Consider the following 57671-nt stretch of genomic DNA (forward strand, 5'->3'; position numbering starts at 1 on the left):
TGCCTTTATCTTCGTTGCTGCTTTAATTCAAAATATTCCATTATTCACAATTATTGGCTTAATTGGTGCTATCGCTTGTTTAGCTAGTGGTTGGGTTATGTATCGCAAACTCAAACATCTCTAGAGTGTTTTAATCATCCAGATATGTTCGATTGGAGCGTTATCTAATAAATAAACGTCACCAAAAGGCTTGTAGCCTTTTTTTTCGTAGAATTTTTGAGCTGAAACACGTGCTTCAAGTACGACTTCAGCTCTTTTTTGATACTTGGCTTCGGTTTCCATTGCCATCAGTAAATTACTGCCGACACCTGAAGCTTGAATCTCAGTATCAACACACAAGTAATCCACTTTAGCACAAGTATCGTTCACATAAGACAAACTCCCCATACCAAGTAATTGTTCCCCATCAAACGCTCCAACAACATAACCACTTTCTTCACCAGATAAATCTTCATCACGAATATCTAAGTTCAATGGTTGCTTCATCACCCGATTGCGTAAATCAAGCGTTTCTTGGTAGCGGTCTGACCCATAATCAATTGTTTTTAATTGCATTTCTTTAAAAAAACTCCTTAAACTAATAAAAATGTAATCGTTTGATCACTATATGACGTCACGATTTTATCACGAGTTGGGTTTTGGTTAAACCGCTCTAATGCTTCTTCAAAAGTCATTGAAGCTTGGCTTTGGTTTGAAAACGCAATCTCACGATGTTCTTTAACTGAAGAAATCCCCTGAATATAGCCTGATGCGATAAATTCATGGTTAAAGTTAAAAATCACGCCATAAATCTCAGGTTCGTGTTCAGGATTTTCATCCAAACAATCTCGATAAGCTCTAACTAAAACATCTTTAGTCGTAAAAGTTGGGTTTTCACTACCCTTGTCTAGCAAAATCGCTTTACGTGATAATTTGCGTAAGAGATAAGCTAGCGGTTTGTATAACAAAGCTGAAGCCAGTGTTGAAATCACAAAAGTTAGTAGTAAAGTGACGGGATTGTTAAAGTCTGCCAGTTGCGGTTCATTGAACCAATGAGCAAAGCCAAAAGAAAGGGATAACCCTATTAAACTGGGAAATAGTGAAAATCCTAAAACAAAAATTCGCTTGTCCCCTTCACTCCCATCAAGTGATAAATAACCTCTTTGACTGAGAAAGCGGTAGAGTAAGTATCCTGGAAATCCACCTGTAATTAGTGGAATTGATAAGTTTGTAAACATCATTCTCCTCCTTTATTTTTAATATACACTTGATTAACTTTCTTGAAAATCCCCAACCTTTTTTAATCCACATTTTTTAAAATTTAGCGTATACTAAACTTAATACATAGAATTGGAGGAATTAAAATGGATTTTGTTAAATCAGAAAAAGTGAAGTATTTTTGCCTGGGTATTTTAACGGTGGCTATTTTGGTTGGAATTGTCTTTATCATTCCTTGGGCTAAGGTTTGGGACACTTTGACAACTTCATTAGTCATTGCCTTTGTGGCTGTTGTAGCTTTAATTGTGATTTTATTGGTTTACCACTACCTAAGTAAAGACCAATTCAGCAATAAAGAAGGTCAAAATCAACTTTCTATGACACTTGCAGCGGTTCAAACTCCTACTCAAGAAGATTTGCTAAAATTACAATCTTTAATCAATCCACTCCCTTTTAAACAAGAACATTATGCTAACCATAACAAGTTAGAAGCTTTAATTACCTTGTTCTGTCAAAAACATAAAGAAGATGCCAAGTTGAACAAAAAAGAAGACCAAGAAATCTTCCGCCTACTTGCTCACTTAGTCCTTGTTTATAACAATGAATTGAAATACAAGTCAATTATCAAAAGTAATGCCAGTGTTGAAGCTCAACTTGTACAAAACTACAAGCTAGATGACTTACTACACGAATTACAAAAATAAATCAAAAAAGACCCGACTAATTAGTCAGGTCTTTTTTATTGTTCATAATCATTAAATCTTTCAGGATTTAACACGACTTGTTTAATAATAGTTCCACATTTGGCACAGAAGTAATACTCAATATCTGAATCACGATTAAACAGTTTAACGGGATAATTACTTAATCGTGCATAATAGGTTTGACGACCAACTTTAACTTCCATACTCCCACAATCAGGACAACTTAACTTCTTATTCATTAGACTTTCCTCCGTTTTTTGATAACTTGGTTATAGTCTAACATTGAATAGTTAAATTGTGATAGTAAAGGTTCTATGAAGTAAAAAAGCTCTGCTGTCTTAGCAGAACATTTTTTGTAGGTAAGCTTTTTTGAGTTGTTTTAGTTGAGCGATTTTTTGTTCGTATAGATTGATTTTTTGTTCTATTATTCTAAATAGACATCCTATTTTTTTTTGCTTATATAGGGGAGGAAGAGATACAGTCAGATTTTGTACAGCACTATAATTTACATATATCTGCGTAGCTCCTTGCGCAATTGCTATCACTTTTTTTCTAAAGGGATTATTTAAATAAAAATAAAAATAATTTATATCTATATCAACATTATCTTTCAATGAAATTCCTTGTGTTCTTTGGTTCATAACAAACAGATTATCTTGATTAATTAATAATGACCTACCTAAAATATTTGCTTCAGATGTCTTATCATTTAAGATCATAGCAAAATCATTTTTATTAAGAAGTTTGGAACGTGTTACATCGGTGTCTAATGCCCGAATTCCTTGGTCAATATATTTATTATCTACCCCATAACTTCCAATGGATATCACTTTGTAACGCCCATTATCTGAAAAATATTTTTCTATTGATGTTCCGCCACGTGAATCGGTAACTTGCCCCAACCGATAATCTTTGTTGTCTTTTAAATTACTATTAAAAACCTTATTTATATAGTAATTTTTATACACGTTCTCTAGTTTTAATTTTCTATTATATAATTCAATTAGTTTGTCTAATGTAGCAAAAAACTTCCCTATTTTTTCTTGTTCTTTTACACTAGAAGGAAGTACTAATGACAGCACTTTTAAGTCTTTAGAGTTGACTGCTTGAAATGTTGAGCCTGAACTAATCTTTGACCAATACTCTTCGATAAATAATTTTTGAAGATAGGTGTATATATAACTATTCCCTTTTATTCCAGCTACACCTCGTCCTAAAACAACACTATCAAAATTATTCATAGCAACCTCACCAACAGGGGCTCTTACCGTCAAAATAATGTCCCCTTTTTGAGATTCTTTAGTTACCTGTGTTGTATAGATTCTAGGTTTAACTACACCATTATCTAAATCAGCGTTTCCTTGAACAAGTATTTCGTCCTCAGGATTATCTGTATAATTTATAGAGTGTGGAGATTGTCCCATAGTTATGTTAGCTATGTTTTCTAATTTGTTCTCTTCCCACTCATCTTGAAATCCTTTAAATCTTAACTTCGGTACTCGAGTTTTATTACTCATGCCATCAACTCTCCATAACTGTCTTTGATAAGTTTATTATATCGTTTAACACCATCTTAACCAAGTTATGACAGAATTATTTTAATCTCCTAGCCTTTTAACTCTTTTATAAGATGCCTTATAAATTGTGATTTTAACCCTTATTCTTGTTATAGTAAGCTTAGTTTTTGAACGGAGGATAAAATTAATGAAGAAAAGTTTAGCCGGATTAACATTGAGTGGTGCTTTATTGCTAGCGGGGTGTTCTGCTAATAACAATTCACCCCACACCACTTCTCAATCAGCTGTTTCAAAAAATGATGAGGCAACTTATCAAGATAACGTTGCCAACACTAAGCGAATGCGAGTAGAAATCACGGATCATAAAGTCATTAATCCCGGGGAAAAAGGTAATGAAGAAGGTGTTACCCCAATCATGGTGTTTTGGTACACAGCAACGAACAAGACAGACCAAGGACTAACTCCTATCGATATTTGGGGTCTACTTTTTACTGCCTATCAAGGTAATGCAACGCCACTTAAGGGACAAGATGTTGAAGAATCTATTAGAATTGGTCACCCTTTGGCTCCCATTGAACAAAATCACAGTGCACAAAACATGACTGCCTTCAAATTATATGATAAAACTGCACCATTAAAACTAGTGATTGAAGATAAACTTACTAATCAAAAACTCGGCGAACAAGAATTCCCGATTAAATAACACAAAAAAGACAGCTCTTATAGCTGTCTTTTTTGTTTACTTATGATAAATGTTTGACTTTAGTTTTTAATTAATGTTTAATTAAATTATGAATAAAAAAACGACCGTTCTTGCAGGAACGGTCGACGATATTAGATTTTTAAAAATGAAGATTATAATTACGATAATGAGGATCATAATTACAAATAATGAACATCAATCAAAATTAAAAACCCAAAAGAAAAGTTTGACACACATTTCTTTGATTTATACGTTAATTATACCATCTTCATTTTAAAAATCAAAAAAAATTAAGGAGATTTTTAAAATGAATCAATTTTTTATGTTTGATAAACAACTACTCGAGGACAAAAGACTAACCAATGATGAAAGAGTTTGCTACATGCTACTAGCTGATCGAATGAAATCATCAGTTAAGAGAAGTGACTTTTTTGACGCCAAAGCCAAAGCTCACTATGTCATCTACACCATTGTTGAACTCATCGAAACATTGGGAACTAAACGTAACAAGACAATCAAGATTCTAAAGAACTTGGAAAAATACGGCTACATCATCAAAAAAAGAACTTACAGCAAAGCAACCAAATTATTCTTGCCTAACTTTGAAACCGTGACCACTCAAGAAGCTGTAAGTTTAGATGACAAACCTACAGAAGTTTACCAAACAAACTCTAATCAAACTAACCTTAACCAGACTCATACAAATGATACAACTGACACCTGGGAAATTTTAGAAGAAATTATTGAACACAAAGTTAAGCCAAAAGAACAAGCTAGTGAACAATCCGAATCTATAACAGAAACCCCACAACCTCAAGTTACTCAGGCTTTTGAAGAAGAAGCTTTAGAGGTTTTAGAACAATCTTTAGTTGAAACTGGACTACCAAAATCACTTGTTAATACCTTGAAAGCTTACTCATTTAATAATTCCGACAAGTTATATCAGTATGCGGGGTTGATTTTTAAAGCCAAAAGTGTGGCAAAGAAAAATGCTGAACGAGCAATTGGGCAAACAACAACTGCCTTTCAATTTGAATCTAATTCTTTAATGACAACCAAACTCGCAACCGATATCAAAAAAATCATTATCACCTCACACCGTGTCGCCAAAAACAAAGCTGCTTATATGATGCGTTCGCTAATCAATCTATTTGAAGAGCAAGCCAACGCTTATTTGATGGCGTAATTAAACAAGGATGGTAAAACAACCAGATGAATTCAGAATACAAAAAACTACTCGAGAAATGTCAGATTGCGAATACTTTAATTCAGGAAAATGAGCTAAATTATGCTTTTTTTGGCAAGTCAACCGATGAACAAGACAATATAACAGTTGATGATTTTACTTTTTATGGGATTAAATATGCCGATAGTTCAACGTATGAACCATACCTCACTCGAATTGATTTACATGCCATTAATCTTGATAATTTTGACAGTCGACGCATTACTATTTTGGCCAAGTATGATGCCCACCATGCCACACTTCTTCTAAAAGATTATGAGACTGACATTGAACATCATCACTTGATTGATAATAGCTTAGTCAGCGAGTATAACGGGGAATTGTACTTTGCTGATGAGGAACTAATTAGTGGTGATCATCAGGGTATTTTTTCTAAATTCATGAAAGAAACCACAGGGCTATCCACTTGGATTAGTCATCAAGAAAATAATCAGATTTTAGATTAGGTTATTTTCCCAAAAATGTTAGGATGAAGTCTGTTAATTCATCACAACTATGATATACTCACAACACTAAGATAGTTGGAGGATTATTGGATGAAAAAAATACACTGGATTTTAATCGCAGCAGTTGGTTTAGTGTTGCTCAGACTTGGGGTAAATAGTTATGCACACCATACACAACGAAAAGAGGTTCTAGCCACAGAACTTAGCAAAAACACATCATTTGCTAATGGGATTGCCCAAACAAATTATGCAACAGTTGAAATTACGGGACATCAGATAATTAAACCTGACAAAAACCGAGAATTGTACAAAGATGCTACATTAATGTTGATTAACTTTAAAGCAACGAACAAAGCTTTTGAAGAAGGTCCAATGACACCTGAGTTCTTATTCTCAACCGCTTTTGCTGGTACACAAGAAGACAAAGCCAACAAGTCCGAACAAGGACTTGATACCCTTTCAGTAGAATATTTAGGTATTCATAATTCTGAAGATCGAGTTGAAATTGGCCAAACAGCCGAAGGTAGTGTGGCTTTTGTCATTCGAGATAACTCAAAACCCTTGAAGTTAGTCGCTCATAACTTTGCTATCAAAGACATTGGTTCCCAATATTTACCACTTCAATAATCAAACCCACTATATTAGTGGGTTTTTTCTTTTCCCAAAAATGTAAGGATGAAGATTAGGATAAATAAAAAGATTCCTTCAGCTCATAAGCAAAGCTGAGGGAATCTTTTTTTAATATTCCTCAATATGTTCTGATAAGATTTTTTCAAGTAAACGTGAACTTGAACCAAATCCTGTTTCTTCTGATTTTTCATCTAAACGAGCCTTTAATGAGGGTGTTAGTGTAAATGAAAATGATTGTTTACGTTCTTTTTTAGGTTTTAAGTGACGGTTATTAATTTTTTGTCTTAATGAATCTTGTTCTAATTTGTTAATTTCAAATGCCATTATTGCGAGATCCTTTCTGTTAAATGACTGAAGATATCATCTAATTGTTTGTGTAATGTGTGAGCTGATTGATTATTTTGTTCTTCAAGCAAAGTAAACACTGATTTATTTTCAAGCGTTGATTTATTAAAGACTTCACGATAAGGAACAGATAAATCAGTAGCCACATTATCAAATTGTGACACGCTATCTAAGAACTCACGAGAAGATTTAGTATTATGTTTAATCATGTTCGGCACATAAAGTGTTTTAGCATCAATGTAGCTTTCACGTGTACGAATATCGATTGTTTCTTGCTTCAATTCTTCCATACGTGCATTAAAAATCCCCAAGTTCATAAAACCAAATTCACTTGGTTCTAGCGGACTAATCACATAGTGACTCACTGCAATCATATTCTTAGTGATGGTCATAAAGTCAGGGTGACAATCAATCAAAATATAATCAAAGTCTTGAATCTGCTCAACATTATCTTGTAGCCACATCATAAATAACAAGTTTTGATTATTGCGAGTAGCTAGAGTTGCTTCAAGTCGATCGAGTTCAGGTGAACTAGGTAAAATACTCAATTGCTCATTAACTTGATGAAGGGCAATATTTTGACCTGTGAACACATCATATAAAGTATCTTTTTCAGTCAGTGCATCATAAATATGACTCAAACTTCCTTGGTGGTCACTATCGACCAACAATACTTTTTTACCTTGTCCAATTAAATATTCTGCAAAGTTGAAAGTCAATGTGGTCTTGCCAACACCGCCTTTAACCGCAGCAAAGCTGATAATTTTCATAATAACCTCCTATAACATAATATAGCATATCATAGCTTTTTAGATTATAAAATATTATATTGTAATATATTATAGTTCAAAAAAAGAGGCTGATACAACTGTACCAACCTCTTTGAAGTTTTATAGAGTTTCCACTATAAATCCCCGGAAATAATATCTCGATTATATCAGGAATTAGGGTGTGAAACTAGCGATAATCGATAAGAATCTACCCTCAAATTATTTTTATTTCAGATGAACTAAAGCATAATTAATTTCATCTGCTGTGAAATCTCTAGCTTGTAATTGTGTGCGATAGAAATTGTCATCTTTTGGTCCTGTGTAGGCACCATTTTCTTTAAGATATTGTGCATATCTTAGTGCTTGTTTGTTGAAATCCCAATCTATATTGTTACCGATAAAACCAGCAGATTCAGCCCCATATTCTTGCTTAATAGTGTTGAGCATACCCAATTTTGAGTAGCCTAATGCAGTTAATTGTTGCCCTCTTTTGACGGCTTGCTGATACTGATTAGGAATACTATCCGTGGATAAAATACTAAAATCAAACTCGTTAAAGGTCTTATCATCACGTGCATCTTCAGATTTAATCTGAGCATGGGTGCCTTCTAACCATTGATTTTGACCGACTTGATACCACGTTTTCCCTGAAACAACTTGTCGTTCAAAAGTTCGCCACTGACTACCACTAGCAACCGTTCCTGTTTGTGTAATTGGTGTCCCAATTTGATTGAACTTGCTATCTTTTGGAGCTGACCATAATGGGCTTGTTTGTGTAGCCACAACAACGGCATTCAGCGCTTGCGCTGAATTTTCGCCACCAACGTCATAATACTTACTACTTGCATACTCATTATTCCCAACTAAATACCAAAAAGGCTTGCCCGGTTGATTTAAACCGCCATAAACAATTGAAGGCGGTAAAATGACGGTCATCGCTCTGGTATTCCCCATAGGAAAAATGTCTGAGTTAATATCGTTAGTTAACCACTGTGAACCTGTTGCCAGATAATGGCCCACGGGTTCGGGTGTGGTTCCAACATTCTTCCAAGTTGTAATACCATAACCTGTGACATAGTTAACTGTTGCTGTGTGATCAGGTGCAGTTGCTGCTTGAACTGGGCTGTGAGTTTGTGTCATTAAACTAACAGCCACTGCACAGACCAACCCTAATCCAATTTGTTTTTTATTCATTTGAATGCCCCCTAATTACCGTCATCTTAGCACAAGTCAATCAATAGCCGAAGTCAAAACCCCTAAAAAAAAGCAACCACTAATCGTGGTTACTTTTGATAGTACTTAGCTTGTTCTGAGAACAGGTTACAATAAATACCTTGTTCAGCCATTAATGTTTTGTGGGTGCCATCTTCAACTAATCGTCCTTGGTCAAAAACCACAATACGTGAGCTGAATTGAGTTGAACTCATTCGATGTGACACATACAGAGCCGTTTTGGCTTGAATTAAATTATCAAACTGCTCATACATTTCGGCTTCTGATAACGGATCTAATGCACTAGTTGGTTCATCTAAAATAACCACTGGGGCATTTTTATACCAAGCTCGAGCAATCGCTAATTTCTGTAATTCACCACCTGAAAAATTCACACCTGAACTTGATAGTTCTTGCGTAATCGGGGTTTGAATACCATCAGGCAGTTGAGCTACTTTTTCATCAATCCCTGCAAGCTCTAAAGCGGTTTTGATTCGGTCTTTATCATAAGGACTGTTAGCTGTAATATTTTCTACAATTGAGAACGCCGACAGCTTAAAGTCTTGAAAAACAACTGAGAAGAGATTTTGATAATCATCAACGTTAAAATCTGTAATATCTTTGCCATTGACTAAAATTCGACCAGTTGTGGGACTTGCTAACCCAATCAAAAGTTTAATCAACGTTGTTTTTCCACTACCATTTCTTCCAACAACAGCGACTCTTTCGCCAGCTTTAATCGTTAAATTCAAGTCTCTGATAGCGTAAGTTTCACTACCTGGATATTGATAAGTAACATTTTCAAATTCAATCGTTTGAATCTCTTGTGGGATTGTTAGGTCACGACCTGAAGTTTTTTCATTATCAAAATTCATAAAAGCAATATATTGGTCAATCGTCTTAAATGCTGCACGACGATTATTCCACTGCAAGAACAAATTAGAAAGTGAAGAAATAATCTGTTGGAAATAGCCAACGTAAATAATAACGCTCCCAATTGCAATGGCACCAGTTAGCCCTTTAATTGCGATTAACAGATAAAACCCAGCAACAACTAAGAAAGTTAACACGGTATCTAAGTTTCCAATAGCTACTGATTGCGTTTGAATCTTTGAGTTCTCCGTAAATTGGTCATCAACTTCTTTAATCACACCCTGCACCATTTTATCTTTTGGATCATATAGTCGCAGCGTTTTGCCATAAACTGGGTCTCGAAAAACAATACTCATGTAATATTCAAGTGTTCGATTAAATGAGACGTTAATTTGATAGAACTTCTCAAATAGTCGACTTTGAATTTTACCCAAAGGAAATGAAGCAATAATCGGTATAATAATTAAAATAACTGCGACAACAACAAACCAAATTGAATTGGCAAATTGACTAAATCCGCTAGTATCTTGACTCTTAGTTGAGAAAAGAAAAATCAAAGAACCACCGGCTAAAACTAAAGTGGTCGCAAATGAGACCAGTCCATCTAAGATACCTGAAACAAAGGTCATAAATGAGCCGGTATAAGTAAATCCTGCTTTGACTGAACTATAAATATCTCGGAATTTTGAATCGGTAAAAGTTAAATAATCAACATCAAGCATTTTATTAGCCAAATTTGTATTCGCATTTTTGTTCAAGTAATGCATACCTGTAAAAGACTTCGCTTGCAAATAATCAGCCGTGATATTCACTGCAAGCAAGGCAACTAAAAACAATCCGGTGAATAATACAGGTGGCATAAATGCTTGACTTGGGTTAATCAATAAATTAATCAATTGCCCAATAAATAAAATATTCAAAAAGATACGCACGGTATTGATAATTGATAAGCTAAACTGAATCAAAATGACATGCGGGTAAAGTTGGTTAGCGTAGGTGAAGTAGGACCTCATTTTTTTAAATTCATTAACAGTTTTAGATTGAGCCATGGTTACCCTCCTCTTCTTGATAATACTGACTTTGGACATTATACAAGTGACGGTAATCAGCGTTTGTCTGCATTAATTTCTCGTGTGTGCCTTCGTCAACAAGCCGGCCCTGTTTGACGAACATAATGCGGTCTGTGAACTTCGTTGAAGCCAGACGGTGTGAAATAAAGAAGCTAATTTTGTGCTGAACCAGTTGATGATAGCTTTGATACAAATGACTTTCAGCAATCGCATCAAGAGCAGCTGTGGGTTCATCCAAAATCAAAACATCTCCGTTTTTATACAGGGCTCGAGCTAGCATTACTTTTTGAGCTTGTCCCCCTGATAAGTTAATCCCATCATCCTCTAAGTACTGGGTTAAATGAGTCTGCAAATGCTTTGGCAAACGTTCAACGTCAGATTTTAGCTCAGATTGCTCACAAACGTCATCAATCGTCAAGTCAGACGTATTATTTAATGTAATATTTGTCTGTATGGTGGCAGCCATTACGGCATTTTCTTGAAAAACGGGTGAGAAAAAGGATTGATATTGCTTCATGGATAACTGATTTTGTGCAATGTCATTGACTAAAATCCTACCCGAAGTTGGCTTAAGTAATCCCATTAGCAATGAAACTAGGGTCGTCTTACCTGCACCGTTCATCCCAACCAAAGCGATGGCTTCACCTTTTTTGACAGTAAAACTAACGTCTTTAATTGTCTCTTGTTCACTATTAGGATAGTGATAGCTGACCTGTTCAAACGTAATGGTTTGAACCTCTTCAATCACTTCGTCTGAGTCAACTTGGTCATCTTGATCCAAAACATCATCGACATAATCTAAATACTTACGAGCTTCGACAATATCAGCACTGGCGTCAATTAATAGTGAAAAATTACGTGAACTATCTTTTGTCAAGGTATTCAAATTACCTAATAACGTGAATAATAACGTAAAGACTGTCAGTGTCAGTTGTCCTTGTGTTACTAGAAAAACTAGCGGCAAATACACGATAGCTAGCTGTAAGATATTCAAAAAACTTACCCAAGCCATCGACTTGAAAAACAAGCGTCTCATTTTTTCGGTTAAAATTGCCCAACGACGATGGTTTTCATCAATTTTTTGGTGATAACTTCCTCGCAAATGGTACAATCTAATATCTTTACCCGCTTCCAAATCAAACGCTTGTTTGGAGTAGTAATTACGTTCGTGCATTAGTGCTGATCGTTGTTCTTTTAATTTTTTTTGGTAGCGATACAAGTACATCAAAATCACAAGTGAAATAGTGGTGACCACAACTACTGTTAAAGGTACCCACCACGAAATCAAAAAAGTTGTAATGGCAATGGCAATAATTGAAACCAAGCCTGACATCATTTTGACTGTTACGGGCCATAGTGAGTCAATCCCTGTATTGTCACTCATATAGCCACGTTCCCCACTCGCTGCACGTTGAGATTGAATAGTTGGATTAATTGAATCTTCATAGTTTGACTTCAAAAATCCTAATCCATCTCGCACCAAAATTTGTACACGAAATGATCGGTTTTGCCATTCTAAAAAGGTTTGATAAATCCCTTTGAACCAAGATAATAACCCCAGTCCTAAACAAATACCAAACATGGCACTAGCATACCCATTAAAATTAAATTGACTCTGCAAAGCCCAAACGACAAATACGGGAATAGCACTATTAACACCTAGTAAGATTAAACTCACAAGAATATCTAAAGGTATCCAATACTTAATCGTTGGGTAGTCTTTGTTAGTTTTTTTCAGATACCAACCTAGGCTCTGAAATAACTCATTTTTAAACATCATAATCCCCCCTCTAAATTGCTGATTCAGCTGATTAATGTTTGACTAACTTCACTTCTATTTTCATTTCAAACACCCTCTTTTTAATTTTTTGTTAATTTTCGTTTAATGTTATCGATTAAACTTATTGCTGTCAATATTATTTCGATTATTCGTCTAATATCGACTGATTCTCTACTAAAACATGATAAAATAAAACAAAAAACGAACTTTATTAAACAAAAAAATAATAAGGTTCGTTTTGTTGGAGGTTTTTATGTCTGCGTTACTATTGTGTTTGATGGCTTTAGCATCATCTGTCAGTCGAGGGTTAATCAGTGTGATTGATCGGTTTCAAATGGGGGTTAAAAAACAAGATATCACCATCGTTAATTTCAAAAATAATTTTTATACATTTGGTTTAGCCACTCTTTTGGCGATTATTTTTTTAAAACAAGATGTTTGGTCGATGCTATTAGACTATAAAATTATGCTATATGCGTTGTTAGTACAAGCTGTTGCGATTGGCTATAGTTATTTATTTAAATCACTAACTGTAGCCGAATCGGTGGTGGCTAGTAAGTTTTCTGATTTACTGATTCCCATTGCGTTATTTGCTAGTTCGGGAAGTTTTAGTGCGTCAAGTTATGTCATTTCAATTTTGACGACAGTTATTGTCTTTACTTTGATGATAACTAAATATGATCGCAATATTTGGTCAGGTATTGCAATTATTACGCCACTTTTAGTGAGTCAATCTGTTTTATCTCCTATTTTGACAAGTGGGTATTCAGTTACGACTGATCGTTTATTAGCTTTTACATACTGTACAATCGTTTTTAGACTACTAATCGTCTTATTGATGCTCTTGACTAAGAAAACGTCTCTCAGGGGCCTAAAATCGCAAAATACGGAATCTAGCCTCAAAGAAGGCCTAATTTACCTTACACGTACCATTTTGACACTTGTTGCTCAAATTGGCTTCACCTTTGCTACATCAGGCCATTCTAGCTTAGCTTGGATTTTACTGAATATCACTTCACTTTATGGCGTCGTCTTTTCTAGTTTTATTCTCAAAGAAAAACTTAATACCAAAGCAATCGTTGCTTTAGTGCTAGTTTCTGGGTTAACGGTAATTAAAGCTTACTTTGGTTAAACGCAAAAAAACATCACGATAAAACGTGATGTTTTTTTAATGTAAGTTTTGTCTGTTTTCTTAAGCGTGAACTTCGTCAATCTGAGTTAAAATGTTATTTAAATCAGGATTATCACTATCTAGTTGACTAGCTTCTTTTTTAGACCAATCAGTTGCAACTTCTTGATGAGTAGTCTTAGCTGATGGCTTAGCAGCAGATTCAACAAATTTGAAATCATCTTGCTTACGTTCTTCAGGCTTGAATGTAAATTGATATGCAGCAATTGGATTGCCACGCCCTTTTTTGTGAATTGGCGTAATTGTTAAATCATCAAAAAATTCGTCTAAGTTTTTTTGAATGGTTTTTAAAACAGTACGTGTTACTTCAGCGTTGCTGTATGATTTTGGAATATCGAGTAACTCTCTAAATTCATCTTTTTTGAAATAAGCAAACCCTGTTGTTCGATACTGCTTGAGTAGTCGAAATGCTGTTTTGGCATAAGTGCTGTTGATGTTATTAAACTCGTGTAAGGAGTACCTAACCCACTCCTCTAAATTGTTCAGTAGGGGTAGGGCCTCTTCGTAAATTTTGATATCCACATACGGCTCGTCTGCCGTTCCCCGAATCGTGAATTTTGAAAATAAGACGAACACGGTTTCATCCAAGCCATTAGCATTTTGATCAATAAATTTTAAATCTAAGATTTTTTTGTAAGTTTTGCGTAAGTCATTTACAAAACGTTTATTGGCTGTAGGTTTATATTCACTTAAATCTTTTAACTTGCTAAACGTAAACCTAACGGTTTCGTCTTTTCGATCTCGCATTTTTGAGATAATCGAAAAAAACAAATTCATTTCAGTTGCGGTGAACTTTTTAAGGGGTATTGTATTTAACTTGGGACTATACTTCGTTATCTCGTTATTTGCCATCTCGTTCTCCTCCAAACTGCTTATAGCCATACTATAAATCTTTTAATGGGATTAGTCAATTATATTTACATCAAAGATTATTATTTTTTTAGACAAAATTTACATCAAATAAAATGAGTTAATTTAGACAAAATTTACATCAAATCACCTCTTTTTTTGAGGGGGGTCTTTTATATATTCTTTTTAAATTCTTTTTAAGTTCTTTTTAGGGGGTCGCCAGCCCACGCCCAGCAAGGCTTCCAGAATCTTTTGATGTAAGTTTTGTCTGTTTTTGATGTAAGTTTTGTCTGTTCTTAATGTAAGTTTTGTCTGTTTTTGATGTAAGTTTTGTCTGTTCTTAATGTAAGTTTTGTCTGTTTTTGATGTAAGTTTTGTCTGTTTAAAAAGTGATTTAGTGTAAGTTTTGTCTGTTTTGATGTAAATTTTGTCTGTTAAGACAATAAAAGCCCTTATCCTCTTTGGGATTTAGGGCTTTTTTTAGTGATTAAAAGTATTAAAAGAACAACTAGCCAACCGTCATAAAGATAAAACCATAAGGATGATATCATCAGCGATAAAATTAAAGCGATGACAAATAAAATTCCTGAAAGACAAGTTGTGATTTTGATAAATGATTTTTCTGCTTGAGATCTGGATTTAAACAAGTCAAACATCACAACTATTGAAAAAGCAAAGGCTGTGACAGAATTAATTAAGGTCACAGTATCAAACTGAAGGGTTAATACTTCAACGATTGCTGTTGCTGAAACAAGATTAATCAAAAGTGCTAGCAGGTATTGTGACTTGAAAGTTAACCAGTGATTATATTCTGTTGAACACCTAAGAAAAATGTAATTGCTAATAATAGCCCAGACAAACCCAACACTCTGCAAGCCACCATTTTTCGACAACGGGACAAAATGATCAATCACCACAAGTAGAGCAAGTCCGCCAATAATTAAAAAATTCCAGCGATAAAATTTTGAATTTTCGGCTTGTTTGTAAAGTTTGAATTCTTCGAATAGTCCCCAAAATATAATTAAAAGTATCCCCAAATTAAATAAGCTCAAAGGCTTAGCAAACAAAAATGTTATGCCAACTAAAATCAAACTGTTAAGACAGAAAAAACGAGTCATCTAAACATCTCCAATCTGCAGACAGACTAGCACTAAACCTAACTAACTTCAATATTATGTTGTAATATGATATATTCTACTATCACATAACATATTATTTTATACCATAATAAAAAACCCCGCTATCAGCGGGGTTTGGTGAGTTAAAATGTTAACTCATATTTAAGTCTTATAACAATACTTGGAGGAGTAAGAAATAAGAAATATAATAAGTGGCTTTCGCCACAATTGAATAGTAGTTCATTTAGACTTAAAAAGCAAAGATTAAATCTTATTATCGGTCATTATTGTAAGCAGCTAAATATTTTCCCGTCATAGATTGACTAGCGTCTTTCGCTTCTTTAGGTCTCCCAGTATATAGAATTTGTCCGCCATAAATACCAGCCTTTGGTCCAACGTCAATTAACCAGTCAGCTTGGCTCATAATTTCTAAATTGTGTTCAACAATAATCAAAGTATTGCCTTGATTAACTAAATCATCAAATAGTTGTTCAAGAACTTTAACGTCTTGCATATGCAACCCAGCTGTGGGTTCATCTAATAAGTAGACTGCCCCTTTGTTATTTAACTGATCAGCTAATTTCAGACGTTGAACTTCCCCACCTGAAAGCGTATCTAAAGATTGTCCAAGTGAAAGGTAATCTAATCCTACTCGCTTCATATTGTGTAATTTAGCGGCAATTTCTGGAATATCATCAAAGAAAGTTAAAGCATCAGCAATTGATAATTCTAAAACATCACTGATTGTTTTACCGTGGTAAAGATAACTCAAAGCTTCTTCATTATAGCGTTTGCCATGACATTCTTCACAGACTTGAATTACAGGATCCATAAAGGCCATATTCGTAATTTGGACACCTCGTCCTTTACATAGAGGACACTTCCCTTTGCCATTGTAACTAAACAAAGCACGAGATACTTTATTAGCTTTGGCAAAAAGTTTACGGATAGTATCTAAGATATCAAGATAAGTAGCAGAAGTTGAGCGAATATTAACACCAACAGCATCTTGTGTTAAGTCAATATAAGGATCAGTTAATTTTTGCTTGATGGCTTCGACTAAGGAGCTTTTACCTGAACCAGCGACGCCTGAGATAACCGTTTGAGCATTAAGCGGAATTTCGACAGAGACATCTTTTAAGTTATGGACTTTGACATCAGATAAAGTCAGTGTTTTTGAAATAGGACGATGATTAGGGAAAGTTAATTTTTGCTTAAGCATTTTACCAGTTAAAGTATCAGAGGCTAAAATTTCTTTGTAAGTACCAGAAAAAGTAACTTGTCCGCCCTCTTTTCCTGCTCTAGGACCCATTTCAAAAATATAGTCCGCAATTGGAATAAGCAAGGGATTGTGTTCAACAATTACAACGGTATTGCCTCGATCACGCAGTTTAATTAACGCTTTTTTGATAAGTTCAATATCATGTGGGTGAAGGCCAACACTGGGTTCATCTAAAATATAAAGCATATCGACTAACGCACTATTCATGAACTTTGCAATTTTTATCCGTTGAACTTCTCCACCTGATAAAGTATCAGTACTACGATCAAGTGTTAGGTAGGATAATCCAAGGTCAATTAAGGCTTCAATCTTGTTGCTAAGTTCACGGATTAAATCTTTAACAAGCGGTTGAGTAATCGTTTTAAGAAAAGCCATAACTTCATCAAGTGTCATGGCCAACACATCACTAATATTATGGTCGGTTATTTTACAGCTTAATGTTTTTTGATTGAGTTTTTGTCCTTGGCAAGTTGGGCAAGTTTTACGAGTCACAACTTCAGCAATCGCTTTTTTGTGATGTTGACCTTCACGACTCTCAAGAATTGAGCGTTTGATACGGGGGATAAGTCCTTCATAAAGAATTGAGTTATTCCATTCAGGTGCAGCATCTTTTAATTTTTGTTGAGGCGCATAAAGTAAATTATCGAGTTCTTCTTTTGAATAGTCTTTAATTTTTTTATCGTTATCAAAAAGTCCCGTTTGAGCATAACGTTTCCAACGCCAAGTATTAGGACCAAAACTAACGAAAGTAATCCCGCCTTCGTTTAAAGATTTATTGTAGTCAATGATCTTGTCAGGATTGATTTCATCCACATAACCCAGTCCTTGACAAGTTTCGCACATACCTTGAGGTAGGTTGAAAGAAAATGAATCAGAAAAACCAACCCAAGGTTCACCCACACGAGCAAACAACAAGCGAAGTAGTGAGTAGATCCCGGTGTAAGTTGCTAGTGTTGAACGGGGGTTTTTGCCGACAGCTTTTTGTTGGATGACGATAGCAACAGGTAAATTGTTAATTTGGCCAACTTCAGGTGAGCCGTATTTTGGCAGGTATTGTTGGGTAAAGCTTGGGAAAGTTTCATTCAACTCTCGTCTTGAATTAGCAGCGAGCGTGTCAAAAACAAGTGAGGACTTCCCTGATCCAGATAGGCCAGTAAAGACATTAATTTGATGTTTTGGAATTGATAAATTAATATTTTTTAAGTTATTTTGGTGAGCGTCTTTAATTTCAATAAAGTCTTGTGTCATATTGTACTCCTTACAAAAGTTTAGTCGCTTTCATTATAAAAGTCATAGTGAACAATGACAAATAATAGTGGATGTTAATCATCGACCGGTATAATTTGCTTGATTTTTAGTCCATTTGATGTGTTAATGACGTGCCAAATTTCGGTAAAACGTTCGATTTGGGCATTTTCAGCTTGAAGCTCGTTTTTATCTTTTGATTGATAACGATTTTCAAACCAATCCCTTGCTTGGCCGGTAATTAGTAGTTTTAATTGTGTGGGCTTTTTAGTTTTAAATTGCTTGACCTCAATTAAATTAATGTTATCGACATGGTTAATTTTGCCCAATAATTGCCAACGCATTATTAATCGCCATTGATTGAAGTAGTATCTTTTGGTCAAGCAAGAAGCTAGGGTTTTTTTGTCTTTTTTGTCCCAAGCTTCTTCAACTTCATAAAATAATTCTGTCACGTGCTTTTCAAGTTGTGGATCAAGCTCTATAGCTTGTCCCTTTTTCTTGAGCCATCTTTTGCGAGTTATTTTTTGTGAGAAGAAGGCTATAACTAATAAGCCTCCTAGTGCGGTACTATCATTATTAAAAGTGTAAGGTCCAACTTTCGTGTAGCCCAAAAAACTCCGGCTATCATAATCATCATTATTGCTACTAGTGGAAGTGTGGCTGCCACCGCCACCACTTCCACCGCCAACACGAGCCGAAACAGGTGTTGATTGGATAGTCAATAGTAGAAAAAGACTACTAATAATTAAGAGTAACCATGTTAGTTTTTTCATTATTCAAATCCTCCGTGAATCCGTTATTTCTTGAGTCGAAGCTACCACTAATTTAACAAGTGTGCAAATAGCAGTACGTAAACAAAAAAAGCCCCTCGATGTTAAGTCGAGGGACAGGTGTATGATTTTTAAGAAGTTTTCTCAACAGAGGTTGCTAACCCTGGTAATTCTCAAAGAAAGTGAATATCTCATCGAGCGAATCAGAAAAGAAGAGTTTTTGACGGTTTTCTTTTGATAAATAACCTTGAACAACCATATTGTCATACATTTCTTCCATAGGTGTATAAAATCCGTCGATATTGTAAAAGGCACAAGGGTTATTAACTTGACCTAGTATATGCCACGAATAAGCTTCTACAATTTCTTCTAATGTTCCCGCACCACCGGGCATGGCTAGACAATAATCTGATAGTTCTAGCATACGTTGTTTTCTGGTAGACATACTGTCGACGATTTCGGTATGTTGGGCTGCATCTTCAAAACCTTCTAAGTCTTTGAGAAACTTAGGCATGATTGCATAGACTTCGCCACCTTGATGTAGCACGCTTTCTGCAATGACGCCCATTAAACCAACAGTTCCACCACCATAAACAAGGTCAAACTTGTGCTTAATCATTTTTTTGCCTAGTGACATGACAGCGTCTTTATATTTGATATTATTACCAATCTTGGCACCGCAATAGACGGCTAAACGTTTATTTCTCATAATGTCATTCTTCTTTCAACTAGATATTCTTTAGTATACCGCTTATTAATGGAGTTAGTAAAAAATAAGGGTTTATTATTTAGGTGTTTTTAAAGTTGGAAGGTGCCTTTATGCGTGTGAGAAAAAGATAGCCTTCTTTACGTGTATTTATGGTATAACTGGATCACTCTCGCGTGTGCGAGAAAAAGAGAAAAAATATACAAAGTGCTAGAGTCTGATTAGGATCACTCTCGCGTGTGCGAGAAAAAGAAACCTGCACTAGAAGCATTTGCGTAGTACATAGGATCACTCTCGCGTGTGCGAGAAAAAGACTAATAGAATCCCATCAAATCAACGTTTCATTTTTTATAGTGTATCAAATTCAGTCACTTTTTACCAGTTACCGTTATGGTTAACTGGCGTAATCAACAAGGTTAATTTTGTCAATGAGTTCAAGTGGATTAATTTAGAAAAAATCACTATTAAAAAAACATCCAATAACATGGATGTTTTTTATTTTAGTACTAAACTTTCTCGCTACTTAAGAATTTAATTCCTTTGCTTCCAATATCAGTACGATAGTGATAAAAATCAGTATTAACCGATTTTTCTAAAGCACGATTGACTTTGCTTTGTGCATGGGCCAGGTTTTCATCGTGAGCAATCGCCATCAAAATACGACCACCTGAACTAACAAATTGATGATTAATTTCTTTAACACCAGCATAATCAATGGTAACGGTTTCATCAAAGATAGGTAGAGCTTGGCTATCTAAAACTTTTTTAGGATAACCAACAGAAGCGACGACACTCCCAATGTAAAACTCGTTATCTTGCCAGATAAGATGACTAGTGCGATTAGCCAGTAATGACGTAATGGCTTGACCTAAGTCTGATTCAAGTTGTGGCAGTACAACTTGTGTCTCAGGGTCACCCATTCGGACATTAAATTCAATCACCTGAATACCAGATACCGTTATAATTAATCCCGCATATAAAAAGCCAGTAAAAGGATGACCTTCTTTAACCATTTGTCTTAATACGGGTTTAATCACTTCATTAACCGCTTGTTCTTGAATAGAAGTTGTAATTTGAGGAACGGGACTGTATGCCCCCATTCCACCAGTATTAGGACCTTCATCGTTATCAAGTAAACGTTTGTGATCTTGTGAAGGTGGCATAGTCATCAATTGTTCACCATTAGCCATCACAAATAGTGAAAACTCTTCACCATCTAGGAATTCCTCAATTAAGATAGAAGAATGGGAACCATTTGTCAGTAATTCGGTTACAGCTTCATCAGCTTGTGCTTTAGTTTGGGCAATAATAACGCCTTTTCCTGAAGCTAGGCCATCAGCCTTAATAACAATAGGGAGAGATTGTGTTTTGAGGTAATCTTGAGCAGCTTCAACTGTTGTAAAACTTTGATGTTGAGCTGTTTTTACGCCAGCACGCTGCATAATTGATTTGGCAAAGTCTTTTGAACTTTCAAGTCTAGCAGCAGATTGTGTTGGACCAAAAATAGGTAAATCTTGTAGCTTAAATTCATCAACAATTCCTTTTGATAGAGGAACTTCAGGACCAACTAAGGTACAAGTTGCCCCAATTTCTTTAGCAAAAGTTGCCAAAGCTGAAACATCAGTTTCATTAATTGCGATTGTTGAAACGTTTTGTATCTTATTCATCATGGGATTTCCCGGTGCGACAAAAATTGTTCTATCAGGAATACGAGCTAGCAATTTAGCCATCGCATATTCACGACCACCAGACCCAACAATTAACCATTTTTCCATCATAAATTACTCCTCTATTTTCTTAGTTATTAATGTTTAAAGTGACGTTTTTCTGAAAAGACCATTGCAATTCCTAATTTATCAGCCATTGCGATTGAATCTTTATCACGAATACTCCCACCAGGTTGGACAATCGCTTTAATACCATGCTCTGCTGCATAGGCTACACAGTCATCCATTGGGAAGAAGGCATCTGATGCCATAATGGCATTTTCAAAATCAGGTTTTGATTGTGCATTTTGGATGGCGATTTTAGTAGAGTCAATTCTGTTCATTTGACCAGCACCTACACCTAATGTTTGAGTAGCTGTTGTAATCACAATGGCATTGCTTTTGACATGTTTAACCACTGTTTGACCAAATTCAAGAGCTTCAAGTTGGGCTTGTGTGGGTTGTGTTTTGGTAACCACTTCAAAGTCTGAGATAGATTCGTGGGCTAAGTCTTGGTCTTGAATTAAAGCCCCACCTAAAACAGAAACGAGGTCTTTTTCACAAGGGTCAATCGTTGAAAAGTCTAATTGAAGTAAACGTAAGTTCTTCTTCTTAGCTAATAGATCATAAGCTTCATCTGTAAATGAAGGAGCAATAATGATTTCTAAAAAGATAGCATGCATTTTTTCAGCGGTAGCTAAATCGACTTCACGATTTGAAACAATAATCCCACCAAAAATTGAAATTGGATCAGCATCATAAGCTTTTTGCCAAGCTTCTAAAACGGTTTCGGCAAGGCCTACACCACAAGGATTCATATGTTTTAATGCCACAACGGCAGGTTGGTCAAATTCAGCAGCAATACGAAGGGCAGCATCAGCATCACGAATATTGTTATAAGACAGCTGTTTACCATGAAGTTGTTTAGCATTAGCCAGTGAGTAAGGTTCTGCAATCGCATCTTTATAGTAGGCAGCTTTTTGGTGATTGTTTTCACCATATCTCATGTCATCTACTTTTTCATAAGTCACAGTTAATTTTTCTGGGAATTCTTCAGCCGTTAAGTAGTTAGCAATTAAAGCGTCATAAGCAGCAGTCTGTCTAAAAACTTTAGCCGAAAGGTGACGTTTAAATTCAATAGTTAGGTTGTCTGATTTAAGGCGGTCAATCACTTCATCATAATCACTCGGTTCAGTTACAACGGTCACATCCTGATAGTTTTTAGCGGCAGCACGGAGCATTGAAGGGCCACCGATGTCAATATTTTCAATCGCATCTTCATCGGTTACGTCAGGTTTTTGAATCGTTTCTTTAAAGGGATAAAGATTCACACAAACTAAATCAATCGGGTTGATGCCACTTTCTTTGATTTGAGCCATATGAGTGTCATTTGAACGTTGAGCTAAAATTCCCCCGTGAATCATGGGGTGTAGGGTTTTAACACGGCCATCTAACATCTCCTTAAATTGGGTAATCTCTTCAACGGCTGTTGCCTTAACATCGTGATTTAGTAGTGTTTTTAAAGTCCCACCGGTTGAAATGATGTCATAGCCTTGTGCAATTAGTTGGCTGGCAAAGTCAACAATACCTGTTTTATCGGATACGCTCATTAATGCTAATTTTTTCAACTTAAAGTTCTCCTTTTTCGATTAAATTACGGATAGTTTCGGGATAAAGTTGATGTTCAACTTTATGAATACGGTTTGCTAAATCTTCTAATTGGTCAGTTTGATAGCGAGGGACTTTTTGTTGGGCAATGATTTGTCCTGTATCAACACCTTCATCTACATAATGAATGGTAACCCCCGTTTCACTAACTCCTGCTTTAAAGGCATCACCAATCCCATCTTTACCGGGAAAATGTGGTAGATAAGCGGGGTGAATATTAATGATTTTTTGCGGGTAAGCTTCAAGTAAAGTCGGATGAATAATTTTCATGTAACCGGCTAATAAAATGAAGTCGATGTTGTGTTGCTTTAATTGGTTAAGTATTTGAGTTTCATAGTCTGTTTTATCCAGGCAATTTTTAAGCTCTAAGACAAATGTTTTAATTTGGTGATGATGTGCACGTTCAATAACTTTAGCCTGGGGTTTATCACTGACAACGAGTGCCAAGTTAATGGGTAGATTGGCACGTGCAATCGCTTCAAAATTAGAACCATTACCTGAAGCAAAAACTGCAACATTTGGTCTAGTAGATGATTTCAACGGGTTTGCCATGTCGATTTTCCACCTGACCAATTTCGTAACAACGATTACCTAAGATTGTTTTAACTTGTGCCACATTCTCAGGAGCAACTGCCATGATTATGCCTAGTCCCATGTTAAAAACAGAATCCATTTCTTCTTGTGAAACTTGCCCTGCTTGTTTTAGAAGATCAAAGATAGCAGGTTTTTGCCAAGTGCCATTTTGAACTTTAGCGGTTAAAGTATCAGGGATAATACGTTCTAGATTTTCTGTAATTCCGCCACCTGTAATATGAGCCACAGCATTAACTAAATTTTTTTCAAATAAAGGGTTAAGTTCATTGAAGTAGATTTTGGTAGGTTCCATCACGACATCAAGTAAGGTGCCGTTTAAGTCTTCACGATAAGTTGTGAGGTCTAAATGATTATCATCGATAATTTTTCGAACAAGTGAGTAACCATTTGAGTGAATACCACTTGAGGGTAATCCAATCAATACATCACCTGCATTAACGTTATCTTTAGTTAAAATTTTGCTTTTATCCACAATGCCAACTGCAAAACCAGATAAATCATATTCGTCCGTATCGTATAAACCTGGCATTTCCGCCATTTCACCACCGATTAAGGCCATGTTACCAAGCTTACAACCTTCAGCGATGCCATTTACAATTTCTTTCATGTTGTCAGGATCAAGCTTACCAACGCCGACATAATCTAAGAAGAATAACGGATTAGCACCTTGAGCTAAAATATCGTTTACACACATCGCAACTAAATCAAGCCCGATATTTTCATTACGATGATGTTGAAGTGCCAGCATTAATTTAGTTCCCACACCGTCTGTTCCTGAAATTAAAACGGGTTCTTTAATATCTTTTAAAACGTTTGTTAATTCATATTCAGCACCAAAGCCACCAAGATTAGCTAAAACGTTTTGATTATGAGTTGCTTTGACAATGGGCTTGATAGCATCAACAGCTTTTTCACCAGCTTTAATATCAACACCGGCTTTTTTGTATTGGTTAGTCAATTTTACGTTCCTCCATGTAAAGTCCTAGTTCTTCAGCTTTTTGATCAAATTCAGCTTGATAGTCATATAAAGGTGTTGGATAGTGACCATCGAAATAAGCGGTACATAATCCGTGATAGTCGTTATCACTTTTGAGATTAATAGCTTCAATTAAACCTTCAACACTCAAGTAACCAAGAGAATCGGCATCGATAATTTCTTTGATTTCTTCAACTGAATGATTAGCAGCGATTAATTCTTGGGTTGTTTGGATATCAATCCCATAAAAACAAGGGAATTTTAAAGCAGGGGATCCGATTCTGACATGAACTTCTTTAGCACCAGCATCACGAATTAATTTCACGATATATTTAATTGTGGTTCCTCGAACAATAGAATCATCAACTAAGACCACACGTTTATCTTTAACAACTGAACGAACGGCTGAAAGTTTCATGGAAACCCCGTTTTCACGTTTTTCTTGAGTGGGTTCAATAAAAGTACGGGCAACATATTGATTCTTAATTAACCCCATATCATAAGGAATACCACTACCTTCGGCGTAACCGCCGGCTGCAGATAAAGCAGAGTTTTGAACCCCAACTACAACATCAGCATCAACCGGATTTTCTTTGGCACATAAAGCCCCCATGCGTTTGCGAGCTTCGTGAACAGAAACATTACGGATAACAGAATCTGGACGTGCAAAGTAAATGTATTCCATTGAACAAATAGTTAAATTAGTATCGGTCGTAAAGTGATCCGTTGTAATGCCGTCTTGGTTAATGATGACCACTTCTCCGGGTTCAACGTCACGTACGTAAGTTGCATGAACCTGATCTAAAGCACAAGTTTCACTAGCAATCACATAAGAGCCGTCTTCACGTTGGCCAATAACCAGTGGTCTAAAGCCATTACGGTCAAGGGCAGCGATTAAGGTGTCTTCAGTTGATAGTAGAAAAGCAAAGCCTCCTTCAATTTGTTGGAGTGCTTCTTTTAGACGATCTAAAAAGTTTTCTTTTTGACTAATTTTGATAAGTTGTCCAAGGATTTCGCTGTCAGAATCAGAGTGGAAAACAGCACCTTTATCTTGAAGCTGTTTTTTTAAGGTATCTGCATTTGTTAAATTACCATTATGAGCGAGTGAAAAATCGGTAAAGTTGTCTAGGTGAAAGATAAAAGGTTGGATATTTTTAAGACCATGGCTGCCGGCTGTCGCATATCTCACATGACCGACACCAATTGAACCTTTTAGTGTTTTAAATTGTTCTTGGTCAGCAAAGACGTTAGAAATCAAACCCAAGTCACGCATGCGGTGCATCATTCTTTGGTCATCAGTGACTACCATGCCTGCCCCTTCTTGACCACGATGTTGCAGACTATGCAGTCCGTGATAAATTAGGCTAGCGGTGTCATCAGGATGTGAACCCCAAATGCCAAAAACGCCACATTCTTCATTTAAACTTTTTATTTCATTAGGCATGTTAGACTGTCCTTCCATGTGTCTTTCAAATCCGTCACGTTAGCTGTGAGGTGTTGGTCAGCAAGTTGGATATCCAACGTTTGGTCATTAGTTAACTCACCAATGAATGTTGCAGATTCCCCCATTAAGGTTTCGAATTCCGCTTTGTTTTCAGGTTTGATACTAATTACAAAACGACTTTGAGATTCTGAAAATAGTTGAGCAGCTGTTAAATCAAGGCTTCCTTTAAGTCCTAATTCACGAGCAAAGCTGCTTTCAGCAAGAGCAACGCCAAGACCACCTTCACTTAAATCGTGGGCACTTTGAACTAGGTCTTGCTTGATAGCTTGTGAGACTAATTGTTGATTGTGGCGTTCAGTTTCAAGGTTAAAGTGATCAAACGAGCCGTAAATTTCACCAAGCATCATTTTTTGGATTTCAGAACCACTGAAGTCATCAAATGTTTCACCTACAACATAAACTAAGTCCCCAGCAGATTTGAAATCTTGTGTCGTGATTGTTTGGTTGTCTTCAATTAAGCCAACCATTCCAATAACGGGTGTTGGGTAAATCGCTTTTTTATCCGTTTCGTTATAAAGTGAGACATTACCTGAGATGACCGGAGCATCAAAGGTTTGACAAGCTTTAGAAATTCCTTGAACTGATTGATCCATTTCATAAAAACGCTCATCGTTTTCAGGATTACCAAAGTTTAAACAATCTGTGATTCCAATAGGTGTTCCACCTGAAGCTACGATATTGCGAGCAGATTCACTAACGGCAATTTGTCCACCAATGTAGGGATCTAAGTAGATATAACGAGCATTACTATCCATGGTCATAGCAAGAGATTTGTTGGTATTTCGCACACGAACAACAGCAGTATCACTACCTGGAGCCACAACAGTGTTTGCTTGAACACGTGAGTCGTATTGACCAAAAACAGATTCTTTTGAAGCAACTGTTGGTTGGGCTAAAATCTCAGTTAATGTTTTTGACACATCAGTGATTTCTGGGACGAAGTTTGGACGTTGTTCTAGTAAGTGTTTTGGTTTTTGACCAACGTGTTCATATTCAGGAACATCATCTACTAAGCTTGAAGTTGGGATATCGCAGACAACTTCTCCTTGGTGAGTTAATGTGTAGTGACCATCATCAACAACTTCACCGATTGTGACCGCATCAAGATTATATTTTTTGAAAACATCAAAGATTTCTTGTTCGTGTCCTTTTTTAATACAAAAAACCATTCGTTCTTGTGATTCAGATAACATAATTTCATAAGGTGTCATATTAGCTTCACGTTGGGGAACCGCGTCAAGGTTAAGGTTTAACCCACTGCCAGCTTTTGAAGCCATTTCAGCAGATGAGGAAACAAGGCCACAAGCTCCCATATCTTGAATACCGACTAAAATATCTGAATGCTTATCAATGACCTCAAGACAGGCATCAACTAAAAGTTTTTCCATGAAAGGATCACCAACTTGAACAGCAGAACGGTTCAAATCTTCGCCATCACTGAATTCACTTGAAGCAAATGAAGCCCCGTTAATTCCATCGCGACCAGTTTTAGCCCCAACGTAGATAATTGAGTTTCCTTCACCTTTAGCAACACCAGATTTCAACTTATCTTTGTCCATTAAGCCGACACACATGGCATTAACTAAGGGATTACCGTCATAAGAAGCATCAAAAGCGATTTCACCACCAACGGTAGGTACGCCGATACTATTACCATAATGAGAAATACCAGCGACAACTTGATCAAGAAGATATTTGTTTTTTGGTGTCGATAATTCACCAAAACGTAAACTATCTAATAAAGCAATTGGTTTTGCTCCCATTGAGAAGATGTCACGGATAATACCACCAACCCCAGTAGCTGCTCCTTGAAAGGGTTCCACAAAGCTTGGATGGTTGTGACTTTCAGCTTTGAAGACAACGGCTTGGTTATCGCCAATATCTAAAACTCCTGCTCCTTCACCCGGACCTTGAAGTACGCGACTACCTTCAGTCCAGAATTTTTTAAGGACTTGTTTGGAATTTTTGTAAGAACAATGTTCACTCCACATACCTGAAAAAAGACCTGTTTCGGTGTAGTTAGGTAAACGTCCTAGTAATTTTTCGGAGATAATCGTATATTCTTCTTCTGTTAGGCCCCAGTCTAAGTAGACTTTTTGGTCTTTGATTTCTTGTGGTGATAGTTCTTGTCTAGTTAACACGAGTCAATTCTCCTTTAAAACTTTTTAGAATGGATTGGAACAAGAGAAGTCCTTCTTCACTTCCTAAAATTTCTTCAACTGCACGCTCTGGGTGAGGCATCATTCCTAAAACATTACCTGCTTTGTTCGTAATACCTGCAATGTCAGCACAACTACCATTTGGATTTTGGTCATAAGTAAAGACGATTTGATGGTTAGCTTTAAGCTCAGCAAGTTGAGTATCATCACAGTAGTAGTTCCCTTCACCGTGGGCAATTGGAATGTTAATGTGTTGATTTTTGTCATATAACTTAGTGAATAATGTATCGTTGTTCACGACTGTTAAAGGTTCAATAGCTGAAATAAAAGACATGCTAGTGTTGTGTTGTAATACACCTGGCAGTAGTCCGATTTCAGTTAGGATTTGAAAACCGTTGCAAACACCTAAAACAGGATGACCAGCATTAGCGAAATCTAGTAAAGCAGGAATGATGTTGGCAAATTTAGCAATAGCCCCACTTCTAAGGTAATCACCATAAGAAAAGCCACCAGGGATTAACGCGGCGTCAAAGCCCTCAAGACTGGTTTCGTCACATGAAATTATTTCGACTTCTTCTTTTAAAGCATCTTTAATTGCATAGTACATATCATAATCGCAATTTGAACCCGGAAAACTAATAACAGCGAATTTCAAGATTAGCCCTCAACTTTCTCAACAGTAAAACGGAAGGTTTCCATATTTTCATTAGCCAGCAATGATTCACAGATTGAACGTGTTGTTTCTTCTGCTTGTTCTTTTGAGTCACTTGTTAAAGTGGCTTCGAAGTATTTACCTGCAGTAATATTTTCAACGTCTTGGTAGTCCAAGCGGTGAAGGGCATTTTTAATTGCTTCACCTTGTGGGTCTAAAATAGATGCTTTATGAGTCACGTGGATTTTTGCAAGATACATGTTTTTTCCTCCAAGAATTAATTAATTAACTTCAGCTTCAAGACGAGCGAGAACGGTTTGGTAACCTTCAATAATATCGCCAAGTTTTTTTCTGAAAACGTCTTTGTCCAATGATTGTTTGGTGTCTTTATCAACTAAACGGCAAGAATCAGGTGAAATTTCGTCACCGAGCACGATGTTGCCTTCTGCATCAAAGCCAAATTCAATTTTAAAATCGACTAGTAAAATATTGGCCTTAATAAATAAATCCTTTAAAAGCTGATTAATTTTGAACGCAGTCTGACGGAGTTCTTCAATTTGATCTTCGGTCACAATTTCAAGTGCAAGAATTTGATCATTGTTCATAAATGGATCATCAAGCTCATCACTTTTAAGACAGAACTCTTGAACAGGTTGTTTTAACTCTGCCAAATAGTCTGTGCCGAATTTCTTTTGAAAACTACCAGAAGCTAGGTTTCTAATAATCACTTCTAAAGGAATCATGTTAAGTTTTTGATTTAATTGTTCTGTTTCAGATAATTGTTCGATGAAACAAGTTTTGATGCCGTTTTTTGCAAGGTAAGCAAAAATCAAACTAGAAATACGATTGTTCAACTGGCCTTTTTGGTCAATATCTTCTTTACGTTTGCCATTTAAGGCTGTTGCATGGTTGGTGTAAGCTACTTTGATAATGTTTTCATCATCAGTAGTGTAGAGTTTTTTGGTTTTACCTTCTGAAATTAATGTCATCTTTACTTCTCCAATTAGTTGAATTTTTTGATTAAATTTAATAGTTCTGCAGCATTGTCGCCGACAACGGTAATGTGTCCCATTTTACGTTTGTCTTTAATTTGGTCTTTACCATAATCATGGAAATGCCAATCAGGGTTGGTTACTAAGCCTTCACGTGCAGTCGTTAAGTCATCACCTAAAAGGTTCACCATAACCGCGTGTTGGTTCAGTGTGATTTGTGGTAATTCAAGTCCACAAATACTTCTGATATGAGCTTCAAATTGTGAGATGTTGCAAGCTTCAATAGTATAGTGACCAGAGTTATGTGGTCTTGGAGCGAGTTCATTAACGAGTAATTGATCGTTTTTTAAGACGAAAAATTCAATTCCTAAGACGCCAGATAATGCTAATGAGTCAGCAATTCTTTCAGCAATATCAGCTGCTTTTTGATGAACTTTATCTGATAAGTTAGCCGGTACAACACTGGTATGTAGGATGTGGTCACGATGGGTATTTTCACTGACAGGGAAGGTTTGAATTTTACCTGTGAAGTCACCGGTTACCATAATTGAAACTTCTTTGACAAAATTCTGACGTTTTTCAAAAATCCATTCGGTTTTTTCAAGTTCTGGAAGCACCGTTTGAATGTCAGCTTCACTATTTAAGTCAAATTGACCGTGACCATCATAACCACCCTCGGTGGTTTTTAGGATGCCGGGAAATCCAACTAGTAAGATAGCTCGTTCTAAACTTTCTTGGTCAGTTACACGAGCATAAGGCGTAACTGGTAAATTATTTTCAGTTAAAAAGTTCTTTTCACGTAAACGATTGCTACTGATAATTAATTCATCAATATGCTGTGGAATATGAGTTAAGTGAGCTACTCGTTGTAAGTTTGTTTGATCTACATTTTCAAATTCATAAGTGAGTACGTCTGACTTTTCAGCAAGTTCACGTAAGGCATCTTGATCAGTGTATTCAGCAACGATTTGAAAATCAGCAACTTGGCTAGCTGAAGAATCAGGTGTGGGGTCTAAAATGCCGACTTTATAGCCCATTGATTTAGCGGCTAGTGTCATCATTTGCCCAAGTTGACCACCACCGATAATTCCGATAGTTGCCGGGGGTAAAATTTTACTGGTAAAGCTGTTCATTACTTTCAATAGCCTCCTTAGATTGTTTGGCTCTAAATGCTAGTAAACGGTCGTAAGTTTGAGTGTCAGAAATGGCAATCATTTCAGCTGCCAAAATAGCGGCATTTTTAGCACCAGCTTTACCAACTGCAACAGTGGCAACTGGGACACCGGCTGGCATTTGAACAATTGAAAGCAACGAGTCAACACCGTTTAATGCCTTCGTTAGCACAGGAATGCCAATAACGGGGATAGCAGTATTAGCAGCTAGCATGCCGGGTAAGTGAGCAGCTCCTCCAGCCGCAGCAATGATAACGCTATAACGTTCGTCTTTTGCGCTTTGTGCAAAATCTTGTAACTCTTGTGGCATGCGATGAGCAGAAATTATTTTTTTGTCATAATCAATTTGGAGTTCAGTTAACATATCGGTTGTATCTTTGACAACAGGCCAATCTGAGATAGAACCCATAACTAGTGCAACTTTCATAATCATTCGGTTTCCTTTCCTTTTGTAATTAAACAATAACAAAACACTTACTTATCGTCAAACAAAAAACGAACATTTTTAAAATTTGAGTTTAAAAATGTTCGCAAATAATTAAAAATGGATATAAAAAAGCATCGCTTAAAAACAAGCGATGCTAATTAGCCAATGGCTTCTTTCGTTTTTTGTTTAATAAAGTCAGCTGAATATTGTAATTTTTCTAACTCTTCTTCGGTCAAATCAAGTTTAGTTGAAGTAACGACACCGTTTCGGCCAACGATGACAGGATAAGATAAGTAAACACCATATTCTTCCCGATAATTTGAGACACAAAGTTCTTCATTAGCATCTGATAAAATTGCTAAAGCAGCACGAACACCAGCAGTAGAAACACCGTAATTAGTATAATGTTTACCACTAAAAACAGTATAGCCCCCGACACGAGCTTCTTGATCAATTTTATCTAAATTGAGATTTTTTTCTTTAGCGATTTCAGTAATAGGTTGTCCTAAAGCAGTAACTGTTGACCAAGCAGCAAACTGAGAATTACCGTGTTCACCTAAATTGTAGCCACTTACACAACGAGAATCAATATTAAGATTTTTAGCGACTGCACGTTTCATACGAGCTGAATCAAGCAATGTTCCTGTTCCGATAACTTGGTTTTTAGGTAATCCGGTCACTTCTTGGAATAATCCTGTAATAACATCAACAGGGTTGGTAATGACAACTAGCACGCCGTTAAAACCAGAAGCTTTAATTTTTGTGCCGACATCTTTAACTTTTTCAACGTTTCCTGGCAATTCAATAAAACGATCGCCGTTAGATACAAGTTGAAGTGAAATATCACCAATTGCAGAAATAATAACATCGGCATCTTTCAGACTGTCGTAGTCGTTAATTGTGATGTTGGTATGAAAAGGCAAGTTAGGCATGGCTTCTTCAAAATCAACTGCATCAGAAGTAACCTTGGCTTCATTTTTATCGATTAGGACAAGGTCATCGGCATAACCTCCAGCTACAATATAGTGAGCTGCAGCTTCACCAACATTTCCCATCCCAATAATTCCGATTTTTCGTGACATAATTATCCAGCTCCTAAAAATTAAAATTTTAATAATAAAATCATTATAACTTAATAACATGTAAAATCAAATAAAAATCCGCTGACGACCAAGTGAAAAAAGTGATAGAATAACTAGGATATTAACAATAGGAGGCATTAAGATGCGACAACTTAGAATTTATACTTTAGCCGATGCTAAAAGTGCAAAAACATACTTTGAAACTCATTGGCAACGTCATATTAGCAGTTTAGCTAAATACCATATCCAAGTCGCAAACGTTCACTTGGAAGTTCAACCCAATAAAGACCAGCAAACACGTGTTTTTGCGACCGTTTTTGCTGATGACCGCTATGATTTGAATCAACTGAACGATGATTATATGAAAAGTCAAGAGTTCCACGATGATATGGTGGGATTTGATATGAGCAAAATTGTAAATGTTGAAACCATTGACTTGAAACCTTTTAATGAAGTTGGTTTGATTTAATGAAAGCATATATCTTACCTATCTTACTGCTCTTAATCAGTGTATTTAGTTTAATCCTGACTGATCGTAGTTTCTTTTGGTTAATCATTGCTTTACTAGGCGTGGTTTTCGCTATCTGGGAAATTTACGATTTAATCAAAAAACGTCAAGAATAATACCGGGCTTGCCCTATTTTCACCTCCTTATGATAAGATGAATCATATTAAGGAGGAGAGAGTATTGGGCAAGTTTTTTAAATATTTAGGGATAGTCATAGTGGTGATTATCCTAATTGCATGTTGTATTGCTTTAGTTAATACCCTATACCACAATCAAAATATGGAGAAAAAAGAACAAACAATAACGACTACACAAGATATCAAGCAATTGAAAGTGTCATCACGCTATCACGTTGAGATTAAGTATGGTGATGATTATCATTTAGTGGCTTATACTGACAAAAATAAACAACCAATTGTTGAAAGCAATCAAGATCAATTGACAATTACGACACCAAACAGTTGGTTTGGTAAACTATTTTCAGGATTAAGATTTGGGAATCCACCTGATTATATTGAATTAACCCTGCCAAGAGAAACCCAGCTGGATAACTTTGATTATCATGGTCAAAATGGGTTGAGTTTGCCTCAGATATTCAAAACACAGTCAGCTAAACTATCAGCACAATTTGGTGATGTAACATTGGCAGATTTGCAAGCTAATAACGTTGATATTTCGCTGCAGTTTGGTAATGTTAGTCTGAAGAATGCGACATTAGTTAACCTCAATAATTCTGTTCAATTTGGAAATGTGTCGGTTAAAGATACTAAGGCCAAAAGTATTGAAGGATCGGTTCAGTTTGGTAATCTCGAAGTATTAAATCAAACTACTTTAAGATATGACAAGATGAAATTTGAAACGCAATTTGGTAATATCAAATTAGATAACCTAAGCGTACCGCAGTTAACGACTTCAGCTATTTTTGGTGGTATTACAAAAAATAAAGTAACAGAGCAATAAAAAAGCATAATATAATATATTATGCTTTTTTATGTTATGTTATAATAGATAATACTCTATTAAAGGAGCTAGTAAAGAATGACAAAACCTGTTATTAAGCTATCGCATGTTCATATACCAAATCGACTCGATATTAGTAAGCAAGAAATCACCATTAATCAAGGAGATAAAGTGGCGATTTTAGGTCAGCCTGATGCTGGTCAAACTGCCATTTTTGATAGTTTACTTCAGCAAGTAACTTATTCAGGGACGATCGATTGGCAAATCCCAATGAATCAATTAGGGGTTTACTTTAACCATAATGATTATCCTAGTCCCAGCCGACTCAAAGTGAAAGAACTGGTGAAGTTGGTGCTTAAAAAACCCCAACGTACTTTAAAACAATTCTACGAAGATAACCAATTAGTAGACATAAAAAATGAAATGTTACAGAACTTAACGGAACTTGAAAGCCGTCACTTGACGTTAACCCTAGTTCTAGCTCAGGAGCCAGCTGTTTATTTGATTGATGGGTTAACAACCGAACTAGATACTGCTAGTCGCCATCAATTATCGAACCAACTTATTCAAGCTACACAACAGTAAACAGTTTTAAATGCAACATATTACTTTGATGAAGTTGAAAATTAGGCGACAAAAGTTTGGCTAATTCATCAAGGGCAGTCGCTATTTTTTGGTGAAAGAGAAGCATTTACAGCAAGATATCAGCACTACTCCTATCTAAAAGTTAGCTACAACCATTTGCCAGATGAACTGATTAACCAGATTAGTAAGCAGGCTATATTGTTGTCGAATCAAGGGGATATTTTTGTCGATTCTGAAGCCAAAGTAGACGTTATTTTAAAATTGTTGATGCAACACAAACAGTCGTATCAATTGTATCAGCAAAATCTGCAAACCACCTTTTTATTAGCAATTCGACAACAGGAGGAACAACACGCATGATGTGGTTAAGTTTTAAACAGAAATTACGCAACCCCTTTTTAGTACTTGGGGGACTGATTGTGCCTTTGCTAATTTTCATTACACGGGTTAATGCCGTCGGGAATTATCAAGTACGTCCTGATCAAAATTTTTCAGACCTCTATATTGCTGTACCGCTGATGAGTGGTATTTTGGCAATTGCTCTGTTAGGCATGTCCATTTTACTAGCACAAAGGCAAAATGATGCGGTTATTAGGCGACTAAAATACTTTGGTATTTCAAAAATAACTTATTTTCTATCAGAAATGGTGGCTTATTTAGGATTGGTGGTCTTAGGTATGATTATCACCACTACCGTAGGTGTAATCTTTTTCAAGCTCCATCTACCTGCTATCTTCAATTTACTATCATTAATGCTCCATCTGATTTATGCTGGACTTCCCTTTATGTTGTTAGGTATCTTAATAGCTCAATTGGTCAAAAAAAACAAGTTATACAGTTATTCTTAACTTAGTGATTTTGCTTGGCCTTTATCAGGTAATGGGCATCTTTCAAACGCCATCAGTTGTGATGATTGATCAGCAATTTCTCACTTATTCGTGGCCTTTAACCAGTATCACACACTATGAGCTATACCCGATTTGGCTTAATCATCTGTTAGTCCAAAGTAAGTTCTTGGTAATGACCACTTTACCAGTTCTTGGACTGGGAATACTTAATATATTAGTTTATTTAATCAAGCAATCAAAACGTCCTTAGTTACTGGGGGCGTTTTAATTTTTAGTTAGGAGTTATCGTTCTATAAAAGATATGATAAACTGTTAGATATCTAACTTATTTTGATACTGAGGAGCTATCATGAGCAAAAAAAATCAACTTAGGATAATGAGTACCTTTATTGTCCTACTTATTATTGTGGTTGCGGGTGTCTTTTGGCGACAAAAAAGCCAACAAGATTATCAACAAGCACTTGAGCAATCATTATCTCAATCTAAACAGTCACAGTCAGCTGCAGTTCAACAAGAACAGGCCGCAAATCCAGTAAAACTTTACGGACTTGAAGCAAGAAAAGAACTTGAAAGTCGGCAGTTGAATGCTAATTTAATTTTGCAGCGAGATGAACGCTTTGCTCAACTAGAATACGGACATGGCGATTATCATACATTAGATAAAAACGGTTGTGCAATTGTGGCTTTATCTATGATTAACGCCTACTTTGATCACAAAACGACTACACCTAACCAAGTTTTAGATTGGGCACAAAATCGTTACTTCACAGATTATGGTACTTCTTGGCAAATATTTGATGATTTCGCTAAAACCTATGGTTATCATGTTGCTGATTTAACAGATAACCTAGATTTAGCACTATCTTATCTGAAAGACAATATTCCTGTTGTTATTTCAGTTAATCCAGGTAAGTTTACCAAAGTCGGTCATATTATGGTCTTAACAAGTTTGGATAATGAAGGTAAGATTCACCTACTTGATCCAAATGATGATGAGACTAAAAAGCATAGTTTAACGGCTTATACGCCAGATGAAATTAAAACCGAACTCAAAAATATGTGGGTTTTTACATAATCAGTCTATTTTAAATTGAAAGTTTGTTCGCCGAACTTTTCTTGTGATAAAGCAGATTGTGCAACTAATCTAACAGGTTGCGTAGTATTAGTTAGTTCATAAGCAACAGCATTTTCGGCTGTTTCGCCTTTTTTAATACTATTAACCATATTTCTTGTATAGTTTGTATATTGTGGCATAGGTGGATTGGTTAGTTTGCTTTCAGTGCCACTGTCTGATTGATAAGCATCAAAGTAATTCAACCAGGAACCAGGCGTTAATTCAGCCCCCGACTTGTTGGTGATTTTATACCAAATAACAAAAGCGGGCTTTCCGCCAAGTTCATTGACTTCACCACCAGGCTGTGAGACTTGTGTTTTGACAATCTCAATTTTAGCATCATTGTTTTCAAAGACATTATTTTTGAATGATGAAGTATTAGTGTAAGTTTGTGAGCTCGTTGCACTTGAATTGCCTTGGCTAGAGTTGTTGTTAGAAAGGGTTGATGAACAGCCAGCAAGAGCTAGAGTACTAAGTAATAAACCAGCACTTAGTAGTTTTTTCATGGGATACCTCCAGATAAAAATTATTGTATTAGTATAACAAAAAATAGCTAATAGAAAGTTATTTTTTAGTATTTTTAATGTAACTTAATAAATACAAATTAAAAAGAAGCTCTTCAAGCAATTGACTAGGGAAGCTTCTTTTTTAATTAAGTTAAGTTAATTTTCTCTTTTTTTTCGACATAACGATATAACAACTGTAAAGCTTTCAGATAGTCCGTATTTTTGACACCAAATAAAACTTTAACATCTGTTCGACTTTGATTAACAAATTGCACATCAATTTGGTTTTGATTTAACTGTTCAATTAAATCACTGACTAAGTAGGGCTTGTCTGAAAATTTATCTGAAACAGCCGCAATCAATGAAATACCTTCTTTTAGTTCAATCTGACAATCCGTTGAAAACAGAGTATGCAAATGATTAATTAACTCATCTTTTCGTTGATGCAGTTGTTCATCTGACACAACTAAATCGATATGATCTTTTCCTGAAAAAGTATAGGACGGACGTAGTGAAAGGTTATCCAGTAGCTGTAAAATTTCAACGAAGTTAGAAAAATCACGGTTCAAACTAAATTTTTTGATATGGACTAACGCATGATTTTGTTGACCAACAAGTCCTGTAATGAGTTGATGAGAGGAATAGTCACAGATTGTTGTCCCCAAAGCATCAGGATGATTGGTATCTAAGATGACGGTTTTGATATGTTTATCTTTAATTGGCTTAATGGCATCTTCTTGAAAAACCGATAGTCCCATATAAGCGAGTTCTTGTAGTTCATCATAAGTTAGCTGTTCAATGCGTTTTGGGTTAGCAATTAAGCGAGGATCTGCAGCTTTAATTCCAGCCACATCTGTCCAGTTTTCATACAAATCAGCATTGAGTAAGTTAGCAATAACTGATCCCGATGTGTCACTGCCACTTCTTGGCATGAGTTGAATGTGTCCATGATTATCTAAGCCATAAAAGCCAGGGAAAACGCAGGGAGTAGCTTGTAAATTAAGAGCAGCGAATTTTTCTTGTGAAGCTTTTAAATCCACTTGATTTTGGTTAAGGACTAAGAAGTCAATGGCATCGACAAATTGATAGCCCAAATACTCAGCCATTAATTGAGCAGTAAAGTATTCACCACGACTCACACATTCTGCGTAAGACAAGTGATTGAGGTTACGATAAAAGTCTTCCAATTGATAATCAAGATTAACTGTCAAAGCAAGGTCTTTTTTTAATGTTAAAAGACGTGCTTTAATGCGTTCAAAGTGTTCAGCAGCTAACTCATCATTAGCTCGATTATCATAAAGAGCAATTAACTCATCGGTAAGTTTAACCGGATTTGCTTCATCTTTCCCCATGGCACTGACGACAATATGTGTGCGATTTGGATTATTTTGCACGAGACCTTTTACTTTATTAAATTGATGAGCACTAGCTAAGGAGCTACCGCCAAATTTTGCAATAATCATAAGACCCGCTCCTTATCATTTGCTGCAATATTAACCATAAAGGCTTGGTTATCTTCTTTTAGTAGTTGAGCCATTGCTTGGTGCATTTTTCCTGCAGGCATAGATTCAACTAGTGAATAAATGTTATTGACCGCCTTAATTTGGCTTGAATTAACGTATTGTGATAAATCTGCACTTGTTCGAACCAAATAATCAGTCAGTGAAAGATTAGTGTTGAGTTTAAGTGTTGATTTTTCAGCTGGGATAACACGCGGTGTTTGGTCAACAATATCTAAAATATCTTGAACAACCGCATTAGCCGTTGGAAATTTACCAGCACCTTGTCCCATAAAACCAAGTTCGCCAATGGTGTCACCATTTAAACTGGCATAGTTAAAGTTATCATTGATACTGGATTCAACTTGGCTTGGGTTGTAGAGTGTAGGCTCAATAACGTAGTCGAATTCATTTTGAGCACGACGACTTTTACCCATTAACTTCACAATTAGGCCCAGCTCGTTGAAATAATTGATATCTTGATCTGTAATATTGCGGATACCAAAACATGGTAACTCAGCACTTGGTTTGATTGAAGTATTGTAAGCTAGATTAAAACTAATACATAATTTGTTTTCAATATCATAGCCATCAATATCAGCACTTGGATCGGCTTCAGCATAACCTAAATCTTGAGCTTCTTTTAAAATATCGGCAAAAGGCTGACCCGTTTTCTTCATTTGGTCAAGAATAAAGTTACTGGTTCCGTTGAAGATACCACTAATACTTGACACATTATCAATACGAAGAGAACGTTCTAAGTTTTTGATCCAAGGGATACCACCTGCAACACTAGATTCAAAGTAGAAATCCACATTATTATCTTGGGCTGTTTTGACAAATTCATCCATATATTTGGCAATAACAGCTTTATTAGCACTGACGACGTGTTTGCCATTTTGAAGGGCTTTCAAAATATAGTCATGAGCAGGTTCAATCCCACCCATTACTTCAACAACGACATCGACATCATCATTCAATAAAATATCATCAATGTTAGCGGTCATTTCAGGTAAGTCCTTTGTCCGAGTTTCACGAACAAAAATGTGAGACACGGTTAGATTTTGGGTATGTGTCGTATTTCCTTTCTTAATAATGTCATAAACACCCGTTCCAACGGTACCAAAACCTAAAATCGCAATGTTCATCAATAAAGACCTCCTTGAAATTTTGTTTATTTATAATAAACACTTGTTTTTATTTAATAAACACTTTATCATAATCATAGTGAACAAGCAACAAAAGTTAAGGAGATTATTTATGCCTCAATATACCAGTACTAGAAATCATCAAGTCGCACTGCCAGCAAAGCGTGCTATTTTTCAGGGATTCTCAAAAGATAAGGGACTATTTGTGTTACCTGAAATCCAAAAATACCCATTAGATATCAACCAATTAAGTGGCTTGAGTTATCAAGATATTGCGAAACAAGTCTTAACAAGATTATTACCTGATTTTACACAAGATGAGATTAATCAAAGTGTTGATAGTGCTTATGATCAAACCTTTGATAGTCCAGAAATTGCGCCATTAAAAGCAGTCGATAGTTTTTATGTGCTTGAACTTTTCCACGGGCCAACCAGTGCTTTTAAAGATGTGGGCTTACAGTTATTACCTAAACTAATGCAATATGTGTTAGATGACCAAGAAAAAGTGATGATTCTAACTGCGACAAGTGGTGATACTGGAACTGCTGCTTTAAATGGATTTAAAGATAATGCCAACACTGGTATTACGGTTTTTTATCCTAATGGTGGCGTTAGTTTTGTTCAAGAAACACAAATGCGGTCAACTTTTGGCCACAATACTAACTTAGCTTCAATTGAAGGAAACTTCGATGATGCTCAAACTAAAGTTAAACAAATTCTAAATGATGCCCAGCTAAGTCAAGAACTAGGAGATAAGATTAGCCTATCGAGTGCGAATTCAATCAATATTGGCCGTTTGATTCCGCAAGTTGTTTATTACTTTAATGCTTACAAGCAATTAATTGATCAAGGCAAGATTAAAGCGGGAGATAAAGTGAACTTCACGGTGCCAACCGGAAACTTTGGTGATGTTTTAGCGGGTTACTATGCCAAATTAATGGGATTACCTGTTAATCGTTTAATCATTGCTTGCAATGAGAATAACGTCATTGCTGATTTCTTTGAAAATGGCGAGTATAACCGCAATCGTCCGTTCTTTAAAACCGTTGCACCAAGTATGGATATTCAAATTTCAAGTAATTTTGAAAGACTACTTTATTACAAGAGTGGTGAAGATACGGAATTAATTCAGCAGTTAATGTCAGACTTAGAAACAACGGGTCAATTCCAAGTTGATGCTGATTTACTAGCCGCAATTAAACAGGATTTTGCTTGTGGTTTTTGTACAGATGAAGAAATCAAAGAAATGATTCACGATTTATATGAAGAAACAGGGTACTTAATGGATCCGCATACTGCTTGTGGGTATAAAGTAGTGCGTGACTTTGAAGAGCCAGATTCTGATATTCCTAACATCTTATTAAGTACGGCTAGCCCATATAAATTTATTGATACGGTTTATGAAGCAGTTATGGGGGAAGTTAGTGAAGTCGATGCCATGCAAAAGATTATGGCAGTTGAACGTCAAACTGGCTTTACGGCACCTGATGCGATTAAAGAATTATTCGGGATTCAAACCACAGAACAAGATAGTTTATCAATTAATGAAATGCGTGATTATGTCAAAACTAAAGCAAAGGAGTTGTAATCGATGATTAAAATCACAGTACCAGCTACAAGTGCCAATATTGGTCCAGGTTTTGACTGCCTAGGTCTAGCAGTCAATATTTTTAGTACATTTACTTTTGAATCAAGCTCAAAGTAGTTAGAAATTTTAGGGTGTGATTCGACTTATCAAAATGATAGCAATTTAGTCTATCAAGCGTTTGTGAAAGGCTGTGATTACTTAGGCCAAGAAGTCCCACATTTAAAACTAACAATTGATAGTGATATTCCCGTTTCAAGAGGGTTGGGTAGTTCAGCAAGTTGTATTGTTGCTGGAATTAAAGCAGCTGGATTGTGGTTTGATCAAGATTTTACTAACGATAGGTTAGTTAAATTAGCAACACAAATTGAAAAGCATCCAGATAATATTGCACCAGCAGTCTATGGTAAGCTTTGTTCAGCTTTTTTAGATGGCGATAAAGTTGAATTGACACAATATGAAGTTAGTTCAGATTTAAAATTTACAGCGATTATCCCCGATTATAAAATGAGTACTAAAGAAGCTCGACAAGCTTTACCCAAACAGCTTACTTACGCTGATATTACATTTCAAATTAGTCACAGCTTAGCCTTAGTACAAGCTTTAGCCCAAGGTGATTTTGAAAAGTTAGCAGCAACTTTAAAAGATAAAATGCACCAACCTTATCGGACACCACTGATTAAAGAATATGACGAGATTGAACAAATTGCGAAAAGCCATGATAGTTTAATTTACTTAAGTGGTAGTGGTTCGACAATGATGTTCATTTCACCTAATGATGAAAAACGTGCTAAAATAGTAAAGGTTTTGACTGAAAAGTTTGCTAAATTCACAGTAAAACCAATTGAAGTTGAACAAAATGGAATAGTTGCGAAGGTGCAAAATGATAAACAAGTATTATATAGTCGATAAATCAATCTTGCCGGACTCTTATGAAAAGGTCATTCAAGCAAGAAAGCTCATTGATACTGGCGAAGTAACACAAGTGAGTGAAGCGACTAAAAGAGTCGGGATTAGTCGAGGAACGTATTATAAATATAAAGATTTAGTTTTTAATAATGAACGAGGAGATTGGAATAAAAAAGCAGTTATCTCGTTTATGTTAGATCATCAAAAGGGTATTTTATCTAAAGTATTGAGCATTATTTCTGAAAAGAATGCGAGTATTTTAACCATTAATCAAAATATCCCGATTCATCAAATTGCGAGTGTGATGATTTCACTTGATTTTAGTGAATTGACTTGCACGGTTGATGAATTACTTGAAGCGATTGACCAAATTTCAGGAGCGACTAAAGTTGAATTAGTTTCTATTGAATAAGGTCATACGCATTTTAATTTTAAAAAGCACCGATTATAATTTCTATTAAGAAGTCATAATCGATGCTTTTTTATGGAGAAAAGAGGGATAAGGATGAAAGTTGAAATTAAAGAAACAGCAGAACTAACACCAGCTGAATTATTGACTATTTTAAAAGAACGGACCAAAGTGTTTGTCGTCGAACAAAAAAGTCCCTATCAAGAAGTTGATGATTGGGATAATCAGGCCATCCATGTTATGTTTTGGACAGACAATCATGAATTGGCAGCTTATGCCCGTATTTTAAACAAAGGCGACTTTATTAGTTTTGGTCGAGTATTAGTTACACGAACATTTAGAAAACAAAAATTAGGCAAAAAGTTGGTGCAAACAGTATTAGATGAGATTAATCAAAGATTTCCCAATCAACTTATTCAAATTGCGGCCCAGTCTTATTTGCAGAAATTCTATGGCAGTTTTGGTTTTCAAGTGAGTTCTCCTGAGTATTTAGAAGATAATATTCCACATATTAATATGATTTTAAAATAGTATAATATCGTTTAATATGTTGTAGTATAATATATTATATTTTCGCCATAATGTATTCATTTTGTAACGATTTAGTAACAATACTCTGCTAGAATTATCATGATTACATGAGGTAGCGTAACGGAGGAAGAAGTTACAATGAACAAAAAAAATAAACTAGTTTCAACTTTAACACTGGCATCTTTAGTATTGGGAGTTGCAACAGCAACACAACACGAAGTAAAAGCTGATACCGGATTGCAAATTGCAACGGGTAACTACATCGATGGCCAAAAAATAGCATCATGGCAAAACGTGACAACTAACCCAACAGTTAAGAATTATTTACCAAATGATGGTCAATGGTTAGTTCACAATGAAGCAAAAGATCCACAAGGTCACTCTTATTATTTAGTAGGAAATAATGAATATGTGATGGCCAAATATACTGACTTATTGGGTGAAAACTCAGAACAAGCAATGGATGCGACGGTGACTATTGATTATATTCCAGGATACAATTTAAGAATCTGGTCAGAACCAAACAGCACACAAGCAACTGGTATTGTGCAACATCAACAAGACTATCATGCTTATAAAAGACGTGTTGTTCACGGTAAAACTTGGTATGAAATTGGTGCTAATCAGTGGGTAAATGGTGATTATGCTAAAATCAAGATTGAAGAAAAACGTGAAGATAAAAATGATAATCAACAAATTGAACCTGAAGCACCAGCAACTAACCCACAACAATTATTTGCTCAGCAAACTTCAGCTAAATTAAAGCAAGACAGTTTAAATTCTCATTTGATTTTACAAACTGATGAACGTTATAAGAGTTTACCTTACGGAACAGGAGATGGAACTCTTGATAAGAATGGCTGTGCAATTACATCATTAGCAATGGTTAGTGCCTTCTTTGACAACTCAATCAAAACATCTCCTGCAGATATTTTGAATTGGTCAGGTAGTCGTTACTTTATTGATGGCCAAGGTACATCTTGGGATATTTTTCCAGATTTTGCGACACAATTTGGTTATCAATTTCACGATTTAGGTAATGACATCAACAACGCAATACCTTACTTGAAACAAGGGATTCCTGTTGTTATTTCGGTTGGTCCTGGTCAGTTTACTGGAAGTGGCCATTTAATGGTGCTATCTTATGCTGACGATAACGGGATTAGATTACTTGATCCAAATGATAGTCCAGATAAAAATCACAGTTTGACGATTTATAGTCCTGCTGAAATTCAAAAAGATATGATGCATATTTGGGCTTTTACTAAATAATAGCGTACAATATATCATTTCATAATATAATATGTTATGAAAAACCACTTCTTAATGAAGTGGTTTTTTTGTTAGATAACCTAACCAAAAGTTAAGGATAATAGTCACTAAAGCATAGCCAATAAAGAAATAATAGCTGAAGTAACTATTGGTTGAGGCTAGTAGTGGAAAGATGAAACTGGTAATGGGTGGCATTATAACAAGGACTGAATTAACAGTTGTAATGATACCCCCTAGTTGTATTGCTGGATATTTTTGGATAACTAGTGTGGTAAATCGAGGTGAGATAATCCCAATTAAGCTACCTGTGATTCCAACAGATAAAAAAATAATAGCGACTTGATTAACTAAAAATCCAAGCCCCAGCAGTATTAAAAAACCATTAGCCACTAGTGCTAGATTTCGAGTTGAAATTTTGGTTAAGCAAATAGAACTGAGACTATTACCTATAATCATAGAAATAGTGATTGTAGCTGATAATAGCGAAATCATAAGAGCACTGGTATCAGCTGAAATAGGAGCGTTACTTTGCAAAAATAAAACATAAATCGGTGTTAATCCACCTAAACTCCCATTGAGCAAAGCTAATTGAAGCAAATCATTTAAAATGGGTTTGTTGTTTACTAAACTACGGAAGTTAGTTTTAATTAACTTCCAGCTTGGCTGTTTTTGAATTGACAGTTGCTGGTTGTAAGGTACAAGCTTGGCTTTTAATTGCCAAAACCCTATGGCTACAATCAAAAAGATAAGGGCATTTAGCCCAGAAATTGTTTTGGGCAGAAAAATCGTCATTAAGTAAGCTCCTAAAAATGTTGCCATAGCACTTAGTAGCTGAGAAGTAATGCTAATAAGGCTTTGAGCTTTTGGCATGTCAGCTGGTTGGACCATCAATTTGGTAAAAGGAGCTATGAGAGCTGATGAATAGTTGCCAAGTAAATCAGATAAAAAGTTGAACGCGGCAATACTTAAAATTAATGTCATCGTTGGTGTGTAATTAAGTAATATACCGATAAATAAATATAAGGCAAAGCGAAGAAATCCAGTCCGAATCAATTGGTTAGGCTTATGAGGGTTTTGATCAGCTAAACTGCCTAAAAAAATACCCAACAGTAAGGGCAGGGTTTCAGAAATAGCAATGATAGTGATGGCAAGATGCGGTTTGGGAAGAGTAGCCGCAATGGATAAGAGAACCGTGTAGAAGAGTCTATCACCGATTTTTGAAAAAAGATTAATACTAGCTAACTGTGTAAATCCCGGATTTTCTTTGAGAAATAGTAGTTGCTTACGAATGAGGTTAAACATGTCAGTCACTCCTTTAAATTTAATAAGCCTATTGTCTGTGATAAGATAGCTAAAATGAAATAAAGTCAACAAAAGTTGACCAATTAAGGAGGAGTTCGATGTATGGACCTGTTATTCAAAAAATTAGACAAGGCAAAAATTTGAGTTTTAAAGCTGTTTATACAGGTGTATGTTCTAAGACGAATGCGATTAAGTTTGAAAAAGGAGAACGGCAATTGGCAGCTGATAAATTTGCTAATGTTTTAGCTCATCTAATGCTGAGCTTCTCAGAATTTTTGTGGATTAAAGCTAATTATGAACCTTCTCCCTCCCTGTATTATCAGTATGAAGCGAGCCAAAGTTGGAATCAAAATAAACGAGAATTATTTAATCAACAAATTCGCTCACTAGAACAAAGCTCAGTTAAAATTGAACGTTTAAAATTAGCAAGTTTTCGGCTATTAAAGGACTATCAAAATCAGCAAGACCTTAGTAAAGAAGAACTGACTTTAGTTACTACTTATTTTTCAGAATTGTCATTATGGACACTAGCTGACCTGAAATTTTTTGCAAATAATTGTTACGTTTTACCATACGACTTGTTGAAACAACTATTAGCAGAGGCAGTAAAGGTCTACTCACGTTATGGCTACTTCAAAAACAGTCACGAAATAGTAGCGACAGTTATCGTTAATAGTGTAGATTGTATGATTGCTAATCAAGATTTTAATTTGGCCAATACATATCTTGATTTTTTAGATAATCAGATTCTAGGCGAATTTAAGTTGATGAGTTATCAACTGCTTAGTCGATATTATCGAGCTAAAATTTTATTTTTGTTTATTGATAAGAAAAAAGGAAAACAAGATCTTAACCAAGTTTTAGAGATTGCCAAGTATTTAAATAGTCAGTTAATTGCTGATGAAATCAAGGGATTGTTAAATTAAACTGAAAAAATTAAAAAAAACTGAATTTAAGGGTTGCATTTTTAATTTAACCGGTTATAATTGGTAACAAGATTTAGTTAAGAGCTCACATCAAAGGGTATCAGCTATTTCGAAAAATCATTATTGAATTAATGAGGACAATTTGAAAGAGGGGGTGGTTCCAATGGAATCTGCGATTGCAAGTTCAACCGATGATTATTTTTTAGAGGTGAAGCAAGATCAACACCTTTATGATTCTGTTAGACCGCCTACGGATGTAGGTGGCTAACCAATGTAAGGAGAGATTACTATGACTGCACAAGCCAAAGCAACAAATGCAACGTTAACCAAACCGAAACCCACGAAAGGATACATGACATCATTACGTCAAGTCTTTCGTGAGCAGAAAACAAAATTAATGTCTAAATATAGCAAACAGGTAACAGCTGAAGCTTTAGCAGACCGAGTCTCTCGCCACCGAATTCATTTAACTCGATTAAAATCTGAATTCGAAAAAATGCGATATTCTTCAAATTTTGAAGCACATCAAACAATGATTAACGTTCGTTTTTCCAGCGGATAGAGTAAAATTATTATGTAAATAAAAGTGTCATGAAATAAGTAGCGATTATTAATTATGGAGTCCACAAATGCAGTGTTTACCCACTAAATTTGTGGACTTTTTTATTAAAAATAAATTAAAATAGATGTTGACTTTTTAATTTTATACGTTACACTAAGTAACAAGTTAAGTGATAGGCCAATTGTAATTGTCCTTTTTAACAACAAACTAACAGGAGGTGGTCGACATGGAGTCTGCGATTAGTCACATTTCAGATGAAGGTCCAATTAATATTATGAATTTAACTATGTTAGGCCACTTTTTGGTCGTTTGAGGATTAAGAAGTGATCCTAACTCAAAAGGAGAGCTTATTATGACAGTTAATTTAAAGGAAAAATATCAACAATTATCTCAATTAGAAGAAAAAGTCGCACAAGACTTATATCAAGCTTATCAAACTAAATCATCATTACAGATGGCCGATTACGAAGAAGCTGTTAAAACAGAAGAAGCGGCTTATCGTGTACAAAGACGCGTTATGGCACTAAAAAATGAGCCCTTAGGAGGTTATAAAGTCAGCCTAACAAGTCAAGAAACACAAAAAATGTTTGATTCAGATGAACCGCTTTATGGAGCTCAAGTTGCCTCTCATTTTGTCAAAAGTGGTAAAACATTGCGGATGAAACAAGATTTAATGGCACCATTAGCAGAGGTTGAATTAGTTTTTCGTGTAAAATCTGATTTAAGTCCAAGTGACTCTTTAGCAGAATTAGCAGCTAAGACAAGTGTTGCACCAGGAGTGGAGGTTCCTGATTCTAGATTTGCAGAGTGGTTTCCGAGTTTATCCAAATATTTAGTGATGTCAGATTCAGCGGTTGGTGGATACGTTGTTTATGGCAAAGAGCTTGAAACTTCGAACTTTTCAATGGAACAGCTAAGCCGTGTGTCATGCCAATTGTTCCATGATAATCAAGAGGTTGCTGCGGGGAATTCAGCAGAAGTTTTAGGGAATCCACTAAATGCATTAAAATGGCTAGTTGATAAACTAGCCAAACAAGGGGTAAAACTGTCAGCTGGCGAACGTGTATCTTCAGGTACATTTTTATTACCAGTTGCAGTAACTTCAGGTAACTGGCATGTCAAGTTTAACGATTATTTTGAAGATGTCCGCTTCAAAGTAACTGATTAAGTCATTTTGTTCATTATAAATACACTCAAAAAAAGACTGTCTGAATTTCAGACAGTCTTTTTTGATGCAAAGTTATAGTTTAATTTGTAATTCTGTAACAAAACTTTCTTCGTGATCACTGCTACTGTGATTAGGTGATGAAACTTCAATAACCTGAGCTTTTTGATGACCTCTCAAAGTTTGGTAAGCCTTTTTTAGTCGTTTTAAGTAAGTTAAATAGTTATCTAAATTCCAATTGAACTTGATACAAAGATAATGACCTTCATCTAAAGTTTTGATGAGGTCCGAATCAAAACTTGAATGAGGATTAAGAATCGTAACAAAAAGATACTGATAGTGAATATTAGATAGTCTTTGATAGTCATCAAGGGCAAAGACACAGTTATACTGATAGGCTTTGGCATCTAAGTTTTGTTGATCAAGTTGTGCGTAGAGGTCTCTAAAGTAGAGGTCAGGTTGAACCTCAGGTGTCACAGTCGCAACATCAGGCAAGGTTAAAACTTGCCTTGAGTCAATTTTTCTTTGATAAACTTCGCCATCTGGATAGCTGAGTAGTAAATTTTGGTCAGTTAATAACTCAATTTGATTATTTAATAATGCTTTAATGGCGTGAAGTTCAGTAAGTTGTTGATCAATTTCATGGCGATAGTTTTTGAGAAAGTGGCTGAGTTGTTTTGGTGGTAAAACAATAATTTCTTTAATTTGTTTAATAGAGATATCCAACCTTCTTAGATATTTAATCGTTTCTAAATAAAATAATTGCCGAATACCATAATAGCGGTAATGATTTTGTGGGTTAGTAAACTCTGGCTTAAACAAATCAATATTGTCATAATAGCGAAGTGTTTGAACTGAAATGTCTGCTAGCTTAGCAACTTCACCAATAGTTAAGTAGTCCAAAATTTTTTCTCCTTTCGGGTTGACTCTATAGTTACTATAGGGTTTAGCCTTACTATATCAAATTTTAGAAAGAAGGCTAATATATGACTAAAACTTTACGTTTAATTGCACCAGATTGGCAAGGTGGTAATCGTCCAGAATACTATACAGGAGCGGAGCTATTGACACATTTAGTTCCAAAAAATAACCATCAACAAGAAGTAAGACTTGATATAGCACCACCTACAAAAACATTAACAACTGAAAATGGTGTTTTTGGTCAGTCGGATGTTTTGAATAACATGAGGTTAGCTCAAGAAGCTATTGAAGCAAATAATCCCGATAAAATCATTACACTCGGCGGAACTTGTTTAGTTTCTCAAGCACCATTTGATTATCTAAGCGGTGAATATGGAGAAGATTTAGGTGTGATTTGGATAGATGCCCATCCAGATGTTTCTAATCCTGAATTATTTACCAATGAACATGCAATGGTGTTGGGAAACCTTGTTCATCAAGGTGATCCAAAACTCCAAAAAGAAGTTCAGCATCCATTATCACCGAATTCTGTTCTTTATGTTGGTTTACAAGAACCCAATGATGATGAAAAAGTTGTGTTGAATCAGTTAAATATTGCTAGCCAAGTGAGTGTTGATATTGAGGCTATCCAAAAATGGATTTCGCAACATCAATTTAAAAAACTTGCGATTCATTTTGATTTAGATGCTTTATCACCTGAGTTATTTCATTCAACTTATTTTTCTGAACCAGGAAAGACTGACTATCCAGCTAGTTCGGGGGCATTATCATTGCTTGATGTTGGACACTTATTAGAGCAACTGTCTGAAACTAACGATATTGTCGGCTTAACAGTTGCTGAATATTTACCATGGGACGCGATAGCATTAAAAAAATTATTTAATAAACTTCCGATTTTTAAGGATTAATATAAACACCAATAATTCGTTGATATAACAGTGTTTAGGGATAAAAATTAGTTGTTTTAATTAAGAAACTCCTTAAAATTATGATATAAAAATTAAAATAATATAAAAAAGTTATTGCTTTTTATTAAAAAACATGTTGTAATTTTAACAATACAAAAAACAAAAACACAACATGAGGGGAGTTCTATATATGAAAGAGAACACAGCTAATCAGGCCAAAAAGCCGATGGATTACGTTTATCAAGTTTCTGCAGGGGTGTCAAATGCTATTTTAGTCTGCTTAGGAATTGGATTGCTTTTACAATCAGTCGGAAAAATGACAAATATTCAGGCTTTATATCAGATTGGAACCATTTCTCAAGTCTTACTAGGACCAGCTATTGGGGTCGCAATCGCTGCTTGTTTAAATAGTAATACTCTAGTTATCTTTAGTGCGATGATTTCATCGACTATTGGTGCTAATAGCGTGTTCTTTTCAGAAGGTGGCATGAATGCGATGACAGCAACGGGACATCATATGTCACTTGCGAGTAACAGCACCATGTTCACTTCAGGACAACCTATCTCAGCTGTAGCTGCAGGTCTAATTGCTGCATTAGTAGGGAATTACCTAACTGGGAAAACCCCACTAGACATGATGTTAGTGCCACTTTCAGCAACTGTAGTGGGAACGATTTCGGGATTAGTGCTAGCTGCTGTGACTACACCAGCTCTAGTTTGGATGAGTAAATTCATTTACGATTCCGTTACAATCAATCCTGTGGTAGGTTCAATTGCCGTTGCAGTGGTTTGGGCAATCTTTATGATGACACCAGCTTCATCAGCGGCACTAGCAATTGCGATTATGTTAGATCCCGTTTCATCAGGAGCCGCTTTGATTGGGACAACAGCCCAATTTGTAGGCTACACAGTTATGTCATTTAATCAAAATAATTTAGGAGCAAACATTGCACAAGGACTAATTACACCTAAAGTTCAGTTTGCTAACTTGTTAGCTAATCCAAGATTGGCTATTCCACCAATGATTGCAGCAATTATCTGTGCACCTATTGCTACTGTTGCTTTTGGATTCACCACAACACCTCAATTGGCTGGATTAGGTTTGACTTCGTTAATCGCGCCAATCAACCTTGCTTCTACCAATTTGAATGCGTTGATGGTGTACATCGGCGTAGGTATGGTCTTACCCGCTATCATTTCATATGTAGTATACAAACTACAACTTGCGATTAAATGGGTAGAACACGGTCAATTGAAACTAAAAATTGTTTAGTTTAGCATTATTCAAAATAACTTACTCAATGAGTAAGTTGTTTTTTATTGCCTATAATCATGATATCCTATAAGTACTGTTCAGAAGGGAAATAAATATGGCGATAATTAGTATTATGATTGATTTGGTATTTATAATTAGTATCACTTTAATTGATGTAACCATTTTCTTTAAAGAAATAGAAAAGCCAAAGCAAAAGCGTAGTTCTTTACTGATTTTGTTAGCAATTATTTCATTTGTGATTGTGTTACTTTATACCGTGTCTTTAGTATTAAAAGCATTTTAAATTAAAAAAGCATCTTGCAAATCCGCAAGATGCTTTTTATTACGTTAACCCAAGGCAAGTAACGTACTTTGAGCTGAGATGATTTCATCATAAAGTTGATTGAACAAAGCTTGGCTATATTTATTATTGCGATAATTATCAATAATAAAAGTCAATTCATATTGTAATAAGGCCATCAGATATTGATTTTCTGATAATTTGGAGTCTAATTGACCATCAACTTGTGAACTCTGTAAGACTAAAAGTTGTCTAAGTGCGATTACTTTTTGCTTGTTTTCTGTTTGGTAATCGTAGTCTTTCAAAAACTTAGTTGTAACAGGTTTCAAAATTTCTTTAAGCTCTTTAAAAGCTGCTTTCAAACTATCTGATACAATGATTTTTTTGAAGTAAGAGAGATACTCATAATCTATGACAAGTTTTTGACGTCGTCTTGTCAAAAACGCATGATAAACAGGTAATTTAATGAATTTAAGTTGGTGATCAATGCGCTTGATTTTTTGCCGAATTTTGACTAATTTAGCCTCCGTTACTTCAGGTGAATTTTCTAGTTTGAGTGAGCGAAATTCACGGTGTCTACGACGAAAAGAAAACAAAACATTTAAAGAGGTTTGATTATTTTGTTGTGCAGATTTTAATCGGTTAAATAATTCTACAGCTTCTGGAGATAACTGTTTTTTCACAGTTGCTTGTTGAACAGCTAAATAGTAGTCATGACTCAGACTAGTTGTAATGTGTTTGAGTTCTTTTGGAGAAAATAATGTTCGTTTTGATAGTCCAGTTTGAGTGTGGATTCGACGACTTAAGTTGAGTTTAGTTTGGTTATCAATAGGTAGCGTATCGATATGGGCAATTGTTGCCGCTACAATTTCTTGATGAGCTTCTTGAACTTCATCAATTGTTAACTCGATTTTTCGTCCCGGTAGTAGAAAAGGCAGAACAATCAAGGGAATCACAAAACTAAACACGATAACGAATGAAGCAACAACCAAAATATCGTCACGATAATCTAATAAACCAATAGAAGGTAAAGAAAGTGCCATCGCAAGAGTCACACTGCCATGAACACCACTAATTCCAAAAATAATCGCGTTTTGCCACTGGAACCGTTTATCAATCGTATCATCACCTGTATAGAAGTAAAACAGTGTTCGAATAACAAAGAATAAAAGCAGTGCACACAAACTGATTCCAATCAGTTCATAATAATGTAAATCAGTTAGAAACTCGATGTTTTTAAAGATAATCACTAAACTAACACCTAAAATACCAAAAACAATCCCATTTAGTATTTGACTTAAAACGCCCCACAATTGAGTCATTAAGTTAGTCATTTGAGAAGACATCAAAAGTGTTTGTTCTTGTTCTTCATGATGAAAAATCCCTGCCATCACAACGGCAATAAAAGCTGAAACACCAATTTCTTCAGCAATAATATAAATTAAAATAGGGGTCAATAATTGAATCAGTACTTGTGAGGTTGCGTCATTAAAATGATGTTTTAATAAATAGTTACGAAAGAAAATAATAACAACTGAAGCTAAAACACCAAAAATAATTCCGCCGACTGCTGCGTAGATAAAGGTTAAAAAACCTTCAATTGGACTGATATGTCCTGTTCTTACCCAAATTAAAGATAACTCTAAAGCCACGACCACCGTTGCATCATTGAACATAGATTCCATTTCTAGGTCGTCACTAAGCTTTTCGGGTGTTTCAAAGTTGGATTTAATCGATCCCAATGCTGTTGCATCCGTGGGCGTTACAATTGCAGCCACAGCCAAAGCAATGCTAAAGGGCCAGCCAAGGACATAGTGAATGAAGAGCATTAAAGCCCCCATGCACATAAAAGCTAGCCAAAAAGAAAGTTGAAAGATTTCCTTAGAGTTTTCAACAATATATTGACGAGTAGTTTGTTGTCCTTCATAAAATAACAATGGGGCAATAACAATAGGCAAAAACCACTGGGGATCTAAAGAAGTAACGTAGTTTTGCATACTTGGAATCATGGCGAGTACGATACCAAGTACGGTTTGCCAAATAGCTTGGGGAATTTTAGGAAAAATATTAGCTAAAAAATTAGCTAGTATAATCACAAAAAATAGTCCTAGCAAAAAAATCAACATGGCTTAATATCTCCTTTACTAAGTATTTACGTTCCTAATCATACACTTATTTAAGACATTTGAAAAAATAAAAATCATAAAAATTAGACATTAATTAAAATTTTAATTTACTTTTACTAATTGGAATGGTAAAGTCTTATCATAAACTTATTTAATAAAGGAGATTTCATTTATGGATTTATTTATTCCAGAATCATACGATTCTAAATTATCAGTCAAACAGACACAACTTGCGATTCAACAAATTCGCGAGGCATTTCAAAATAATTTGGGCAATGCACTTAATTTGAATAGAGTATCTGCTCCAATGTTTGTTTTGAAGAATACGGGTTTGAATGATAATTTGAATGGTGTTGAATCTCCCGTTTCCTTTCAAATTAAAGACATTCCTGGTGAAGATATTGAAGTTGTTCATTCTTTAGCAAAATGGAAGCGTAATGCACTAGGCCGATTCGGCTTTGAAGTGGGTAGTGGACTTTATACTAACATGAACGCCATTAGAAAAGATGAAGAGCTCGATAATGTTCATTCTATTTATGTTGATCAATGGGATTGGGAGCGTGTTATTGATAAGTCAGAACGTCACTTTGATACTTTAAAAGAAACTGTTCGTAAAATTTTTAAAGCAATCAAACAAACACAAGCAGAGGTTGCACAAACTTATGGTGATGCAATTTATGCCTTGCCTGATGACATTACCTTTATAACAACACAAGAACTAGAAGATCGATATCCTGAACTAACACCAAAAGAACGAGAAAATGCCATCACAAAAGAACTAGGAGCTGTTTTCTTAATGCAGATTGGTGGTAAACTGAAAAGCGGTGAACCACATGATGGCCGAGCACCTGACTATGATGACTGGCAATTAAATGGCGATATTTTATTTTGGTTTGAACCTTTACAAAGTGTTTTAGAAATTTCTAGTATGGGAATTCGTGTAGACGAAGATTCCTTAAAAGAACAGTTAGCTATTACTGGGTTAACTGAACGTGCTGATTTACCTTATCACCACAAGATTTTAAATCAAGAATTACCTTATACAATTGGTGGTGGAATCGGACAATCTCGCCTATGCATGCTACTGTTACAAAAAGCACATATTGGAGAAGTTCAAACGAGTGTTTGGCCACAAGAAATGATTGATAAATGTGCTGCTCATGGTATTAATATCCTATAATAAAAAACCTTAACCAATATTGGTTAAGGTTTTTTTGGTTTTAACTCACTATAAAGTGTAACAGCTTGAACTGTTGTAAGATGAAAGTGATCTCGGATATTTTCTACAGCTTGTTGCGTTGTTTCACTAGATGCAATGATAGATTTGATCGTTGCAACTTTTGTTTTATCCGATAAAAATGATTGAATATATTGTTTTTCCAACTTGTTTTTTTGAAAATAAGCAATGACTGAAATGATAATAAGTAAACTAATAATCCCAAATAAAATATTTTGCATATCTAAACCTCCAAGGTACCTGATTTACTATTATATTATCATAATGTTTGAGGAGTCAGTAGTTTACTTTAACAAGTTTAAATGATTAATAAAAAACGTCTGGAATTTTGATCCAAACGTTTTTTGTTACATACTCATTAATCCGACAAAGTCTAAGTTGTCTTGATCAATTTCCATATAAGGTACTTTAAGGGTTGTGCCAACTTTTTTGGCGTTCAAAATATAGTGGCCTAAATTAACATTTTTGGATAATTGTGAAGCTTCAAGTAATGCTTTTTGGATATTATGAATACCAATTTGAACATCAAAACTGCCAGTGGCCTGTGGGTATACCTCATTGAGCAAGGCTATTTTTTGGTAAGGTGTCTTTGTTCCAATTTCAGATTGCTGAATTTGTTCTCTTTTTTCAAGAATTTCAAGGACAGCAGGGCTGTCATTGTTTTGAGTTTGGTTAATGAATTTGTGTTCATGATCTAAATCAAAATCTAGATTATAAATACTAAGATCACTGTTATCTTTTTGAATATTATCGATTAGTTGTCGTCCTGTTTTCATTTTAGGGTTGTGATTTTTGGTGCTAACAAATTCACCGACCCATAAGTCATCATGGTAATAAAATGCGATTTGATAATTATTCCATATTTTATTAAAGAACTGTTTTCCCAAGAAATCAAAAGCTTGTAAGGTTCCGATTGATAATTTCATTTGTTGCATTTCTCCTTAACTTGTTAGAATTTATGTATGAATGATAAAAAAGCATCCGAAAAGTCGCGATGCTTTTTTGTTTTTTATCTTAAGTGATCAAAAATACCACGAATAAAATCCCACATACAAAATCCTCCTTAACACTATTTATTGTCACTTAATTATAACTGTTATAGACAAAATAAAAAAGAGGCTATTATTGCAATAATAGCCTCTTTTTGACAAGGTGGACTGATAGTATTGTTATTAACTAGTGTGCTTTATCTGTTTATAAAGTTTATAAGTGGAATTATGTTAAACGAGAGATCGACAATAATAAAAATACTATCAATAAACCTTGTTAATTGTTCTTTACAGGGGCTATTTACGGATACATTCTAGTCAGAACAACTGGCCTTTTATTATAAAAACTTCAAAAGACTACCCCCCGAGTAATGCGATCTTACTACTGAATGTACGGGAATAATAGCGTGGTAACGAACAATTAAACTATAAAACAAATAAATTGAAAAGTGTAGCTGAAAAGCAGAACTTTCAAATGCTAAGCTACTTAGACAATAAAAAAACGCAAACTTAGTACTTAAAGTTTGCGTTTTTTATGAAAGAAAAGATGTCGAATATCAACTAATATATACATACTAACACTTAACAAAATAACCATGATAGTTTTACCAACGATAGCGCCATTGAGATAAAAAATATTAGGTTGCTCGGTCAAAATTTCTTGAATCAAACCAGTAAACCCTAAAACCGAATTGATTAGTAAGGCTATAATTAAAAAAATAAGGCTATTTCTTTTATATGTTCGTAAGGTATTGAGTGGAAAATTACGAGAACTATGATGATACGTTACTAGAGTGATAAACAACAGAATCAAGCTAGTTAACGGGAAGTTGATGATTTCTAACAAAGTTAGATAACCAATAAAAATAAACATTATTTGGACTAAACACAGGTGTTTAAGTGAACTTTTTTCATGACTTTTTGGAAAAAGATGTGAAATATATTTTTTAGTGGTTAAATCTTGTTCAAGTAACTGATTAATCGGAATTTCAAACTGTTGACTTAGCTTACGTAAGGTTTCAATGTCTGGAAAACTACGTTCAGTTTCCCAACTAGAGATAGTTTTACGCGAAACATTCAACAATTGTGCGAGATCTTCTTGAGTCAGATTATTATCTGTTCTGATTTTTTTAATATTATGAGAAAATTTCATAACTTATCCTTTAATTATACTAATTACAATGATCATACAGTATTAAGTATATAGAATTTTAGTAGTGTTGCAAAGAAAAAACAGGATAAGTTTAAAGAAAAGGTAATATTTATAAAATAGTTCGACTTTTATTAAAAAAAAATGATATTATGATAGTAATCATTAATTCATGGAGGATGACTATGAAAAATATTGTTGAAATTAAACAGCGCGATAGCGTTCAAATGTCAGAAACCGACATTAGAGGCTGGAAGATAACCGATGAGGGACAAAGTTATGCGATGTTAAAACGTCGAGGTATTAGACTAGAGGATTGGTTTTACGACAACCAAAGTATGATCCCACAAAATATTTATTTCAATAATAAT

61 protein-coding genes (1 of these 61 running past the window's edge) are annotated in these 57671 nt (G+C 35.3%); 26 read left to right on the top strand and 35 right to left on the bottom strand.

All coding sequences use genetic code 11. The annotated features are described in order from the left end of the window. Positions 1-120 precede the first annotated feature (120 nt). Positions 121-555 carry a GNAT family N-acetyltransferase gene (locus R4Y45_RS06280; RefSeq protein ID WP_339970326.1) on the bottom strand — a complete coding sequence of 145 codons (435 nt, stop codon included), beginning with the start codon at positions 553-555 and terminating at the stop codon, positions 121-123. Between the two features lie 17 nt (positions 556-572). Then, the gene (locus tag R4Y45_RS06285; RefSeq protein WP_339970327.1) at positions 573-1217 is read right to left on the bottom strand and encodes a hypothetical protein; all 645 of its coding nucleotides are present in this window, start codon (positions 1215-1217) and stop codon (positions 573-575) included. A gap of 126 nt (positions 1218-1343) precedes the next feature. Here R4Y45_RS06285 and R4Y45_RS06290 point away from each other — a divergent pair, with 126 nt between their 5' ends. After that, positions 1344-1901 carry a hypothetical protein gene (locus tag R4Y45_RS06290; RefSeq protein ID WP_339970328.1) on the top strand — a complete coding sequence of 186 codons (558 nt, stop codon included), beginning with the start codon at positions 1344-1346 and terminating at the stop codon, positions 1899-1901. 35 nt (positions 1902-1936) lie between these two features. Here R4Y45_RS06290 and R4Y45_RS06295 read toward each other — a convergent pair whose 3' ends face one another. Next, positions 1937-2140 (bottom strand): hypothetical protein, encoded by a 204-nt coding sequence (locus R4Y45_RS06295; RefSeq protein ID WP_339970329.1) that lies wholly within the window; start codon positions 2138-2140, stop codon positions 1937-1939. A 99-nt stretch (positions 2141-2239) separates the two neighbouring features. Then, complete coding sequence (locus tag R4Y45_RS06300; protein ID WP_339970330.1) at positions 2240-3418, bottom strand: restriction endonuclease subunit S; 1179 nt, start codon at positions 3416-3418, stop codon at positions 2240-2242. 187 nt (positions 3419-3605) lie between these two features. Between R4Y45_RS06300 and R4Y45_RS06305 the strand changes: the two genes are divergently transcribed. The 4 genes from R4Y45_RS06305 (at position 3606) to R4Y45_RS06320 (ending at position 6440) form a co-directional block, all read left to right on the top strand. Then, complete coding sequence (locus R4Y45_RS06305; RefSeq protein WP_339970331.1) at positions 3606-4121, top strand: DUF5067 domain-containing protein; 516 nt, start codon at positions 3606-3608, stop codon at positions 4119-4121. A gap of 307 nt (positions 4122-4428) precedes the next feature. Then, on the top strand, positions 4429-5307 hold the full coding sequence (locus R4Y45_RS06310; protein WP_339970332.1) for a replication initiator protein A: 879 nt from the start codon (positions 4429-4431) through the stop codon (positions 5305-5307). Positions 5308-5333: 26 nt separating this feature from the next. Beyond that, entirely contained in the window at positions 5334-5813 is a 480-nt protein-coding gene (locus R4Y45_RS06315) for a hypothetical protein (protein ID WP_339970333.1), read from the top strand. A 90-nt stretch (positions 5814-5903) separates the two neighbouring features. Next, entirely contained in the window at positions 5904-6440 is a 537-nt protein-coding gene (locus R4Y45_RS06320) for a DUF5067 domain-containing protein (protein ID WP_339970334.1), read from the top strand. 111 nt (positions 6441-6551) lie between these two features. Here R4Y45_RS06320 and R4Y45_RS06325 read toward each other — a convergent pair whose 3' ends face one another. From R4Y45_RS06325 to R4Y45_RS06345, 5 genes are all read right to left on the bottom strand, one after another. After that, positions 6552-6767, bottom strand: a complete 216-nt coding sequence (locus R4Y45_RS06325) for a ribbon-helix-helix domain-containing protein (RefSeq protein ID WP_339970335.1) — start codon at positions 6765-6767, stop codon at positions 6552-6554. After that, positions 6767-7558: a ParA family protein gene (locus tag R4Y45_RS06330; RefSeq protein WP_339970336.1), complete on the bottom strand. Its 792-nt coding sequence runs from the start codon at positions 7556-7558 to the stop codon at positions 6767-6769. The genes R4Y45_RS06325 and R4Y45_RS06330 overlap by 1 nt, the downstream gene beginning before the upstream one ends. Positions 7559-7783: 225 nt before the next feature. Continuing rightward, entirely contained in the window at positions 7784-8752 is a 969-nt protein-coding gene (locus tag R4Y45_RS06335) for a hypothetical protein (RefSeq protein WP_339970337.1), read from the bottom strand. A gap of 89 nt (positions 8753-8841) precedes the next feature. After that, positions 8842-10692: an ABC transporter ATP-binding protein gene (locus tag R4Y45_RS06340; protein ID WP_339970338.1), complete on the bottom strand. Its 1851-nt coding sequence runs from the start codon at positions 10690-10692 to the stop codon at positions 8842-8844. Next, positions 10679-12493 (bottom strand): ABC transporter ATP-binding protein, encoded by a 1815-nt coding sequence (locus R4Y45_RS06345; protein ID WP_339970339.1) that lies wholly within the window; start codon positions 12491-12493, stop codon positions 10679-10681. The genes R4Y45_RS06340 and R4Y45_RS06345 overlap by 14 nt, the downstream gene beginning before the upstream one ends. Positions 12494-12746: 253 nt before the next feature. On the opposite strand from R4Y45_RS06345, the gene R4Y45_RS06350 reads away from it, so the two are divergent. Then, complete coding sequence (locus R4Y45_RS06350; RefSeq protein WP_339970340.1) at positions 12747-13625, top strand: hypothetical protein; 879 nt, start codon at positions 12747-12749, stop codon at positions 13623-13625. A 60-nt stretch (positions 13626-13685) separates the two neighbouring features. Here the strand turns inward: R4Y45_RS06350 and R4Y45_RS06355 are convergent, their stop codons facing one another. From R4Y45_RS06355 to R4Y45_RS06435, 17 genes are all read right to left on the bottom strand, one after another. Beyond that, complete coding sequence (locus R4Y45_RS06355) at positions 13686-14534, bottom strand: replication initiation protein (protein ID WP_339970341.1); 849 nt, start codon at positions 14532-14534, stop codon at positions 13686-13688. Between the two features lie 449 nt (positions 14535-14983). Continuing rightward, on the bottom strand, positions 14984-15649 hold the full coding sequence (locus R4Y45_RS06360; protein ID WP_339970342.1) for a hypothetical protein: 666 nt from the start codon (positions 15647-15649) through the stop codon (positions 14984-14986). 274 nt (positions 15650-15923) lie between these two features. Continuing rightward, positions 15924-18179 carry an excinuclease ABC subunit UvrA gene (locus tag R4Y45_RS06365; RefSeq protein ID WP_339970343.1) on the bottom strand — a complete coding sequence of 752 codons (2256 nt, stop codon included), beginning with the start codon at positions 18177-18179 and terminating at the stop codon, positions 15924-15926. A gap of 74 nt (positions 18180-18253) precedes the next feature. Further along, entirely contained in the window at positions 18254-18949 is a 696-nt protein-coding gene (locus R4Y45_RS06370) for a Tim44 domain-containing protein (protein ID WP_339970344.1), read from the bottom strand. A gap of 154 nt (positions 18950-19103) precedes the next feature. After that, the gene (locus R4Y45_RS06375) at positions 19104-19655 is read right to left on the bottom strand and encodes an LOG family protein (protein ID WP_339970345.1); all 552 of its coding nucleotides are present in this window, start codon (positions 19653-19655) and stop codon (positions 19104-19106) included. Positions 19656-20158: 503 nt separating this feature from the next. Next, on the bottom strand, positions 20159-21430 hold the full coding sequence (purD, locus tag R4Y45_RS06380) for a phosphoribosylamine--glycine ligase (RefSeq protein ID WP_339970346.1): 1272 nt from the start codon (positions 21428-21430) through the stop codon (positions 20159-20161). A gap of 26 nt (positions 21431-21456) precedes the next feature. Next, complete coding sequence (gene purH / locus R4Y45_RS06385) at positions 21457-22986, bottom strand: bifunctional phosphoribosylaminoimidazolecarboxamide formyltransferase/IMP cyclohydrolase (RefSeq protein ID WP_339970347.1); 1530 nt, start codon at positions 22984-22986, stop codon at positions 21457-21459. Between the two features lies 1 nt (position 22987). Continuing rightward, entirely contained in the window at positions 22988-23578 is a 591-nt protein-coding gene (purN, locus tag R4Y45_RS06390) for a phosphoribosylglycinamide formyltransferase (protein ID WP_339970348.1), read from the bottom strand. Next, on the bottom strand, positions 23550-24578 hold the full coding sequence (gene purM / locus R4Y45_RS06395; RefSeq protein WP_339970349.1) for a phosphoribosylformylglycinamidine cyclo-ligase: 1029 nt from the start codon (positions 24576-24578) through the stop codon (positions 23550-23552). The genes purN and purM overlap by 29 nt, the downstream gene beginning before the upstream one ends. After that, positions 24571-26040, bottom strand: a complete 1470-nt coding sequence (purF, locus tag R4Y45_RS06400; protein WP_339970350.1) for an amidophosphoribosyltransferase — start codon at positions 26038-26040, stop codon at positions 24571-24573. Before purF ends, purM begins: the two co-directional genes overlap by 8 nt. Next, positions 26025-28241, bottom strand: a complete 2217-nt coding sequence (gene purL / locus R4Y45_RS06405) for a phosphoribosylformylglycinamidine synthase subunit PurL (RefSeq protein ID WP_339970351.1) — start codon at positions 28239-28241, stop codon at positions 26025-26027. Before purL ends, purF begins: the two co-directional genes overlap by 16 nt. Then, positions 28231-28917 carry a phosphoribosylformylglycinamidine synthase subunit PurQ gene (gene purQ, locus R4Y45_RS06410; protein ID WP_339970421.1) on the bottom strand — a complete coding sequence of 229 codons (687 nt, stop codon included), beginning with the start codon at positions 28915-28917 and terminating at the stop codon, positions 28231-28233. Before purQ ends, purL begins: the two co-directional genes overlap by 11 nt. Continuing rightward, positions 28917-29171 carry a phosphoribosylformylglycinamidine synthase subunit PurS gene (purS, locus tag R4Y45_RS06415; RefSeq protein ID WP_339970352.1) on the bottom strand — a complete coding sequence of 85 codons (255 nt, stop codon included), beginning with the start codon at positions 29169-29171 and terminating at the stop codon, positions 28917-28919. The genes purQ and purS overlap by 1 nt, the downstream gene beginning before the upstream one ends. A gap of 21 nt (positions 29172-29192) precedes the next feature. Next, the gene (gene purC, locus R4Y45_RS06420; RefSeq protein ID WP_339970353.1) at positions 29193-29900 is read right to left on the bottom strand and encodes a phosphoribosylaminoimidazolesuccinocarboxamide synthase; all 708 of its coding nucleotides are present in this window, start codon (positions 29898-29900) and stop codon (positions 29193-29195) included. Between the two features lie 14 nt (positions 29901-29914). Continuing rightward, positions 29915-31036: a 5-(carboxyamino)imidazole ribonucleotide synthase gene (purK, locus tag R4Y45_RS06425; RefSeq protein WP_339970354.1), complete on the bottom strand. Its 1122-nt coding sequence runs from the start codon at positions 31034-31036 to the stop codon at positions 29915-29917. Continuing rightward, complete coding sequence (purE, locus tag R4Y45_RS06430) at positions 31017-31505, bottom strand: 5-(carboxyamino)imidazole ribonucleotide mutase (protein WP_339970422.1); 489 nt, start codon at positions 31503-31505, stop codon at positions 31017-31019. The genes purK and purE overlap by 20 nt, the downstream gene beginning before the upstream one ends. A gap of 155 nt (positions 31506-31660) precedes the next feature. Then, positions 31661-32584, bottom strand: coding sequence for an L-lactate dehydrogenase (locus R4Y45_RS06435; RefSeq protein WP_339970355.1), 924 nt, complete (start codon positions 32582-32584; stop codon positions 31661-31663). 142 nt (positions 32585-32726) lie between these two features. Between R4Y45_RS06435 and R4Y45_RS06440 the strand changes: the two genes are divergently transcribed. From R4Y45_RS06440 to R4Y45_RS06470, 7 genes are all read left to right on the top strand, one after another. After that, the gene (locus R4Y45_RS06440; RefSeq protein ID WP_339970356.1) at positions 32727-33053 is read left to right on the top strand and encodes a P-loop NTPase family protein; all 327 of its coding nucleotides are present in this window, start codon (positions 32727-32729) and stop codon (positions 33051-33053) included. Continuing rightward, a complete protein-coding gene (locus R4Y45_RS06445; RefSeq protein ID WP_339970357.1) occupies positions 33053-33208 on the top strand; it encodes a hypothetical protein in 156 nt (51 codons plus the stop codon). The genes R4Y45_RS06440 and R4Y45_RS06445 overlap by 1 nt, the downstream gene beginning before the upstream one ends. Positions 33209-33272: 64 nt before the next feature. Then, complete coding sequence (locus R4Y45_RS06450; RefSeq protein ID WP_339970358.1) at positions 33273-34052, top strand: DUF4097 family beta strand repeat-containing protein; 780 nt, start codon at positions 33273-33275, stop codon at positions 34050-34052. A gap of 78 nt (positions 34053-34130) precedes the next feature. Next, positions 34131-34637, top strand: a complete 507-nt coding sequence (locus R4Y45_RS06455; protein ID WP_339970359.1) for an ATP-binding cassette domain-containing protein — start codon at positions 34131-34133, stop codon at positions 34635-34637. Between the two features lie 201 nt (positions 34638-34838). Further along, on the top strand, positions 34839-34997 hold the full coding sequence (locus R4Y45_RS06460; protein ID WP_339970360.1) for a hypothetical protein: 159 nt from the start codon (positions 34839-34841) through the stop codon (positions 34995-34997). Beyond that, positions 34994-35485: a hypothetical protein gene (locus tag R4Y45_RS06465; protein WP_339970361.1), complete on the top strand. Its 492-nt coding sequence runs from the start codon at positions 34994-34996 to the stop codon at positions 35483-35485. The genes R4Y45_RS06460 and R4Y45_RS06465 overlap by 4 nt, the downstream gene beginning before the upstream one ends. Before the next feature lie 349 nt (positions 35486-35834). Next, a complete protein-coding gene (locus R4Y45_RS06470) occupies positions 35835-36560 on the top strand; it encodes a C39 family peptidase (protein ID WP_339970362.1) in 726 nt (241 codons plus the stop codon). A 5-nt stretch (positions 36561-36565) separates the two neighbouring features. Here R4Y45_RS06470 and R4Y45_RS06475 read toward each other — a convergent pair whose 3' ends face one another. From R4Y45_RS06475 to R4Y45_RS06485, 3 genes are all read right to left on the bottom strand, one after another. Beyond that, the gene (locus R4Y45_RS06475; protein ID WP_339970363.1) at positions 36566-37105 is read right to left on the bottom strand and encodes a DUF5067 domain-containing protein; all 540 of its coding nucleotides are present in this window, start codon (positions 37103-37105) and stop codon (positions 36566-36568) included. Positions 37106-37251: 146 nt separating this feature from the next. Next, a complete protein-coding gene (locus tag R4Y45_RS06480; RefSeq protein ID WP_339970364.1) occupies positions 37252-38568 on the bottom strand; it encodes an aspartate kinase in 1317 nt (438 codons plus the stop codon). Beyond that, positions 38565-39752 (bottom strand): homoserine dehydrogenase, encoded by a 1188-nt coding sequence (locus R4Y45_RS06485; protein ID WP_339970365.1) that lies wholly within the window; start codon positions 39750-39752, stop codon positions 38565-38567. Before R4Y45_RS06485 ends, R4Y45_RS06480 begins: the two co-directional genes overlap by 4 nt. A gap of 112 nt (positions 39753-39864) precedes the next feature. Between R4Y45_RS06485 and thrC the strand changes: the two genes are divergently transcribed. From thrC to R4Y45_RS06510, 5 genes are all read left to right on the top strand, one after another. Then, a complete protein-coding gene (thrC, locus tag R4Y45_RS06490; RefSeq protein WP_339970366.1) occupies positions 39865-41340 on the top strand; it encodes a threonine synthase in 1476 nt (491 codons plus the stop codon). Positions 41341-41463: 123 nt separating this feature from the next. Further along, positions 41464-42249, top strand: a complete 786-nt coding sequence (thrB, locus tag R4Y45_RS06495) for a homoserine kinase (protein ID WP_339970423.1) — start codon at positions 41464-41466, stop codon at positions 42247-42249. Continuing rightward, the gene (locus R4Y45_RS06500) at positions 42224-42658 is read left to right on the top strand and encodes an ACT domain-containing protein (RefSeq protein WP_339970424.1); all 435 of its coding nucleotides are present in this window, start codon (positions 42224-42226) and stop codon (positions 42656-42658) included. The genes thrB and R4Y45_RS06500 overlap by 26 nt, the downstream gene beginning before the upstream one ends. Before the next feature lie 93 nt (positions 42659-42751). Beyond that, positions 42752-43186: a GNAT family N-acetyltransferase gene (locus R4Y45_RS06505; RefSeq protein WP_339970367.1), complete on the top strand. Its 435-nt coding sequence runs from the start codon at positions 42752-42754 to the stop codon at positions 43184-43186. A gap of 138 nt (positions 43187-43324) precedes the next feature. After that, a complete protein-coding gene (locus tag R4Y45_RS06510) occupies positions 43325-44458 on the top strand; it encodes a C39 family peptidase (RefSeq protein ID WP_339970368.1) in 1134 nt (377 codons plus the stop codon). Positions 44459-44509: 51 nt separating this feature from the next. Here the strand turns inward: R4Y45_RS06510 and R4Y45_RS06515 are convergent, their stop codons facing one another. Beyond that, a complete protein-coding gene (locus R4Y45_RS06515; protein WP_339970369.1) occupies positions 44510-45760 on the bottom strand; it encodes an MFS transporter in 1251 nt (416 codons plus the stop codon). Positions 45761-45858: 98 nt separating this feature from the next. Here R4Y45_RS06515 and R4Y45_RS06520 point away from each other — a divergent pair, with 98 nt between their 5' ends. From R4Y45_RS06520 to R4Y45_RS06530, 3 genes are all read left to right on the top strand, one after another. Then, a complete protein-coding gene (locus R4Y45_RS06520; protein ID WP_339970370.1) occupies positions 45859-46686 on the top strand; it encodes an Rgg family transcriptional regulator in 828 nt (275 codons plus the stop codon). Positions 46687-46975: 289 nt separating this feature from the next. After that, positions 46976-47248 carry a hypothetical protein gene (locus R4Y45_RS06525; protein WP_339970371.1) on the top strand — a complete coding sequence of 91 codons (273 nt, stop codon included), beginning with the start codon at positions 46976-46978 and terminating at the stop codon, positions 47246-47248. A gap of 352 nt (positions 47249-47600) precedes the next feature. Beyond that, the gene (locus tag R4Y45_RS06530; protein WP_339970372.1) at positions 47601-48416 is read left to right on the top strand and encodes a 2-keto-4-pentenoate hydratase; all 816 of its coding nucleotides are present in this window, start codon (positions 47601-47603) and stop codon (positions 48414-48416) included. A 72-nt stretch (positions 48417-48488) separates the two neighbouring features. Here the strand turns inward: R4Y45_RS06530 and R4Y45_RS06535 are convergent, their stop codons facing one another. Further along, complete coding sequence (locus tag R4Y45_RS06535) at positions 48489-49316, bottom strand: MerR family transcriptional regulator (protein WP_339970373.1); 828 nt, start codon at positions 49314-49316, stop codon at positions 48489-48491. 83 nt (positions 49317-49399) lie between these two features. Between R4Y45_RS06535 and R4Y45_RS06540 the strand changes: the two genes are divergently transcribed. From R4Y45_RS06540 to R4Y45_RS06550, 3 genes are all read left to right on the top strand, one after another. Further along, positions 49400-50242 (top strand): arginase family protein, encoded by an 843-nt coding sequence (locus R4Y45_RS06540; protein ID WP_339970374.1) that lies wholly within the window; start codon positions 49400-49402, stop codon positions 50240-50242. Between the two features lie 190 nt (positions 50243-50432). Further along, positions 50433-51515 carry a PTS transporter subunit IIC gene (locus tag R4Y45_RS06545; RefSeq protein ID WP_339970375.1) on the top strand — a complete coding sequence of 361 codons (1083 nt, stop codon included), beginning with the start codon at positions 50433-50435 and terminating at the stop codon, positions 51513-51515. A gap of 97 nt (positions 51516-51612) precedes the next feature. After that, positions 51613-51801 (top strand): hypothetical protein, encoded by a 189-nt coding sequence (locus tag R4Y45_RS06550; RefSeq protein WP_056974752.1) that lies wholly within the window; start codon positions 51613-51615, stop codon positions 51799-51801. Positions 51802-51845: 44 nt separating this feature from the next. Here R4Y45_RS06550 and R4Y45_RS06555 read toward each other — a convergent pair whose 3' ends face one another. Further along, positions 51846-53924, bottom strand: a complete 2079-nt coding sequence (locus R4Y45_RS06555; RefSeq protein WP_339970376.1) for a cation:proton antiporter — start codon at positions 53922-53924, stop codon at positions 51846-51848. Between the two features lie 172 nt (positions 53925-54096). Between R4Y45_RS06555 and asnA the strand changes: the two genes are divergently transcribed. After that, positions 54097-55104 (top strand): aspartate--ammonia ligase, encoded by a 1008-nt coding sequence (asnA, locus tag R4Y45_RS06560; RefSeq protein ID WP_339970377.1) that lies wholly within the window; start codon positions 54097-54099, stop codon positions 55102-55104. 23 nt (positions 55105-55127) lie between these two features. On the opposite strand, the gene R4Y45_RS06565 is transcribed toward asnA, so the two are convergent. The 3 genes from R4Y45_RS06565 to R4Y45_RS06575 all read right to left on the bottom strand — a co-directional run bounded on the left by R4Y45_RS06565 (position 55128) and on the right by R4Y45_RS06575 (position 57303). Further along, positions 55128-55382 carry a hypothetical protein gene (locus R4Y45_RS06565; protein WP_339970378.1) on the bottom strand — a complete coding sequence of 85 codons (255 nt, stop codon included), beginning with the start codon at positions 55380-55382 and terminating at the stop codon, positions 55128-55130. Positions 55383-55508: 126 nt separating this feature from the next. After that, complete coding sequence (locus R4Y45_RS06570; protein WP_339970379.1) at positions 55509-56087, bottom strand: hypothetical protein; 579 nt, start codon at positions 56085-56087, stop codon at positions 55509-55511. 580 nt (positions 56088-56667) lie between these two features. Next, positions 56668-57303, bottom strand: a complete 636-nt coding sequence (locus R4Y45_RS06575) for a helix-turn-helix transcriptional regulator (RefSeq protein WP_339970380.1) — start codon at positions 57301-57303, stop codon at positions 56668-56670. Positions 57304-57485: 182 nt separating this feature from the next. Here R4Y45_RS06575 and R4Y45_RS06580 point away from each other — a divergent pair, with 182 nt between their 5' ends. After that, positions 57486-57671, top strand: the 5' portion of a protein-coding gene (locus tag R4Y45_RS06580) for a hypothetical protein (RefSeq protein ID WP_339970381.1). Its footprint extends 99 nt past the window's final position; the window shows 186 of its 285 coding nt (coding positions 1-186); its start codon is at positions 57486-57488; its stop codon lies beyond the right edge, outside the window.

The sequence above is a fragment of the Holzapfeliella saturejae genome, from assembly GCF_037546065.1.
In the GTDB taxonomy this organism is placed as follows: domain Bacteria; phylum Bacillota; class Bacilli; order Lactobacillales; family Lactobacillaceae; genus Holzapfeliella; species Holzapfeliella saturejae.

Bases quoted from the DNA above. Each gene is read 5' to 3' on its own strand.
- R4Y45_RS06340 (WP_339970338.1), bottom strand. From the start codon at position 10,692: ATGGCTCAATCTAAAACTGTTAATGAATTTAAAAAAATGAGGTCCTAC.
- R4Y45_RS06440 (WP_339970356.1), top strand. From the start codon at position 32,727: ATGCGACAACTTAGAATTTATACTTTAGCCGATGCTAAAAGTGCAAAA.
- R4Y45_RS06480 (WP_339970364.1), bottom strand. From the start codon at position 38,568: ATGATTATTGCAAAATTTGGCGGTAGCTCCTTAGCTAGTGCTCATCAA.
- R4Y45_RS06575 (WP_339970380.1), bottom strand. From the start codon at position 57,303: ATGAAATTTTCTCATAATATTAAAAAAATCAGAACAGATAATAATCTG.
- purS (WP_339970352.1), bottom strand. From the start codon at position 29,171: ATGTATCTTGCAAAAATCCACGTGACTCATAAAGCATCTATTTTAGAC.
- asnA (WP_339970377.1), top strand. From the start codon at position 54,097: ATGGATTTATTTATTCCAGAATCATACGATTCTAAATTATCAGTCAAA.
- R4Y45_RS06555 (WP_339970376.1), bottom strand. From the start codon at position 53,924: ATGTTGATTTTTTTGCTAGGACTATTTTTTGTGATTATACTAGCTAAT.
- R4Y45_RS06525 (WP_339970371.1), top strand. From the start codon at position 46,976: ATGACTGCACAAGCCAAAGCAACAAATGCAACGTTAACCAAACCGAAA.
- purD (WP_339970346.1), bottom strand. From the start codon at position 21,430: ATGATGGAAAAATGGTTAATTGTTGGGTCTGGTGGTCGTGAATATGCG.
- R4Y45_RS06515 (WP_339970369.1), bottom strand. From the start codon at position 45,760: ATGTTTAACCTCATTCGTAAGCAACTACTATTTCTCAAAGAAAATCCG.
- R4Y45_RS06485 (WP_339970365.1), bottom strand. From the start codon at position 39,752: ATGAACATTGCGATTTTAGGTTTTGGTACCGTTGGAACGGGTGTTTAT.
- R4Y45_RS06520 (WP_339970370.1), top strand. From the start codon at position 45,859: ATGTATGGACCTGTTATTCAAAAAATTAGACAAGGCAAAAATTTGAGT.
- R4Y45_RS06565 (WP_339970378.1), bottom strand. From the start codon at position 55,382: ATGCAAAATATTTTATTTGGGATTATTAGTTTACTTATTATCATTTCA.
- purN (WP_339970348.1), bottom strand. From the start codon at position 23,578: ATGGCAAACCCGTTGAAATCATCTACTAGACCAAATGTTGCAGTTTTT.
- R4Y45_RS06355 (WP_339970341.1), bottom strand. From the start codon at position 14,534: ATGGCAAATAACGAGATAACGAAGTATAGTCCCAAGTTAAATACAATA.
- R4Y45_RS06370 (WP_339970344.1), bottom strand. From the start codon at position 18,949: ATGAAAAAACTAACATGGTTACTCTTAATTATTAGTAGTCTTTTTCTA.
- R4Y45_RS06310 (WP_339970332.1), top strand. From the start codon at position 4,429: ATGAATCAATTTTTTATGTTTGATAAACAACTACTCGAGGACAAAAGA.
- R4Y45_RS06360 (WP_339970342.1), bottom strand. From the start codon at position 15,649: ATGACTCGTTTTTTCTGTCTTAACAGTTTGATTTTAGTTGGCATAACA.
- R4Y45_RS06550 (WP_056974752.1), top strand. From the start codon at position 51,613: ATGGCGATAATTAGTATTATGATTGATTTGGTATTTATAATTAGTATC.
- R4Y45_RS06280 (WP_339970326.1), bottom strand. From the start codon at position 555: ATGCAATTAAAAACAATTGATTATGGGTCAGACCGCTACCAAGAAACG.
- R4Y45_RS06435 (WP_339970355.1), bottom strand. From the start codon at position 32,584: ATGTCACGAAAAATCGGAATTATTGGGATGGGAAATGTTGGTGAAGCT.
- R4Y45_RS06290 (WP_339970328.1), top strand. From the start codon at position 1,344: ATGGATTTTGTTAAATCAGAAAAAGTGAAGTATTTTTGCCTGGGTATT.
- R4Y45_RS06295 (WP_339970329.1), bottom strand. From the start codon at position 2,140: ATGAATAAGAAGTTAAGTTGTCCTGATTGTGGGAGTATGGAAGTTAAA.
- R4Y45_RS06470 (WP_339970362.1), top strand. From the start codon at position 35,835: ATGAGCAAAAAAAATCAACTTAGGATAATGAGTACCTTTATTGTCCTA.
- R4Y45_RS06475 (WP_339970363.1), bottom strand. From the start codon at position 37,105: ATGAAAAAACTACTAAGTGCTGGTTTATTACTTAGTACTCTAGCTCTT.
- R4Y45_RS06320 (WP_339970334.1), top strand. From the start codon at position 5,904: ATGAAAAAAATACACTGGATTTTAATCGCAGCAGTTGGTTTAGTGTTG.
- purF (WP_339970350.1), bottom strand. From the start codon at position 26,040: ATGCCTAATGAAATAAAAAGTTTAAATGAAGAATGTGGCGTTTTTGGC.
- R4Y45_RS06375 (WP_339970345.1), bottom strand. From the start codon at position 19,655: ATGAGAAATAAACGTTTAGCCGTCTATTGCGGTGCCAAGATTGGTAAT.
- R4Y45_RS06505 (WP_339970367.1), top strand. From the start codon at position 42,752: ATGAAAGTTGAAATTAAAGAAACAGCAGAACTAACACCAGCTGAATTA.
- R4Y45_RS06315 (WP_339970333.1), top strand. From the start codon at position 5,334: ATGAATTCAGAATACAAAAAACTACTCGAGAAATGTCAGATTGCGAAT.
- R4Y45_RS06305 (WP_339970331.1), top strand. From the start codon at position 3,606: ATGAAGAAAAGTTTAGCCGGATTAACATTGAGTGGTGCTTTATTGCTA.
- R4Y45_RS06455 (WP_339970359.1), top strand. From the start codon at position 34,131: ATGACAAAACCTGTTATTAAGCTATCGCATGTTCATATACCAAATCGA.
- purK (WP_339970354.1), bottom strand. From the start codon at position 31,036: ATGAACAGCTTTACCAGTAAAATTTTACCCCCGGCAACTATCGGAATT.
- R4Y45_RS06300 (WP_339970330.1), bottom strand. From the start codon at position 3,418: ATGAGTAATAAAACTCGAGTACCGAAGTTAAGATTTAAAGGATTTCAA.
- R4Y45_RS06350 (WP_339970340.1), top strand. From the start codon at position 12,747: ATGTCTGCGTTACTATTGTGTTTGATGGCTTTAGCATCATCTGTCAGT.
- R4Y45_RS06510 (WP_339970368.1), top strand. From the start codon at position 43,325: ATGAACAAAAAAAATAAACTAGTTTCAACTTTAACACTGGCATCTTTA.
- R4Y45_RS06325 (WP_339970335.1), bottom strand. From the start codon at position 6,767: ATGGCATTTGAAATTAACAAATTAGAACAAGATTCATTAAGACAAAAA.
- thrC (WP_339970366.1), top strand. From the start codon at position 39,865: ATGCCTCAATATACCAGTACTAGAAATCATCAAGTCGCACTGCCAGCA.
- R4Y45_RS06545 (WP_339970375.1), top strand. From the start codon at position 50,433: ATGAAAGAGAACACAGCTAATCAGGCCAAAAAGCCGATGGATTACGTT.
- R4Y45_RS06335 (WP_339970337.1), bottom strand. From the start codon at position 8,752: ATGAATAAAAAACAAATTGGATTAGGGTTGGTCTGTGCAGTGGCTGTT.
- R4Y45_RS06285 (WP_339970327.1), bottom strand. From the start codon at position 1,217: ATGTTTACAAACTTATCAATTCCACTAATTACAGGTGGATTTCCAGGA.
- R4Y45_RS06570 (WP_339970379.1), bottom strand. From the start codon at position 56,087: ATGAAATTATCAATCGGAACCTTACAAGCTTTTGATTTCTTGGGAAAA.
- purC (WP_339970353.1), bottom strand. From the start codon at position 29,900: ATGACATTAATTTCAGAAGGTAAAACCAAAAAACTCTACACTACTGAT.
- R4Y45_RS06540 (WP_339970374.1), top strand. From the start codon at position 49,400: ATGACTAAAACTTTACGTTTAATTGCACCAGATTGGCAAGGTGGTAAT.
- R4Y45_RS06530 (WP_339970372.1), top strand. From the start codon at position 47,601: ATGACAGTTAATTTAAAGGAAAAATATCAACAATTATCTCAATTAGAA.
- R4Y45_RS06365 (WP_339970343.1), bottom strand. From the start codon at position 18,179: ATGACACAAGACTTTATTGAAATTAAAGACGCTCACCAAAATAACTTA.
- R4Y45_RS06445 (WP_339970357.1), top strand. From the start codon at position 33,053: ATGAAAGCATATATCTTACCTATCTTACTGCTCTTAATCAGTGTATTT.
- R4Y45_RS06465 (WP_339970361.1), top strand. From the start codon at position 34,994: ATGATGTGGTTAAGTTTTAAACAGAAATTACGCAACCCCTTTTTAGTA.
- R4Y45_RS06345 (WP_339970339.1), bottom strand. From the start codon at position 12,493: ATGATGTTTAAAAATGAGTTATTTCAGAGCCTAGGTTGGTATCTGAAA.
- R4Y45_RS06330 (WP_339970336.1), bottom strand. From the start codon at position 7,558: ATGAAAATTATCAGCTTTGCTGCGGTTAAAGGCGGTGTTGGCAAGACC.